This is a genomic window from Xenorhabdus lircayensis (genome assembly GCF_016306625.1).
Taxonomy (GTDB): Bacteria; Pseudomonadota; Gammaproteobacteria; order Enterobacterales; family Enterobacteriaceae; genus Xenorhabdus; species Xenorhabdus lircayensis.
Window position 1 is genome coordinate 115,344 of the sequence record NZ_JACOII010000034.1, and the last position, 56,275, is coordinate 171,618.

Consider the following 56,275-nt stretch of genomic DNA (forward strand, 5'->3'; position numbering starts at 1 on the left):
CGTTCAACGCTGAAACTGGAAGAAGCCTTTCATGTATTTGTTCCTTACGACGAGTGGGAAGAGCGTCTGGACAGTGGTCTTCATGCCGTGGATCTCGGTGCTTGTCCGGGAGGATGGACTTACCAGCTTGTGAAACGCAGTATGTTGGTTCAGGCGGTAGACAATGGCCCGATGGCTGAAAGCTTAATGGATACCGGACAGGTGAAGCATCACCGCGTGGATGGTTTCAAATTTGAACCCTCAGTGAAAAATATTTACTGGTTAGTTTGTGACATGGTTGAGCAGCCTGCCAAAGTTGCACAACTGATGACAGATTGGCTGGTAAAAAGCTGGTGTCGTGAGGCGATCTTCAACCTTAAGCTGCCGATGAAAAAGCGCTATGAGGAAGTTGCTCATATATTGCAGAAAATAGAACAGCAATTGAAAGAGAATGGGGTAAATGCTCAGATTCAGGCGAAGCATTTGTATCACGATCGTGAAGAGGTCACGGTACATATTCGTCGAATTTGGTCTGTGTATGCGCCTGATCGCGATTTTTGATGATGGTGGATATTTAATAAATTTCAAGTTGCATAAAAAACAGCAATTTGAAAAAAGAAAGGGTACATAGATAATTCTTTCTTAGAGCTAATTTCCAGCAGATAAAAACAGTATTATTTATTATTGAATAATACTGTTTTTTTGTTATCAAAAAAAATCATTTAAGAAATAATAATTAATCATCTAAATCAAATTTGTTTTAGATGTATTCTAAAAAGATATATTAATTATTTTTACACGGACAAGAACTAGCGCTATTTTATTCTGGAGTTTTATTTCTAGACGCATCTTAAAAAGAATTTAAAACTTTTGCTCCCGTTATTATAAATATTTCGGGTTTTAGTCTATTCGTCTTGTGTTACAGGAGATTTACATGACCTCAAAGAAAAAATATACCTATGTGGGGTTATCTGATTCTAATTCCGTTCAGGATGTAAATGCACTTCTCACAGCCTACGTTCCGAATTATGATCCTTCCATTCGTGTTGCCCATAAGCCATTGGGGGATGAAGCCCCCGATGAACTGGTGCGTGGTGATTACCATTGGTCCAATAAATATATTAGCTCTTCCGGAACATTGGAATTGTCATATCATTTTCTGCCATCGAAACCTGCCATAATGCCGTTGTTTAAGATTTCTGGTTTCAGTGCCTTTAATGAAGAACAAAAAGAAACAGCAAGGCTTTCTTTACAGTCTTGGTCTGATGTCACCAATATTAAATTTACCGAAGTCAGTAGTGCTAATAAGGCTAATATGACTTTTGGTTTCTTTGATTATAGTGCTGCCAAGGATTATGCATTTGCAACTCTGCCAAAGGGACAGAAAACAGCTTATACATGGTATAACTCAGAAAGCCATACTTTTATAGACAATGACGTTGATGTGAATGGTTATGCCCGTCAAACTTTCACTCATGAAATTGGACATACATTAGGGCTGGAACACCCCGCCGAATACGATGCTTCTGATAAAGTACGTCCAAGCTATACCAACTCAGCTGAATATTTCGAAGATTCTCGTGCCTATACCGTCATGAGTTACTTCAGTGAAAAATCCACTGGTCAAGATTTCAAAAATGAGTATTCATCGGCACCTTTGCTGAATGATATTTCTGCCATCCAAGATTTGTATGGTGCAAATACTGAAACGCGTAAGGGTGATACCGTATATGGTTTCAATTCCAATACTGATCGCGATTTCATGACCGCGACCAATGCTAACAGCAAACTGGTATTCAGTGTTTGGGATGCTGATGGCGAAGATACCTTTGATTTCTCTGGCTTTACTCAGAATCAGCGTATTAATCTGAATGAAGGTGCTTTCTCTGATGTTGGCGGCTTGAAAGGTAACGTTTCCATCGCTCGTGGTGTGGTCATTGAGAACGCAATTGGCGGCAGCGGTGACGACATTCTGGTGGGTAACAGCGCAGATAACATCCTGAAAGGTGGTGCAGGCGATGACGTCATTTATGGCGGCTTGGGCGGTGATCATCTGTGGGGTGGTGAAGGCAGAGATACCTTTGTTTATCTGAACGGCAAAGAATCACTGAAAGATAATCCAGACTGGATTCACGATTTCACTTCTGGTGAAGACAAAATCGATCTGTCTCGCTTCAACTTCGGTGATCGTGGCGATATCAAATTTGTGGATTCGTTCTCAGGTAAGGGGGGCGAAGCGCTGTTCACTTATGACAAAGTGAATGATTTAACAGATCTGGAGATCAGCCTTGGCGGTAATCTGTCTGACAGTGATTTTCTGGTGAAAGTTGTCGGGCAACCGTTGACTGAAGCAGATTTCATCGTCTGATGATGTCATCACGATAACTAAATACTGCCGTATGCATCTAAGCATGCGGCAGAATTAAGGAGGTAGCCGTGTTATATAGATCTCGAAAGTTAATATCGGTTTTCTTCTATTCCCTTTTTTTAGGTATGGGTTTTGTAGGTATGAGTTTTGTAGGCATCAGTTTTATAGATCGAAGTCTTATTTACGGAGATCGTTTCTATCGAAATTGAGTTTATCGATAATTTTGTCTCTCTTTTTTGCAGGAGGATGTATGGCTAGCAGTTTGAGACTCCCAACCGCTGATGAGTTGAAAGGATTATGGCAACTCTCCGATGGGCATCAGGTATGCAGTATTGCATTGACCGATACCCGTTTACCCGAAGGTTCAATTTGGGCTGTGAAAGGTGATTTCTGCGTGACAGCACTGCTTGGGCAGCCTATTGAGGGATGGCGCCCGACTCCCGATGGCATCACATTGACCGATGACGATGGCAATAGCCTGGCCTTTTTTGAGCATGGATCTGAACAATGGGTCGCCTACCTTGTTGATGGCAGGGAGCTGGTCATGACATTTAGTGGCGCAGCGAATGCAGTGACAAAATAAAAAATGATGAAGGGATTGCAGTGAAATTACGCCTTCCGCAGGATGAAATTACGGATGTTATCCGTGCACGCAGCAAAGTATTCTGGACTATTGGCTTATTTACGGCATTCATCAACCTGCTGATGCTGGTTCCCTCTATTTATATGCTTCAGGTATATGATCGGGTGTTGCCATCCAGTAATGAAATGACTTTGCTGATGTTGACACTTATCACGCTTGGCATGTTTGCCATTATGGGCGGTCTAGAATACATCCGAAGTATGGTGGTGATCCGTATTGGCAGTCAGTTTGATATGTGCCTGAACCAGCGGGTTTATACCGCTTCGTATGAGTCCAACCTAAAAAGTGGTTCAACGGATGCAGGGCAGATGCTCAATGATTTGGCGACCATCCGCCAGTTCCTGACGGGTAATGCACTGTTTGCTTTTTTTGATGCTCCTTGGTTCCCCGTCTATCTTTGCGTTATTTTCCTGTTTAGCCCGTATTTGGGATTGTTGGCGCTGGTTGGGGCGATCATTCTGATCACGCTGGCGGTATTGAACCAGTGGCTATCCCAAGCGCCTTTAGCGGAAGCAAGCAGTCTTTCTTTACGTTCAACCAACTTGGCCAGTACCAACTTGCGTAATGCCGAAGTGATCGAGGCGCTCGGAATGTTGCCGGCACTGCGCCATCGTTGGTTTGGTTTGCATGAACGCTTTCTCAATTTTCAGCGCATTGCCAGTGAACGAGCGGCATCCATCACGGCGCTGACTAAAACGGTGCGTATGGCTTTGCAATCGTTGATTTTGGGCTTGGGGGGCTGGCTGGCGATTGAGGGGCATATTTCACCGGGGATGATGATTGCTGGTTCCATTTTGATGGGGCGGGCGTTGTCTCCGATTGAGCAGTTGATACAGGCATGGAAGAGCTGGAGTGCTGCTCGCTTATCATGGCAGCGGTTGGACAAACTACTGAAAGCCCAACCAGAACGCAAAAGTGGCATGTCATTGCCGCCTCCCAATGGCATGTTGCTGTTGGAGAAAGTGTCAGCAATGCCACCCAGTAAAACACAGGTTGCTCAAGCATCACAAAACCGAACATCACAAAATAGCCAACATGTCTTGCAGGATATCAGCTTTGCCTTGAGTTCCGGAGATGTTCTTGGGGTGATTGGCCCTAGTGCGTCGGGAAAATCTACGTTGGCTCGTTTGCTGGTAGGGATCTGGCCGGCACAGGAAGGCGTGGTGCGGCTTGATGATGCCGATATTTATCAGTGGAACAAAGACGAATTAGGGGCATCCATTGGTTATCTGCCGCAGGACATTGAATTGTTTGGCGGCACGATTGCGGAGAATATCGCGCGTTTTAATGATATCGATCCTGAAAAAGTCATTGAGGCGGCGAAAAAAGCTGGTGTCCATGAGTTGGTGCTCAATCTTGAGCAAGGTTATGACACAGTGATTGGTGCTGGTGGCATGGGGCTGTCTGGTGGGCAGAAACAGAGAATTGGGCTGGCTCGCGCTTTGTATGGTAATCCGTCGCTCGTAGTGTTGGATGAGCCTAACTCGAATCTGGATGATATCGGTGAAAAAGCGCTGAGTCATGCGATTGCCCAATTACGGGAGCAGGGTAAAACGGTTGTGGTCATCACTCATCGGCCTTCATTACTCTCGCAAACAAGCAAGGTTTTGCTGTTGGTACAGGGTAAAATGAAAATGTTTGGCCCTTCCCAGCAAGTCATGGCGGCGCTATCGCAGCCTCAGTCTCAGTCTCCATCTCCATCACAGTCAAAAGCGGTCGAACGTGCCTCGTAACATGGTTCAGCCATATTTAAATTCTTGGGATATTTCTATCAGGGAGTAAAAATGTCCTATCAGACCAACGCAAAAGATGCCCAAAATGAGGCGGCGGGATTATTGCCGCTGGATGCGAATCGTTACCTGCGAATAGGCTGGCTGGTTATTGGCATTGGCATTCTGGGTTTTTTCATCTGGGCGGCGTTTGCACCACTCGATAAAGGGGTTGCTTCCTCTGGTTCGGTTGTGGTGGATGGCAACCGTAAAACGGTACAGTCCCCCGTTAATGGCATTATCAGGCAAATTCAGGTGAAGGAAGGAGAGCACGTCAAGGCCGGGCAAGTATTGGTTCAGCTTAGTCAGGTACAGGTCAATGCGCAGATTGATTCCCTAAAACAGCAGCTTTACACCACATTGGCAACGGAATCCCGGCTTTTAGCCGAACAACAAAGTCAGGATGACATTGTCTTTCCGTCCACATTGCTGGCTCAACAATCGGAACCCCGCATTCACGATATTCTGGCCTTGCAGAAACAGCTCTTTCTGTCACGCAGTGAGATGCTGAGAAGTGATCTGGCGGGAATGCAGCAGGCTGAAGAAGGGATGAATTTTCAAATCAAAGGGCTGAGGGAAGCCATGATGAATAAACAGCAACAGCAGACTTCGCTCAAGGAACAGGTTACGAACCTGCGGCCTCTGACAGAAGAAGGCTATTTTCCCCGTAACCGTTATCTGGAATTACTGCGTAGCCAAAGTGAATTAAGTGGCAGCATGGCTGAGATGACGGGGCGAATTGGTCAGCTTGAAAAGCAGCGGCAGGAAACGCGGCAACGAGTTATCCAGCGTCAGGCAGATTACCAACGTGAGGTACGCAGCCAACTGGCAGATGTACAGGTATTGGCTAATGAATTAAGAAATAAGCTGGAAACAGCACAATTTGATCTGTCGCACACTTCCATTATTGCACCGGTAGATGGCTCGGTGGTTGGCTTAACAGTGTTTACCCAAGGCGGGGTGGTGGCTTCTGGTGAAAAACTGATGGAGATTCTGCCAGCCCAAAGTACGCTGGAAGTGGAAGCACGTTTGATGGTGCATCTGATTGATAAAGTTTCTGTGGAACAGGATGTCGATTTGATGTTTACAGCATTCAATCAGAACCGGACGCCGAAAGTTACGGGTAAGGTGGCGGTGGTTTCTGCCGATCGTTTGGTGGATGGAGTCACAAGAGAACCTTATTACCAGATGCGATTGAGAGTCACCCCTGAAGGCATGGAGAAATTGGCGGGTTTGAATATCAAACCGGGGATGCCTGTTGAAGTGTTTGTCAAAACGGGTTCACGTTCTCTGTTGAGCTACCTGTTCAAGCCGTTGATAGACAGAGCGTCTACATCGTTGATTGAGGAGTAATGGGGATGTTGAGGTATCACGGTGTTACCGATAGGCGTACTCTACTATTGCCTTTATTTTTGACGATGTTGTTGTCGGTATTTTCTGGTTCTGCCAGTGCGCTTTCCTTAACGGAGGCTTATGCGCTGGCATTGCAGCACGATCCAACATTTCAGGCTGCCATCAAAGAGCAGGAAGCGGGGCAGGAGGAGAACAACCTTGGCCTGGCAGAACTACTGCCCAAGTTATCATTCAGCTACCAGAATGCGCCGAAAAACTGGCAGAGGATGGAATCTCATTCTTTAGACGGGCGGGGTAAGACCGTCAAAGAAAGTCGTGACCGACAGTATAACAGTTATAGCGGAGCGATTATTCTTACCCAACCTCTGGTCGATTTTGAAGCATGGGCACGTTATCGAACTCGTCAGGCGTACGCATTGATGAGTGATGCCCGTTTTCGGGCGGATAGCCAGCAATTGGCGGTCAGGGTGGTGAACAGTTATGTGGCTGTGGCTTATGCGCAGGATAGGTTGGTACAGGTTGCCCAGCAGCGGGCTACCTATGAGGAGCAACTGGAACGCAATCAGAAATTATTTTCCTCCGGTGAAGGTACTCGTACCGATGTGGCAGAAACACAGGCGCGTTACAGTCAAGTATTGGCTGATGAATTGACGGTACAAGACGAGCTGGATGCGGCAATCCGTGATTTGCAGTTATTAGTTGGCATACCGTTACCGGCGGATTTGCCTGTTAATCGCCTGTCTAATTCTTCACTGTTCAAAGCAATCAAATTGGATTTAGCACGCTATGCTGATTGGGAACAGATGACGTTACGCCATAATCCTCAGTTGTCGGCTGCCCGCCAGAAAGTTGATGTGGCGTATCATGACATTGAGCGCAATCGAGCGGGATATCTGCCGAAACTGGAGCTGCACGCTTCCCATAGTGAAAATAAATCCAGTAGCGATAACAGTATCGATCAAAAATACCGGACAGATTCCGTTGGCCTTCGTGTTTCTATGAACCTCTATAATGGTGGTGGAACCTCGGCGGCATTGCGTCAATCGGCAGCAAATTACGGCAAAACTAAATACGAGATGGATGCTCAAACAGGAGAGATCCTGAATGCACTGAGACGTAATTATAACGCCTGCGTGAATGGTGAGAAGCGGATACGAGCCTATGAAACAGCGGTAGAAGCGGCTGTATTACAAGTGAAAGCGACTCAAAAAAGTGTGGCGCTGGGCCAGCGAGTGAATGTCGATATCTTGAATGCTGAACAACAACTCTATACCGCACGTCGTGAACTGTCTCAGGCAAAATATGACTATATGAAAGCGTGGGTTGGGTTATTGAATGAATCCGGTCAATTAAATGGTGAACATATTAAGTTAATTGCTCATTACTTTGGTTGAGATGATTTTGTAATAATCTCTATTAAGCCACAGATAACTAGAAGCAGCATGTCTGATTATAAAGTCATGATGCTTTTTTGTTTTTAATTTTTATGATTAAAATTAATGTAACTGTTTTTCTTCTGGAATTAAGCATGAAATAAAATATCAACAGATATTAAACAAGGTATTAAATAATGTGTTTTTTGCATCAATGAGAACTAACCTTATATTATGGTTGTAATTGTTGTGTACATTCCAATTATTGGTGTTTATCTACTATTTATTGTTAAGGAAAATCACTGTTAATGGAAAGCTGAATGTAAAACTTATTTGGTAAAGAATAACGAGATTTTATATTTCAAAAATTATCTTTTTTCAGGAGGTTAAAATGTCCTCGTCAAATAACTATGATTACAGCAATGGAAATTCATATTCTGATACAGTTAAGAAAATAAAAAAACGTTTGAATGCTTATGATCCAAATGAACATCCTGATATTAATAAATTTAAAAAGCCGATATTAGGTGATCAAGCGTTTGAAAAATTTTTTTTGGAAAGATAAAAAATATTCTACTCATCTTGGAAAGGCTGTGGAGTTTAAATATTATATATTAACATCAAACTCTAAATTTGCTGATCTATTGATTGTTCTCACTAATCCTAGTCACATAGCTATCGACAAGTAGCTATAGACAAATAGTTATAAGCGTAGAGTTAGCTACGTGACTCAGGATTCACTTTTTTGTCGCCTCACTGTAACTTGACGTTTATTCGGTATAAATCAGCCTAAGTTGCTGCAAATTTCCCTGTAGTGATAAATCGGTTTTTAATGAAGCAATTTCACGGCTGATATAAGCTATTTCTTTATTGGGCTCTAATTTTTTGCGCCATTTATCCGGCTGGGTATCCAAATGCTGGAACAAATTATCCAATGAGCCAGCTTGTTGTAGCAGGATGGCAGCCGTCTTGGAGCCAATACCCTGAACACCGGGTATTTTACTGCTACTGATACCTGCCAGCCCCCAATAATCAGGAAGTTGGTCAGGGGCAACGCCAAACTCCTGCTGAACAAAAGGCAAATCAAGCCAGCGTTTTTGGAAGTAATCACGAATCTGGATATGGGGGGAAAGAAGCTGGCAGTAGCCTTTATCCGTTGAAACAATCGTGACACGATGCCCGGTACTGGCGATTTTAGTTGCCAGTGTTGCGGCCAAATCATCCGCTTCATGCCCTTCCACATGCCAGCACGTTACGCCCAGTGTATTAAATGCCTGCTTAATCAGCGGCATTTCCTGTTGTAAATCTTCTGGCATGGCAGAGCGACCCGCTTTGTAATCGGGAAGAAGCTGATGGCGCCAGCTATGGCTGCGATCATCTTCATCGAATACCGCAACCGCGTGGGTCGGTGATGCATGGGTGATTAATTGCTTTAACGCATGTTCGCAGGCGGGAACGCAAGGGCTTCCCTGTACTGCATGGATGCGTCGAATCAGATTTAGGGCGTCTACAATCAAAAGGTGTATCATGGTCGTTATATTCCGTCCGTGGATTTATTCCTTGGCTCCAGCCTCATTGAATATGGATGAGAAAAGGTATCGAGATTTATTTGATTATCTCATAACATGGCTCATAAACAGTACCTCCGGGAAGTTTCATGCGATCCTGCTCCACAAAATCTTCCAATAAGTCATCCATGCGATGCATGATGTCCACATCACCGTGGATCTTGAATGCTCCATGTTTTTCGATGGCTTGAATACCGACTTCTTTTACGTTACCTGCCACAATGCCGGAAAATGCGCGTCGCAGTGTTGAAGCGAGTTTTTCAGGTGGCTGATTTGGATGTAAATTCAGGTTAGCCATGTTGCCATGAGACGGATTAAATGGAGACTGCAAATCAGAACTGATTTTCAGTGACCAGTTAAAGCTATAGGCATCTCCAGTAGAGCGGCGATTTTCTTTGACGCTGGGCATGGCTCTTTTCATTATACGTGCTACTTCTGATGGGGCATCCACAATAATGCGGTAGTAATGGCGAGCCTGTTTTCCCAAAGTATTAACGATAAATTCATCCAGCACTTGGAAATAATCGGCGCTCTCTTTGGGCCCCGTCAAGACCAGTGGTAGAACTTGATCTTTATTGTCAGGGTTCATCACGATAGCCAGTAAATACAGCAGTTCTTCTGCCGTTCCAACACCACCAGGAAAGATAATAATGCCGTGGGCAATACGGACAAAGGCTTCCAGACGTTTTTCGATGTCAGGCATGATGACCAGTTCATTCACCAGCGGATTGGGAGGCTCTGCCGCGATAATTGAAGGTTCTGTAATGCCGACGAAACGGCTTTTTTTATAATTTTGCTGGGCATGCCCGACCGCAGCACCTTTCATCGGTGCTTCCATTGCACCAGGCCCGCAACCGGTGCAGATATTCAGTTCACGCAACCCCAGCTCACTCCCTACCTTGCGGCCATACAGGTATTCGTTCTCATTAATGGAATGTCCACCCCAACAAACAATCATATTGGGATCTTCTGAGATATGCAGTGCTTTTGCATTGCGCAGGATAGAGAAAATGGTGTTGGTAATGTGCATACCATTTTCCATATTCAGATGATGTACTTTCTGTGCATTGGCAATTTGCGCGTGAACGAACAGAATATCCCGCAGTACGGCGAACAGATTTGCTTGTAGAGAACGGATGATTTTGCCATCAACGAAAGCTTCTTCTGGTGGATTAACCAGTTCCAGTTTTACTCCACGTTCCCTACGCAATACGTTGATGTCGAAATCTTCATATTTTGACAGTAATTCTTTGCTGTTATCTGTTTGACTACCAGAATTGAGAACGGCCAGTGAACAGTTACGGAAAAGGCGGTATAAATCACTGCTTGCGGTACGCTTAAGCATGTCTACTTCAAGCTGAGAGAGCAAATCCATTGATCCTAATGGACTGACATGTGTAATCAAGAATGACTCCTTTTACCCTTTGTGGGGGTTCCTCAATAATGATTTCATCCGGCCGTTTGGTTACCTGTCACTAATCGGGTTAATTCGATTACTGGCGGGCTAACCTTCCTATTGCTGGAGTAAACTCTTCGTTACTGCGCCATGGATTGATATCCAATCCTCCCCGACGGGTATAACGTGCATAAACAGTAAGTTTTTCGGGAGCGCATAACGTCATTAAGTCATTGAAGATACGCTCAACGCACTGTTCATGAAATTCATTGTGATGGCGGAAAGACACTAAATAGCGCAATAATTGTTCCTGATCGATTTTGGGGCCTTGATAGCGGATCATGACAGATCCCCAATCGGGCTGATGAGTGATCAGGCAATTTGATTTTAGCAAATGGCTAACTAAAGTTTCTTCAACCACAGGACCCGTTGCTGCATTGTTAAGATAATCGCGACTGAATTGATAATCATCAATTTCAATATCCTGATTATCGATGCATTTTCCTTCAAACTCAGCAATTGGCTGCTGATTGAAATCGTGCAAGGGGTGTAAAACAACCTCAATATCACCGCAGGCGCAGGCAGATAAATCCTGTTGCAGAGTTTTTTGCACGGTTTCCCAATCAGCAAAGCGGGTTTGGTTAAAACTGTTCAGATAAAGTTTAAAGCTTTTTGATTCGATGAGATTTTTACTGGCTGCATTCAGGCTGACATGACCAATGGCAACTTGAGGAACACCGCGTGCATTGAGCCAGGAGAGTTCGTACATTGTCCAGATATCAGCACCATGAAAGGGGAGATTATCAGGAAATAGCCCAAGTGGTTCACGGTTCATACTGCGGGGAACCGCTTGCAGTAAAGTAGGGTCATAGTTATCGCGGTAGGGGGTCGGTTTACCTAGTGTGAGTTGGGCGAGTGCCTGATTATTCTGATACAAAGACATTAGGATTCCTTAAAACTGAACAATCATTATGACTGAGATAGCTTGTAGTGTATCAAGGAATCCTAATTGCTCGTATTTTTATTGTGCATTATTCCCCGTGTTCATCGAGCCAGCGTAAAGCGGCTTCAGCAAGGCTGAGCCTTTTTTCTTCTATGGAATTGCTATATGTTCGTTCTATTCCATTAATTGTGCGGGTAACAGTGTGACGCTGATATCGATCTTTCAAGGTTTCTCCACCCTGCCATTTGTTGACTTTTTTGTTGGTTTCGTCTGGATGGCGGGCTAAATAGGCATTAATAGGTTTTATTGACTGTGCATGTTTGAAGAAATCAATGGGTAATAAATTGATAGCTTGGTTGAAGAATACAGTCCGATATTTTTCGCATTCATCGTCCGGTAGTTTATTAGTTTTGGGAGTAAAGTCTTTATTATCTTCGTTATTGAAATGTATTTCATCATTAAAAATATCTTGATGAATTTGCCTAAAGTATTGAGCATGTTTGTGCATTTTCTTCAAAAAATGTAATCCAAAGAGTAGGCAGTCTCCAGGGCTGTATTGTATCTGACTGTAAATATAGAGTATTTTTAACTTTTTTTCATTTTCATTTTCATTTTTACTTTTATCTCTGTTGATTTTCCATTTAAACGGAATAAATGGATTTTCCCCCAGGCTTGAATCTACAAATATGATAGAAGTATTGTTCTCCTTATCTTTAAAAACATTTGCTGTGGCAAAATGGACGCCTTGTCCTCCTGATGTTGTTTTGATGATATATCGTTTATGACTGTTAGGAGGGAATATTGTTAATGAATTGAATTCATATTTTACAAAATCATCTATATCTATAATCGTATTGCAGGCATTCATATTAGGATATTTTCTGTTAAAATATCTTAATATAATTTCACTACTTAGTTGGTCCAGTGTAATGTTACTGAACTGTGAATTATTTTCTGTTTTTGATTTAATTTCTTTTATGTATTTATTTAAAAATTCCCCATTCATTTTACTTCTCCACTATTTGGTAAATAGCAGGTGTTTTTTTATACCTGCTATTTATTAGAATTCTATTAATCAGAAAATAATTTATCCAATAATGGCGATCTAAAAATGTGATGTGGATCATATTCCTGTAATGCTGAAACAGTTGAAGCCCAGTTGTTATCAGCAGGCAAACCATCAGTAAATGAAGCCGGGATTATTTTGGTCAAAATATCCTTATCCTCCCACGCGGCCTCTTCACCATAAGCCCAACCTTTGCTCCATTCGACACGAGCAGAGGCGTAAGAACCATCAAATTCTTTGAATAGCCACTGTTCAAACTGGCGGCAAAATTCAATGGCATGTGGTGTCTCTGGAAAGGTTAAAACATCGAGCCAAACAGCAACATCCCATTCAGGCTGATCCAAACGAGGGCGAATGGCGGATAAACTGGGGACAACCGCATTTTTGTATATCACTTCGGCAGGATTATCTAATCCAGTAACCCTAACCTCAATGGGGCCGTTAATGGGGTATTGTCCACGGTTTTCAAATTGATGCTTTAATTTCTGCCATTCGGTATAAAATTCATTTAGTACGCGTTGAATATTTGTACGGCGTGTTAATATCGCGTAGCCATTCGCTGTAACGTGTAATGTTGTCGGTTTCACATACAACAGCAGGTTTTTACTCCATCCCCAGATATCTTTCCCATAGCCTTGTAAGGCGGCATTTGTCAGTTGATATTGCATTTGACCTATAAGGGGGGTTATTGCAGGGAAGTTAGCAAGAATATTATCCACGATATCCGATATGGTTGATGGGATATTATCGGAGAATGGATAGTTATAGGGGGTGTTGACTTCAATACTGGAGGTGGGTTTGGTTGGTGTTACACTCCAGACTTTTAGCCACGGGGTATCTGTAAAGGGAAACAAGATTATCTCCGCCCGGCCGCTTTTATCTAAAAAGTGGCTGAAAGTTCGATTACCTTCTGAGCTTTCTGAAAGGGCAAACAATTCAGCCGCAGGAATATCGGTGAAGCTTTGACACCGCAAGCGTTGATTTTTGCCAGCCTGAAACTGGACTTCCAAAATTAGGGCACTGCCTGCATGGGTTAATAGAGGTGCGCAATCTGGTTCACTACGCTCAAAACGTTTAATGGTATATTGCTGATTTTCAGCATCCCATACGACAGCAGACAGGGACAATATCGTGTTACTTAGAGAGCCATATGTGTGTCCAGACAGCGGGATTTCGTTGAGTGCCTTAATGGCGGTTCCATGTCCGCCTATCGCGAGAACGGCCCCCAGTGATAAATCACCGGGAGCAGGCGTTGCGGTGAAGCCAAGTCCCTGTTCCTCCATTTGGGTCATTAGCGCTTCCATCAATATGCCAGTTTGTGCTGTCACGATGGAGAATTGAGCGTGATGCTTGATACTGACGTGAGTGAAATGGTGTGAGAGATCCATCAGCACAATGCGATCTGTGAAACTTTGCCCTGACTCCAATATCAATGGTGACCAGTTATGGGACTGTCCGACGGGCCTTATCTTATAATTTTCTTTCCATGCCCAGTTGACGACTGAAATAACTTCTTCCACAGAACGGGGTATGCAGCATGGTACATTCGAGGCTCGTATTTCTCCTGACCAATTTCTAAATGTTATATTTTCCCATGCTATATCTTTGGGGAAATTAGGTAAGTGATATTCTAGTTTAGTAATGATATCTTCTTTTGAATGATTATTGTCTTGTTTAATTATATTTGATGAAACCATTGTTTTGTTGCCTTAATGATTTATTTATAGGGTTTGGGTTTTTTAATATAAATTTGAAAAAAAATCCATTTATTAGGAAATAATTTTTTATGGGAATCAAAAAGTAAGTTTATCATCTGGGAGAAATGTTAATAGCATGGTTTATATAAGTAGTAGATATAATAATATGCCTACTACTTATTGTTATTGGGTAATATTAAATAGAAAATAATTTTTCTAATAATGGTGACCTAAATATGTGATGCGGGTCGTATTTATTCAATAAAAAAACGATTGAAGTCCAGTTATTATCAGCAGGTTGACCATCATTGAATGAAGCCGGGATTATTTGGGTCAGTACATCCTCATCTTCCCATGCCGCATTTTCACTGTATGCCCAACCTTTACTCCATTCGACACGGGCTGATGCATAAGTGCCATTAAATTCTTTAAATAACCATTTAGAATATGATCTTTTTTATCTGGATCTGCTGTGTTCATAGTTTTATTTCTCTGATTTTAAATTTTTATCTAAAGATGGAAAATTTTCTTTTTTCTAATGTCATTCCTATGACTAATTAAAATAAATGGAGTGTTGATAATATAGAATAAGTTGTTCTATTTTATTGGAGTTGACTTTTTATATTAATTTTTTGTTTATTTGAAAAGTATTGGCAACAAGAAACCCATTCCGATTTTTATGTTGGAAATAATCGTCGGAAATTATGTTTAGCTAAACGGATTGAATTATACTTATTATAGTCTTAATTCTTCTGTGTGAAGAGCGTAATACGAAATATTTACTTTATGAAACCGAGGTGATGATTGTTTTCAGTATTCTGAGATCTTTATTGCTGCATCTGTGAATTTTGAAGATTATTGGTTACTTATTTGAAACTTAAATAGTTAATCTTGTTGAGCCACGAATATAATCGGGAATGTATCTAGACTAGATACGAGGGTATTGTGAATGATAGAATTTATTGGAATAGATTATAGGTATTCAGAGGAGTAGAGGTCATATCAACATTTTTTCATGAAAATGGTAACATCATTCTCCGGTTGTTATTTTGCTGAAAAGCGTATAGGAATAAGTGGGATAATATTATAAACCTGAAAATGATGGATGATATAATCATATGAGCTTTAATGTGACAGAGGCACTCTCTGACTTTACCCGACGCTATATTGAATTGTGGCAAGAGAAAACAGGGTTTCCGCCAGCCAGCAGCGATCTGTATGGCATACCTTCACCCTGTATTGAACGTAAGGGAGAGGGTGTGGTGCACTGGCTTCCTCAGTCGTTTTCTATTCAAGAAAAACTCAGTAAGGTAGAAGCAGCGCTGGAGATCCGTTTGCAGGATTCTATCCATGATTACTATATGATGCAGCTTGCTGGGGATATGACTGCCAGCTTTGAGGGGCAAAACTTCAGCCTGATTCAGTTATGGAGTGAAGATGATTTTATTCGGTTACAAGAAAATCTTATTGGTCATCTTGTTACACAGAAGCGGTTAAAACTCTCGCCTACTGTATTTATTGGTACGACTGATTCCGATATGGGGCTGATTTCTGTCTGTAATCTGACAGGGCAGGTGATTCTTGAACAGTTTGGCAGCCACGAGCGGACGACGTTATCCGCAGATTTGGCCAGTTTCCTTTCGGTTCTCAACCCCGTTATGTTCAATTAATTGCAGATATTGGTTTGATTTTTTGTAAGAGATATCTCACATGGCACGTGAGATATTTCTTTTAATCACGATGTGAATATTTAGAATGAATATTATTTTTATTTTATATCAATAGCATGAGAGTTGTTATTATAGTGTCCCTTTTGTCATGTTACCCACTTTGCCAGTTCAGTTGCTTGTTTCAACGGTCTGAATATTAGATCCTTTTACTGTTCCGTAAGGAACCACAGCAAAACAATCACCAGGGAATAATTCCATCGGGAAGATGGTTCAAGGATGGTCAGGTACAGGCAGGATAGCCAGACAATATCAGTATAATGATTGAATAAGGATAACTGACAGGGACGTATTTTTGTCAGGGAATGAGCAGGGAGCATCCAATTTAGCAGGATTGCTATGACAGCCAATCTAAAGAGGAGAGATTTTATCTCTCCTCTTTTTTTATTTTATCTTACCGCAAGTTTTCCGCTGAAATCGCATCAATGATATTCTTACGTCCCAATGACGTGGTGGCAGTTTCTGTCATCTGAGCAACAGACAAGCATCAGACGAAACATCATGAATATCGAGAAACAAATTCTACATAAATTACAGTTAATTGAAGCCACCATGAAAATGGTCGGCGTATGGCAAAATCATCCTCCTAAACCAGAAGCTTTTGAAAGCACCGAGCCTTTTTCCATTGATTCTATGTCGGCGGATGAGTGGCTCCAATGGGTGTTAATTCCAAGAGTGCGCGCCCTAATAGAACAAAAGGCCAATTTGCCGACAGCATTTTCTATCGCACCGTATTTCGAAGAAGTTTATAAGGAAGAAATAGAACGTTATTTACCTTTGCTTGAACATTTGAGGGCATTGGACAATCTGTTTATGCAGGGTGCTTGATATGTTGGATATTATTTATCAGGATGAGCATATTGTTGCAGTCAATAAGCCTGCCGGGTGGTTGGTTCACCGTAGCTGGCTGGCTCGCCATGAAACCGTTTTTGTCATGCAGACACTGCGGGATCAAATTGGGCAGCATGTTTTCCCTGTTCATCGTCTGGACAGGCCGACATCTGGCGTCTTGTTGATGGCGCTTTCAAGTGAAGTAGCCAGAACGCTTTCACAACAATTTGAATGCCACAATATACAAAAAACGTATCATGCAGTTGTGCGTGGTTATGTTGAAGGCGATGGTATTATCGACTATGCCCTAATGGAACAGTTGGACAAAATTGCGGATAAGTTTGCTGATACTGACCGAGAAGCGCAGTCAGCAATCACTCACTACCGTTCATTGGCAAAAGTTGAGTGTCCGGTTCAGATAGGACGTTATCCAACATCACGCTTTAGTCTGTTGGAGCTGATGCCAAAAACCGGTCGTAAGCATCAATTGCGGCGGCATATGGCGCATATCCGACATCCCATGATTGGGGATACCACGCACGGCGATTTGCGCCAAAATCGAGGAGTTGCTAAATATTATCAGACTGGCAGATTAATGCTGCATGCCAGCCATCTTCAGCTCAAGCATCCCGTGACCGGAGAAGATCTTCTTCTGACCGCACGGTGGGAGCCATCGTGGCAGCATTTGCTTGAACAGTTGGGCTGGCAGGGTATTGTGCCTGATCTGGAATGTCTAACCACTCATGAATAAACGCAGTATCAAACCGGTTAAAGAGATCAATATTTATGGCAAAGATTGGTGTTTTCGTTGGTACAGTTTATGGTAATGCGCTGGCGGTTGCGGAAGAAGCGCAGCAGATCCTTGGGAAGCAGGGGCATGAGGTTGAGATCTTTGAAGATGCGACTCTGGCGCAATGGCAAGAGTATCTGCAACAGATTGTTTTAGTGATCACTTCGACTACGGGGCAGGGTGATCTGCCTGACAATATCCAGCCGCTCTATGCGGAACTGAATGATAAGTTGGGCTATCAGCCCGACTTACGCTATGGCGTGATTGCGCTGGGCGACAGCAGTTATGACAGTTTCTGTGGCGGCGGCTGTACCTTTGATGAACTGTTACAAGAACAGGGAGCCAGGCGAATCGGAGAGGTGTTGCTGATTGATGCCATTGAGGTAGCCGAACCTGAAGTCTTTGCCCAAGGTTGGATTGAGGGGTGGGGAACTTTGCTGTAGGGAAGCTCTCTGTCACACCGCTTATGCCTTCGTTTTATTCGGGACGTTGGGAGGATAAGCGGTGTAATGGACTACTGACATAATTACTTACGGGTCAGCTTTTCCAAATCTGCTTCGATTTCTGCAATCTTATTAGCAACAACATGTTCGAGATGGCGCAAGTCGTCGAGGATCTTGTGTTTCAAATCCACTTCTATCTGGTCACGTCTGCAAATCTGATCCAACTCTTCGATCACATAACGCAGGTTGGTATTGATCTCTTTGACTTCTTTGTAACCTTGCCCTGAATTGTCGTCAGAGATGGTCTTGAGTTGACGTGGATACTTAAATTTAACGCTCTTAGCGAAGAATTCGCCTTTATCCTTGCGGAAATAAATCTTCAGAGTGTCATTATTCGCCTCCTGACGGAGGCTGTAGCGATCAATATCTTCAGGATGCGTGATCCCCAAACTTTTCAAGTTATCGTACATATTGCGTCACCTAGTAACCTAAATGAAATGGAAAAGGCAAAAAATAGTGGATTTATTATCCATTTCGTAATTGTTAAAAGTCAACCGGTTAATGGAAGATTCAACTTTCAACTTTCAACTTTCAAGTTGCTGCTTTGTTGGCAGCCCTGTAACGCAAATTCTTGTTTGGCGCATTAGAACACCTCAACATCGAGCGGTTCTAAGTGACTTAGCTGGTAAGGTGTTCTTTGATTACTTAATTGAGTGGTACAACGTGATTGTATCGGATATGAACCAGCCCACTGATGGTTGGCTTTTTGGCAGGATCGGATGTATGACGCGCTAACATACAATATGTATCTCTATGCCTATGACATGATCACTTGCGAATTGCGCAAAATTCTGACCCAAGATGATGTTAGCCGACAAGAAATTTGGTTATGGGGAAGCTCAGAACATCACCAGAATAGATTGGCAATCTTTTCTAAAAACGAACTACCTATCCAATAGGGCTGTTTCGGTGAGTGAGGTTCCGCATACGAAAATAGTCCATTCTGAGCTCACGATTATGCGGTTACATACCTGTGTAGCCGCATAGCAATTATGTGAGCTCATTTATGAAACAGAAAAATCGTGCGGTTAGTCAATATTTCTCAGCAGTTCATTAATGCCAACTTTGCCACGGGTTTTGGCATCAACCTTTTTCACAATAACGGCGCAGTACAAACTGTAGCTGCCATCTTTCGAAGGAAGATTACCGGATACCACGACAGAACCCGCAGGAACACGGCCATAATGGATTTCACCGGTTTCGCGATCATAGATTTTGGTACTTTGACCAATATAAACACCCATTGAGATCACGGAACCTTCTTCCACGATGACGCCTTCCACGATTTCAGAGCGGGCACCGATAAAGCAGTTGTCTTCAATGATGGTCGGGTTAGCCTGCAATGGCTCCAGAACGCCACCAATGCCAACACCACCGGATAAGTGAACATTTTTACCGATCTGTGCGCAGGAACCTACGGTTGCCCAAGTGTCTACCATTGAACCTTCATCCACATAGGCACCGAGGTTGACATAAGATGGCATCAGCACTGTGTTACGTGCGATATACGCTCCTTGGCGGACAGCCGCAGGAGGCACGACACGGAATCCTTCTTTTTCGAAACGAGCCTGATCATAATCAGCAAATTTCATTGGTACTTTGTCGAAATAGCGGCTTTCAGCGCCTTCCATAACCTGATTGTCATTAATGCGGAAGGAGAGCAATACGGCTTTCTTCAGCCATTGATGAGTTACCCATTGTCCATCGATCTTTTCAGCGACACGCAGTTTGCCGTTGTCCAGCATTTGAATGACCTGATTAATGACATCGCGGGTTGCTGTATCAACAGTAGCAGGTGTGATGCTTACGCGGTTTTCAAACGCATTTTCGATAGTAGCTTGTAATTGCTGCATAAGTATAAGGTTCCTAATTTCTGTTAAGTCGAGGGTCTTGCTATAGTTTATCCCGTGTGTTGAGGGCCTCTGTCAACCTTTCTGATAATTCATCCCTGATTTTTTTATGTAATGCGTTTTGATCTTTATCTGCCAGTACAAAAAAGTCTTCGACGCGTTCACCAATGGTGGTAATGCGGGCACCATGCAGGGAAACGCCCAATTCAGCGAAAATATTGCCTACCCGTGCCAGTAATCCGGGCTGATCCAACGCGACCAATTCTATATGGGTGCGACGAACATTTTTTGTTGGTAAAAAATTAACTTTGGTTGGGACATTAAAATGGCGCAATTTGGTGGACAGGTTACGTGCCTTTGGCGCTTTAGGGTGAGGATCGTTCACGACTTTCAGCAAGGCACGGCGGATAGGTTCGTGGCGATCAAGTGCCAAGGGGTGGCCGTTAGGTTCTAATACCACAAATGTATCCATCGCCATTTCATCACGATTAGTGAAGATTTGAGCATCGTGGACACTTAAATTACGTCTATCCAGTTCCCCGACAACCGCAGCGAAAAGCGAAGGCCGATCTTGGCACCAAATAAAAATCTCTGTGCCACCGTGGGAAAATGCGGTGCTGATCAGCACCATGGGTTCCGGGGATATATGGTGGATTAAATGATTGGCATGCCACGCCAATTGATCGGGAGTATGGCGCAGGAAATAATCCGCATGGCAACGGCTCCAGATATTATGTAATTGCTGTTCGTCGATATTTTCTTGCCGAAGCAGAGTCAATGCTTGTAAACGATTGTTACGGACACGTTCTCGTAAATCTGGGGTATTCTGGATACCTTGGCGCAATTGGGTTTCAGTGGCGAAATAGAGTTCGCGTATCAGACTTTGTTTCCAGCTATTCCACAGCTTAGCGTTGGTGGCGCAGATATCTGCAACGGTTAGGCAGACCAAATAATTCAGGCGATTTTGATTTTTGACCCGGCTTGCAAATTGCTGGATAACGTCAGGGTCTTGAATATCCCGTCGTTGTGCAGTGACTGACATCAGCAAATGGTCGCGAACCAGCCATTCTACTAATTCTGCCTCACGGTTTGTCAGCCCATGTTGTTGTGCGAACGCGAAGGCATCTTTGGCACCAAGCTCAGAATGATCGCCATTGCGCCCTTTGGCAATATCATGGAAAAAAGCGGCCAGCCGCAACAATTCTGGTTGGGGAAGGTGCCGGTAAAGCTCAACACACAGGGGATGGATCACACGGTTGTTTTCATCAGCAAAACTTTCCAGTTTTTGCAGTACCCGAATGGTGTGTTCGTCAACGGTATAAGCATGAAAAAGGTCAAATTGCATCTGGCCAACAATGTTGCTCCAAAACGGCATATAGGCCCCTAACACGCTATGGCGGTGCATTGGAAGTAGCGCACCTCCGACCGCATTGGGATGGCGCAGAATATCCATGAAAACCTTTCGTGCTTCGGGCAATTCACATAAGGGGGTGGTCAAGTTTCTACGGGCATAACGAAGCTGACGTAACGTCGTGGAATAGATCCCCTGAATTTCGCGATGTTCAGCCATGTGATAAAACATTTTCAACATTGAGGTGGGATCACGGCTAAACAGTGTTTCATCGATTAAATCGATGAGATTTCCCCGTAATTGGAATGCAGCGTTCAAGGGGCACGGTTTTTCATTGGGCTGCAATGCCAGAATCGCTTCATCAAACAGTTGCAGCAGCATGTTATTCAATTCACTGACACGACGGGTCATGCGATAGAAATCTTTCATCATTCGCTCGACAGGTTGATTGCGTTCCCCTTCATAGCCGAGCAGTTGGGCAATATTGAACTGACGTTCAAATAGTAGCCGATTATCATAACGGTTGACGACCAGATGAAGCGCAAAACGAATGCGCCACAGAAAATCCTGACATTTGTTTAATTCGTTACGCTCTTCGCGGGTCAGGAAGCCAAAATCGACCATTTCATCTAAGGATGTTGCACCAAAATGGCGGTGGGCCACCCAAAGTAAAGTGTGAATATCGCGTAATCCGCCCGGACTACTTTTGATATCAGGTTCCAGATTGTAACTGGTGCTGTGATAACGTTGATGGCGCTCCTGCTGTTCAGTGAGTTTGGCAGCGAAAAATTGAGCGGATGGCCAAAAATCATCACTGAAAATATATTTCTGCAATCGTAGGAATAGAGGTAAGTCCCCGCAAATTAAACGTGCTTCAATGAGGTTTGTGGCAATGGTTAGGTCGGAAAGCCCTTTTTGCTGGCACTCTTCGAATGTTCTGACACTGTGCCCTACCTCCAGACGGATATCCCAGAGTAGGGTAATGAATTGCCCAATATGAGTGGATTGTTCTTCAGTTAATGGCAATTCGCTTAGAATCAATAGGTCAATGTCAGAGAGAGGATGTAACTCGCGGCGGCCGTAGCCACCTACTGCAATCAGCGAAATAGAGGCTATCTGGTCGAATCCCTGCTTCTGCCATAATCGTTTTAAAAGCTGGTCAATATAGTCACTGCGGGCGTAAATCAGCGCATTTGGTGAAATCCCTGCCTTGAATGCCTGTTCAAGCCATAACTGAAACTCATCAATATGTTGTTTGAGGACAGGAAATTGAAGGTCATTGTGGGTGAATTCCACAGGAGAAAGAGGAAGAATGGGCGCTTGTGCTAAGGAGATATCGACTGGCATATGTAGAAACCTATTATGAGAAAGCTCATGAGGAAACGAACCATGATGACCAGATTACTGAGAAAATCGTGAGATGAACAGGTATTATTGGCAGAGAATGAAGCCCCTGCGCATGAGCAGGGAACCTCATTGATTAGAACGGATAAATAGCTTAGAGCTGATAAATTGCGTTAACCGGCAATTATGCGTTCACCAACACTGCTGAGATATGTGGCTCTTCTTCTTTGCGCCATGTCATGATTTCACAGCCATTATCAGTAACGACGATCGTGTGCTCATACTGTGCAGACCAACCGCGATCTTTGGTTTTGACTGTCCAGCCATCTTTCATGGAGCGGATGCGGAAATCGCCCGCATTGACCATCGGTTCAATGGTGAATGCCATGCCTTTTTGCAATACAACCCCGCCATCATCTGCATCATAATGCAGAACATGTGGCTCTTCGTGGAAGCCTTTGCCGATGCCATGACCGCAGTATTCGCGGACAACGGAGTAATCCTGGCCTTCCACAAACTGCTGGATTGCCTTGCCAATGGTGCGCAAACGGATACCCGGCTTAACCATTTTCAGGGCAAGGTACAGACTTTCCTGCGTCATGCGGCACAGGCGCTCACCCTGAATGGTCGGCTTGCCAACAATGAACATTTTGGAGGTATCGCCGTGGAACTCATCTTTGATGACAGTAACGTCAATATTGACGATATCGCCTTCTTTCAGCACCTTGTCATCACTCGGAATTCCGTGGCAAACCACGTCATTGACGGAGATACACACGGATTTAGGGAAGCCGTGGTAGCCTAGGCAGGCCGAGATGGCCTGTTGTTTCTCGGTGATGTGCGCGTGGCAGATACGATCAAGCTCACCTGTGGTGACACCAGCCTTAATATAAGGCTCAATTATTTCCAGAACTTCGGCTGCCAGACGTCCGGCAACACGCATTTTCTGAATGTCTTCTTCTGTTTTGATAGAAATAGCCATGAAATGGATCCATATTAAGTCGGAAAATCACCGACTACTTGATATTAACTAAGGAAAAATGTTGTCAGTAATGGTATCAGCCCACCGAATGTCTGCCAATAACTGTTGGCTGACAGACTAGCAAAAGCTGTAACAAATGTTGGAGTATGGTGGCTGTTTGTGGTATAAAGCGCGCCGGTATTCTGTGTAATTGTTTCTGGCATGATGCGATTCGCAGGGATACTAAATAAACTCATTATGTGTAAATAACACACACGGATCGGCACATACACCGGGGTGCTCTCATGCGGCTAATCAATATGAATAGCCAGCAGCCAAAGAGTCGGTGTCATGGGATCTGTGGAGGCATAACCCCAATTAACTTTATAGAGGTTTAAAATGGCAACTGTTTCCATGCGCGATATGCTGCAGGCGGGCGTTCACTTCGGTCACCAGACTCGTTACTGGAACCCAAAAATGAAACCTTTCATCTTTGGCGCTCGTAACAAAGTTCATATCATCAACTTGGAAAAAACTGTTCCAATGTTCAACGATGCATTGGCAGAGCTGAACAAAATTGCTTCCCGTAAAGGTAAAATTCTGTTTGTTGGCACCAAGCGTGCTGCCAGCGAAGCAATCAAAGAATCAGCGCTGAGCTGTGACCAATACTTCGTTAACCACCGTTGGTTAGGTGGTATGCTGACTAACTGGAAAACTGTTCGTCAGTCAATCAAGCGCCTGAAAGATTTAGAAGTTCAGTCTCAGGACGGTACTTTTGACAAGCTGACCAAAAAAGAAGCGCTGATGCGTACTCGTGAGCTTGGCAAACTGGAAAACAGCCTGGGCGGTATCAAAGACATGGGCGGCCTGCCTGATGCTCTGTTTGTTATCGATGCTGAACACGAACACATTGCTATCAAAGAAGCAAACAACCTGGGTATTCCAGTATTCTCTATCGTTGATACTAACTCCGATCCAGACGGCGTTGATTTCATCATCCCTGGTAACGACGATGCAATCCGTGCAGTAAAACTGTACCTGACTGCTGTGGCTACCTCTGTTCGTGAAGGTCGTTCTCAAGATCTGGCTGTTCAGGCTGAAGAAGGTCTTGTAGACGCTGAATAATAAGGCATGCTCATTTTTGAGCCCTTATTGACCAGGTATTGAAATATATTGGTTAGGGGGCCTGTTATGGCCCCTTTTACATATCTGATATAGAACTATTATCTGATATAGAACTTTCCACGCGGAATAATCTTCCCGCGAGACACATCGAGGAATAAAACAAATGGCTGACATTACCGCTGCTCTGGTAAAAGAACTGCGTGAGCGTACTGGCGCTGGCATGATGGAATGTAAAAAAGCACTGGTTGAAGCAAATGGCGATATCGAGCTGGCTATCGATAACATGCGTAAATCAGGTCAGGCAAAAGCGGCTAAGAAAGCAGGCCGTGTTGCTGCTGAAGGTGTTATCCTGGTTGAAGTTTCGGCTGATGCTAAATTCGCAGGTATCGTTGAACTGAACTGTGAAACTGACTTCGTTGCTAAAGACGCAGGCTTCCTGGCGTTCGGTAAAGAAGTTATTGCTTCCGTGATGGCCGATAAAAATGCTGACATCGATGCACTGAAAGCCCAGTTCGAAGAACAGCGTACTGCTCTGGTAGCAAAAATCGGTGAAAACATCAACATCCGTCGTGTTGAAATCCTGGAAGGTGAAGCTGTAGGTTCTTACCTGCATGGTGCACGTATCGGTGTTCTGGTTGCGGCTGAAGGCGCAGGCGAAGAGCTGATCAAACACGTTGCAATGCACGTTGCTGCAAGCAAGCCAGAATACGTGAACCCAACTGACGTTCCTGCTGACGTGGTTGAGCGTGAGCACCAGATCCAGCTGGACATCGCAATGCAGTCTGGCAAGCCTCGCGAAATCGCAGAGAAAATGGTTTCTGGCCGTATGAACAAATTCACCGGCGAAATCTCTCTGACTGGCCAGAGCTTCGTCATGGATCCAAGTAAATCTGTTGGCGATCTGCTGAAAGAGAACAATGCTAAAGTGATCAACTTCATCCGCTTCGAAGTTGGTGAAGGCATCGAGAAAGTTGAAGCTGATTTCGCAGCAGAAGTTGCTGCAATGAGCAAACAGTCTTAATTTTCTTAAACGGAGCCGCCGATTGGCGGTTCTGTTTTATCTAATGATGAATTTTTACATCTGGGCTGCGTAGCGTGGATGTGTAGTAATTGAATAAATCCCCAATATCCTTATCTGCTTAGGACTGAACACCATGGCAACCAATGCAAAACCCGTATATCAGAGAATCCTGCTTAAGCTCAGTGGAGAAGCCCTGCAAGGAGCAGAAGGTTTTGGTATCGACGCAAGCGTCTTAGACCGCATGGCTCAGGAAATTAAAGAACTGGTTGAGCTGGGTATTCAGGTCGGTGTCGTTATTGGAGGAGGTAACCTGTTTCGTGGAGCCGGTTTGGCAGAAGCAGGAATGAACCGTGTAGTAGGCGATCACATGGGCATGTTGGCGACCGTGATGAATGGTCTAGCGATGCGTGACGCTTTACACCGCGCCTATGTGAACGCTCGTCTGATGTCCGCCATTCCGCTGAATGGCGTATGTGACAATTATAGCTGGGCTGAGGCGATCAGCTTACTGCGTCACGGTCGTGTTGTTATTTTCTCTGCGGGTACTGGCAACCCGTTCTTTACAACAGATTCCGCTGCATGTCTGCGTGGCATTGAAATTGAAGCGGATGTTGTGTTAAAAGCAACCAAAGTTGATGGCGTTTATTCTGCTGATCCTGCGAAAGATCCTGAGGCCATTCTCTACAATAAGCTCACTTATCAAGATGTATTGGAGCGTGAATTGAAAGTGATGGATCTAGCGGCCTTTACGCTGGCTCGTGATCATAACTTGCCAATTCGTGTCTTTAATATGAACAAACCCGGCGCACTTCGTCGTATTGTGATGGGTGAAAATGAAGGTACGTTGATTTTTCACGACTAATTTTTCATAATTCGTGCTCAGAGACACCAGTGAAATTTGACGGTATGATCAGCGTACTGATGCACAAAATTGAATGACACAGGGCCACTTATTCATTAGCGTATTTGATTCGCGTATCTGCTATTTACGCATGTGTGGCCTAAAAAATAACCATCTCCCAAGGGTTTGTAACGTGATTAATGAAATCAAAAAAGACGCACAAGACCGCATGGAAAAAAGCGTCGAAGCACTGAAAAACCAAATTAGCAAGATTCGTACTGGCCGTGCTTCTCCTGGCCTGTTGGATGGCATCAGCGTTGAATATTATGGCGCTGCGACTCCACTGCGTCAGATCGCAAGCGTCGTTGCAGAAGATGCACGTACTTTAGCGATCACTGTATTTGACCGTTCCATGACTGCGGCTATCGAAAAAGCGATTATGGCTTCTGATCTGGGCCTGAATCCATCTTCTGCTGGAACTATTATCCGCGTTCCATTGCCAGCACTGACAGAAGAACGCCGTAAGGACCTCATCAAGGTTGTTCGCGGTGAAGCGGAACAGGGTCGTGTATCCGTCCGTAACATCCGCCGCGATGCTAACGATAAGGTCAAAACACTGCTGAAAGACAAAGAAATCAGTGAAGATGAAGAGCGTCGTTCACAAGACGACATTCAGAAATTGACTGACAGTTTCATTAAGAAGATTGATGAAGCGTTGGCAAATAAAGAAACTGAATTGATGGATTTCTAATTGCCATTTCATGAAAACAATTTATGAACACAACGCCGCAGCCCTTGCGGCGTTGTCCTTATTCTTTATATTACACTTCGTATCACATTTCTTTCTCAAGCGATGGACATAGCGATCTGTACCGCTCAAACTATCGCGATTTTATGTCAGTAGCATACTCAGAGTATTAAAATGAAACGGTTAACTATTCTTGGCTCAACGGGTTCGATTGGGAAAAGTACGCTTTCTGTTGTCCGAAATAACCCAGCCAAATTCAATGTAGTTGCACTCGCCGCTGGGAAAAATATTCAGGTTATGGCGCAGCAATGTCTGGAGTTCTGCCCGCAATATGCAGCGATGGCAGATGAGCCGTCAGCAAAGGTTTTGCGCCAGTTATTACAGGAGCAGGGAAGCCAAACCGAAGTTCTGTTCGGCAAAGATGCCATGTGTGATTTAGCTGGACTGGAAGAAGTCGATCAAGTCATGTCTGCCATTGTTGGTGTTGCAGGGTTATTGCCGACATTGGCGGCTATCCGTAAGGGTAAACAAGTCCTGTTGGCCAACAAAGAATCCCTGATTACGAGTGGGCGCCTGTTTATGGATGCGGTTGTCCAACATAAAGCGCAACTGTTGCCAATCGATAGTGAACATAATGCCATCTTCCAAAGCTTGCCAGAGGCGGTTCAGCATAATCTTGGCAATATAAATTTGAAGGAACATGGGATCTCCAGCATTATCTTGACAGGATCAGGTGGACCATTCCGTAAAACGCCTCTGGAGAAGTTGCCTGACGTTACGCCAGATGAAGCGTGCGCCCATCCTATCTGGTCAATGGGACGTAAAATTTCTGTTGATTCGGCCACAATGATGAATAAGGGGCTGGAATACATCGAAGCACGTTACTTATTCAATGCGTCTGCGGATGAAATGGAAGTATTGTTGCACCCCCAATCAGTCATTCATTCTATGGTTCGTTATCAGGATGGCAGTATCATTGCACAATTGGGAACGCAGGATATGTGTACTCCAATAGCTTATGCGATGGCTTATCCTAATCGTATTCTATCTGGCGCAAAACCACTGGATTTTACCGAACTGAGTATGCTCACCTTTGAGGCTCTGGATTATCAGCGTTATCCTTGCCTGAAACTGGCCATTGAGGCTTGTCATCAAGGGCAGGCAGCAACAACAGCTTTGAATGCAGCTAATGAAGAAACTGTTGATGTTTTTTTGCGAGATGGAATCCGTTTCACAGATATTGCGACAATCAATCGGCTGGTCGTCGAAAAATTAAATTTATCTGAACCTCAAAGCATCGAAGAGGTCTTAGAAATCGATAACATAGCAAGGATCTTAGCGAGAAAAGCCATAAGAACCTTGGCTAAATAGCGAGTTTTGTTAATAAGTATATGTTTGTTTGCGTTTTGGCAAATGATATAGTTCGCGGATAAATTATAGTTGTTATAATAGCCAATTCAATTATTTGGTATCCGCGTTTCAATAGTGTATACCAGAGTTAAAGGCTTTCATTCAGGCCGTGCCAGAAATAGCCGTGGTAGCCGTGGTAATAGTTGACACGTGACACGGCTTTTTCATGTTTGGAAGCGATTGAATACATCGCAAATCCAGCTTAGTTATTTAAGGATTATTTTGAGTGATATCTCCCAGTGATAGTGACTCATTGCCAACGGTACCCAGACACGTAGCCATCATTATGGATGGTAATGGTCGCTGGGCAAAAAAACGTGGCAAATTAAGAGTTTTTGGCCACCGCGCAGGAATTAAAGCTGTACGGAGTGCCGTGAGTTTTTCAGTTAAACATAACATTGAATCACTGACGCTATATGCTTTCAGCAGTGAAAACTGGAATCGCCCACAGCAGGAAGTCAGTTCATTGATGGAGTTATTTGTTTTTGCTCTTGATAATGAAGTAAAGAGCCTGCATAAGCACAATGTGAAATTGTCTGTTATTGGTGATATCAGTCGTTTTAACTCACGGTTACAGGAACGTATCCGTCGTTCAGTTGAATTGACGGCGGGCAATACCGGATTGCAGCTTAATATTGCCGCTAACTATGGCGGACGTTGGGATTTGGTTCAGAGTGTTAAGCAAATCGCTGAAAAGATTAAAGCGAATGAGCTGGCTCCTGAGGAGGTTGATGAGGCTACAGTGGGCAGCTTCATCAATTTAAATCAGCAGTCTGAAGTCGATCTGGTGATTAGAACCGGGGGCGAACATCGTATCAGTAATTTCTTGTTATGGCAGATCGCTTATGCAGAATTGTATTTTACCGATATACTTTGGCCTGATTTTGATGAAACTGCTTTTGAAGGTGCGATTAATGCCTTTGTCAAACGAGAACGCCGATTTGGCGGAACAATACCAGACGATGCCGAAGTGGGATCATAGGAGGAGAACTTGCTGAAGTACCGTCTTTTAACTACGTTGATATTGATTCCACTTGTTGTTGCAGCACTGTTTTTCCTCCCCCCATCAGGATTTGGGCTGGTTGTCATTGCTGTTTCAGCACTTGCCGCATGGGAATGGGGGCAATTTGCTGGACTCTTCACTCAAGCTAAACGTATTACGCTGGCTGTGTTATTTGCTGTAGGGTTATTGGCCTTGCAGTATTCTTTGTCGGATTTTTCTCATCTCATTGAAAAACCACAAATTGCATATCTATTGTGGGCTAGCATGCTTTGGTGGGTCGCTGCAATTTTATTGGTGGTTACTTATCCTGCTTCTGCCTCCATCTGGAAATCATCGGTTGTCTTGCGTCTGCTATTTGGGGTTCTGACTATCGTACCATTCTATTGTGGAATGATGGTACTGCGTACCCAAGGCTATGAAAATAATACCTATGACGGTGCATGGTGGCTGCTGTACGTGATGCTGCTGGTATGGGCTGCCGATACAGGTGCCTATATTTTTGGCCGAACAATGGGTAAGCATAAAATGGCGCCAAAAGTGTCACCGGGCAAGACACTTGAGGGGCTAGTGGGTGGGCTGTTGACCGCTGCGCTAATTTCGTGGTTGTTCAGTAAATTTGCCCCTGTCCCCGCAATGCCTGAACACTTGTTACTGATTTCTGCGGTCGTGGTCATTGCTTCGGTCTTTGGTGATTTGACTGAGAGTATGTTCAAGCGGGAATCTGGGATTAAAGACAGTAGTCAATTGATTCCAGGGCATGGCGGTGTCATGGATAGGGTTGATAGTTTAACTGCAGCAGTTCCTGTGTTTGCTGGGCTGGTAATGTTGACTTCTTCTGGATTTACTCTCTGAGGTAAATAATGGATATTCTCTGGAACCTGGCTGCATTTATTGTTGCGTTGGGTGTTCTCATCACAGTGCATGAGTTTGGTCATTTTTGGGTTGCCAGACGATGTGGTATCTACGTTGAATGCTTTTCCATCGGGTTTGGTAAAGCACTTTGGCGTCGTACAGATAAACAGGGAACAGAATACGTTATTGCCCTTATCCCCCTTGGCGGATATGTCAAAATGCTTGACGAGAGGGTGGAGAAAATTTCTCCTGAACGTCGTCATATGGCATTCAATAACAAAACTATCGGCCAGCGCGCGGCAGTGGTCAGCGCTGGGCCAATCGCAAACTTCATTCTGGCGATTATCGCTTATTGGCTGGTTTTTGTGATTGGCGTGCCATCTGTGCGTCCTGTAGTGTTGGATGTCAAGTCAGATTCTATTGCTGCACAGGCAAATATTTTGCCTGGAATGGAACTAAAAGCTGTTGATGGTATCGAAACTTCTGATTGGAATTCGGTACGCCTTGCTATAGTGAGTAAAGTGGGTGAAGCATCTGTATCCGTGGATGTCACCCCGCTGGATACCATTCCATTGGATACTACAGATAGCATCCAAAAGACATTGGATTTGCGTGAATGGGCATTCGATCCGTCCAGACAGGATGTTCTGCTGTCTTTGGGAATTATGCCTGTTGTCCCACGAATTAGCTCGCAAGTGGAGAAAGTTTATCCTGCTTCACCTGCTGAAAAAGCGGGTTTACAAAGTGGGGACAGGATCGTTAAAGTCAATGGTCAGGATGTAGATGTCTGGCATACTTTTTCATCTTTTGTCAGGAAGAATCCGAATATTCCTCTAAAATTGGACGTTGCAAGGGCGGGAGGAATGATTTCCCTGTCACTGACTCCTGAGGTCAAAACATTGTCCAATGGCCGTGAGGAGGGTTTTGCTGGCGCCGAACTTAAAGTCATTCCATTGGCGGATGAATACAAGGTTATTCAACAATATGGGCCTTTTTCTGCCATTTATGAGGCAGGGGACAAAACTTGGCAATTAATGAAGCTGACCGTCAATATGATTGGCAAATTGATTGTGGGTGATGTGAAACTTAATAACCTGAGTGGCCCGATTTCCATTGCCAAAGGTGCTGGAGTATCGGCTGATTCTGGCTTGGTGTATTATTTGATGTTTTTGGCGCTGATTAGCGTCAATCTTGGGATCATTAATTTGTTCCCATTACCCGTACTAGATGGTGGACACTTGCTTTTCCTTGCTATCGAAAAAATCAAGGGGGGGCCAGTCTCCGAGCGTGTACAAGACTTCAGTTATCGCATTGGTACTATATTGCTGATGTTATTAATGGGGCTTGCACTTTTCAATGATTTCTCCCGCTTTTAAGGTGGGAGACCGGTTAGGAAAACGCATAACAACGATGGCGATGAAAAAGTTGCTCATAGCGTCGCTGCTGCTCGGCAGCGCCACTGCATACGGTTCAGACGGATTCGTGGTTCGGGACATTCATTTTGAGGGTCTTCAACGTGTCACCGTTGGTGCAGCATTACTGAACATGCCAGTTCGAGTAGGTGATACAATCAGCGATGAAGATATTAGTCGTACGATTCACGCACTGTTTTCAACTGGAAACTTTGAAGATGTTCGTGTCTTACGTGATGGCAATTCACTTGTCGTTCAGGTAAAAGAACGGCCAACCATCGCCAGCATTACTTTCTCTGGTAACAAATCGGTGAAAGATGACATGCTCAAGCAGAACCTTGAGGCCTCTCGTGTTCGTGTTGGTGAAGCCCTTGACCGCACAATGCTGTCTAATATTGAAAAAGGGCTGGAAGATTTCTACTACAGTGTTGGTAAATACAACGCGACAGTGAAAGCCGTTGTTACGCCGCTGCCTCGCAACCGTGTTGACTTGAAGCTCGTTTTCTCAGAAGGGGTTTCTGCCAACATTCAACAAATTAATATTGTTGGCAATAAAGCCTTCTCTACCAATGAACTGCTGAATAATTTCCAGCTCAGGGACGATGTTCCTTGGTGGAACATGGCGGCTGATCAGAAATACCAGAAACAAAAACTGGCAGGTGACCTTGAAACTCTGCGTAGTTTCTATCTTGACCGAGGTTATGCCCGTTTCAACATTGATTCGACCCAAGTCAATCTGACGCCAGACAAGAAAGGCATCTATATTACCGTCAACATCACCGAAGGCGCTCAATATAAAATTGCAGGTGTTGATTTGAATGGTAATTTGGCGGGCTACCAGTCGCAAATTGGGGAATTGACCAATATCGAGCCGGGGTCACTGTATAACGGCGCAGAAGTGACCAAGATGGAAACTGCCATCAAAAATCTGCTGGGTCGCTATGGTTATGCTTACCCTCGCGTGATGACACAACCTGAAATCAATGATACCGATAAGACAGTTAAGCTGCATGTGAATGTCGATTCTGGCAACCGTTTCTATGTACGTAAAATCCGTTTTGCGGGCAACGATGTCAGCAAAGATTCGGTACTGCGTCGTGAAATGCGTCAGATGGAAGGTACATGGTTGGGCAGTGATCTCGTTGAGCAAGGTAAAGAGCGCCTAAACCGACTAGGCTATTTTGACACTGTTGATGTGGACACTGAACGTGTACCGAGTAGCCCAGACCAGGTTGATGTGGTTTACAAAGTTAAAGAGCGCAATACTGGCTCCATGAACTTTGGAGTTGGTTTCGGTACAGAAAGCGGTATGAGCTTCCAAATTGGTGTCCAACAGCAGAACTGGCTGGGTACAGGTAACTCCGTGGGTATCAATGCCAGTAAGAATGATTATTCAACGTCGGCCGATTTATCTGTGACCAACCCTTACTTCACGGTTAATGGTGTCAGTTTGGGCGGTCGTGTGTTCTATAACAATTTCCGCGCCGATGATGCTGATCTTTCGAATTATACCAATAAAGCATACGGTACTGAGGGAACGCTCGGTTTCCCATTGAATGAAAATAACTCTCTGGTGTTAAGACTGGGTTATATACATAACTCCCTGTCTAATATGCGTCCACAGGTCGCGATGTGGCGTTATTTGAATAAAATGGGTAAAAAACAATCTCTTGATAATAATGCGAAATTCGATACCAATGATTTCGCTGTGACAGTGGGGTGGAGTTATAACAACCTCGACCGTGGTTTCTTCCCGACTTCTGGTCTAAAATCATCGTTGGATGCAAAAGTGACTATTCCTGGCTCAAACAACCAGTTCTATAAAGTCACTTGGAACTCCGCAGGTTATTACCCTATTGATGATGATCGTTCATGGGTGCTGATGGGACGTACACGTATGGGCTATGGCGGCAGTTTTGGTGGCAAAGAAATGCCATTCTATGAAAACTTCTATGCCGGTGGTTCCAGCAGCGTTCGTGGTTTCCGGTCGAATAATATCGGCCCGAAAGCTATTTATTTAGATAAGAATGGTAAACCAGAGAAAAATAGCCCATCCCGTGATGCCGTGGGGGGTAACGCGGTGGCGGTTGCTAGTTTTGAGCTGATTACACCAACTCCGTTCCTAGATGCGAAATATTCCAACTCCGTTCGGACTTCTTTTTTTGTGGATGCGGGAACGGTGTGGGATACCAACTGGACTAAGACTTACGCTGGGATGCCTGACTACAGCAAGCCAAATAATATCCGTGTTTCGACCGGTATTGCTCTGCAATGGCTGTCACCATTAGGACCATTGAGTTTCTCTTATGCGAAGCCAATCAAGGAATACGAAGGTGATAGATCGGAGCAGTTCCAGTTCAATATTGGTGGATCTTGGTAATTATTAATCGTTTTTGGTAAAAAATCGCCCTATTATTAGATAGGGCGATATTAAAGAGCTGTCCCAGATTTGAAATGGCAAATAAAATAGCCTGATGGGATAAGCTCTAAGTCTTCCAATCTGTAAAAATAGCGTGGGTCAAAGGAGTTTATAGTGAAAAAAGTATTGTGTGCAGCAAGCCTGGGTATGGCGTTAGCGTTTTCTGCAAGTGTTCAGGCGGCAGATAAAATCGCTTTAGTGAATGTTGCTGAGGTTTTCCAACAATTGCCTGCCCGTGAAGCTGTGGCAAAACAGTTGGACAACGAGTTTAAAGGCCGTGCATCCGAATTGCAGCGCATGGAATCTGACTTGCAGACCAAGCTCCAGAAATTGCAGCGTGATGGCTCAACCATGAAAGCTAGTGATCGCGAAAAGTTAGAAAAAGAGGCTGTGACGAAACGTGATGAGTTTACGCAGAAAGCGCAGACTTTTGAAAACGATAGCCGTCGTCGTCAGGTAGAAGAACGCAATAAGATCCTGGGCCGCATTCAGGATGCCGTTAAAGTCGTTGCAGGTAAAGAAGGTTATGATCTTGTTCTTGATGCGAATACCGCTGTGTATTCTGCGTCTAGTAAAGACATCACCTCAGAAGTACTGAAACAGGTTAAATAAGTAGATGGTTTCAATTCGATTGGCTGACCTCGCTCAACAGTTGAATGCGCAATTGCAGGGTGATGGCGATATCGTCATCACCGGTATTGCGCCGATGTATTCAGCGAATAGCGAGCAAATTACATTTTTATCTGACAGTCGTTATACTGACAAGCTCTCTGAGTGTCAGGCTGCGGCGGTTGTGCTACGTGAAGCAGACCTTCCTCACTGCAAGGTTGCCGCACTGGTTGTCAATGATCCTTATCTTGCCTATGCACGCATGGCTCAAATCATGGATACGACACCACAACCGGCACAGGATATTCACCCATCAGCGGTCATCTCATCTGACGCGGTTCTGGGCAAAAATGTGGCGGTTGGCGCAAATGCGGTTATCGAATCTGGTGTTGTGCTTGGTGATAATGTCATCGTTGGTGCGGGTTGCTTTATTGGAAAAAATGCGCAGATTGGTGCAGGAACCCGCCTTTGGGCCAATGTATCGGTATACCATAACGTTGAAATTGGTGAGTTGTGCTTGATCCAATCAGGAACTGTTATAGGGTCTGATGGTTTTGGTTATGCCAATGACCGAGGAAATTGGATTAAAATCCCACAGTTAGGCACTGTAATCATCGGAAACCGCGTTGAAATTGGCGCTAGCACTACTATTGATCGTGGTGCGTTGGATAACACAGTCATTGGTAATGGTGTTATCATAGACAATCAATGCCAGATCGCCCACAACGTGACGATTGGAGACTACACCGCAGTGGCTGGTGGGGCAACTATGGCGGGTAGCCTGAAAATTGGTCGTTACTGTATGATTGGTGGAGCCAGTGTCATTAATGGGCATATAGAAATCTGTGATAAAGTGACCGTGACTGGTATGGGCATGGTGATGCGTCCAATTACAGAGCCTGGCGTATACTCGTCGGGTATCCCATTACAACCGAACAAAGTTTGGCGTAAGACTGCGGCTTTAGTCATGAGCATCAATGAAATGAGTAAGCGGTTGAAATCACTGGAGCGCCAACTGGAAGGTGAAAACGAGTAATCATACTAACATTTTTGATTAAACGTTTTTAATTAGCGTTTTTGGTTGTGCTTTTAATTTTTGCGGCCTGCCTGATAACTCTGAATTTGGAGTTAACGCAGGCCGTGTCGTTAATACTATGATTCTTATATAAGACAGGAAGAGTATTTAGATGAGTGATAATCATACTCTGCGAATTGAAGAAATTTTGGATTTACTGCCTCATCGCTACCCGTTTTTGTTGGTAGACCGTGTTTTGGATTTTGAGGAAGGTAAATTTCTACGCGCAGTCAAAAATGTATCATTTAATGAACCGTTCTTTCAAGGGCACTTCCCAGGCAAACCGATTTTTCCGGGTGTTTTGATCCTTGAAGCAATGGCTCAAGCTACAGGAATTCTGGCATTCAAAAGCATTGGAGCACTGGGGCCAGGTGAATTGTATTACTTTGCAGCTATCGATGGCGCTCGCTTCAAGCGTCCGGTTGTGCCGGGTGATCAAATGATAATGGAAGTAGAATTTATTAAAGAACGCCGCGGTATTGCGCGTTTCAGGGGCGTAGCGAAAGTCGATGGAGAAGTGGCTTGCGAAGCTGAAATGATGTGTGCTCGCCGTCGTGAGGCCTAATCCATGATTGATCTGACCGCAGTTATCCATCCCTCTTCCATTATCGAAGAGGGTGCTGTTATTGGTGCCAATGTTCGTATTGGCCCATTTTGCTATATCGGCTCTCAGGTTGAGATTGGCGAAGGAACCGAGCTTAAATCCCATGTTGTGGTTAACGGGATAACCAAGATTGGTCGTGATAACCAGATTTACCAGTTTGCCTCCATCGGTGAGGTAAATCAGGATCTCAAATATCAGGGCGAACCGACTCGCGTTGAAATTGGTGATCGTAACCGCATTCGTGAAAGTGTTTCTATCCATCGTGGTACTGTTCAGGGTGGTGGTGTGACCAAAGTCGGCAGTGACAATTTGCTGATGATCAACGCCCATATCGCTCATGACTGCATCGTCGGTGATCGCTGTATCATTGCGAATAATGGCACATTGGGTGGGCATGTTATTCTGGGCAATTACGTCATTATTGGCGGGATGACGGCTGTTCATCAATTCTGTCAGATTGGTTCCCATGTCATGGTCGGTGGTTGTTCTGGCGTTGCTCAGGATATACCTCCTTACGTCATCGCGCAGGGAAACCATGCAACACCTTTCGGGTTGAATATTGAAGGCCTGAAACGTCGTGGGTTTGACAAAGAATCGCTGCATGCAATTCGTAATTCCTATAAAACGCTTTACCGCAGCGGAAAAACGTTGGAAGAAGCCAGACAAGAGATTGTCATTCAAGCGGAAAACAACCCACATGTGAAATTATTCAGTGATTTTCTGGAAAATTCCGCAAAATCCAGCCGTGGCATTATTCGTTAAGTAGATGAAGGATACTCCTTTGGCTACCTTTTCTTCTGTTAACAATCAGCGCCCGCTGACAATTGGTTTGGTCGCCGGAGAAACATCCGGTGATATTCTTGGGGCCGGGCTGATTCGCGCATTGAAAGCAAAAATTCCTGATGTCCGTTTTGTAGGCGTCGCTGGTCCTCTTATGCAGGCGGAAGGTTGTGAAGCCTGGTATGAGATGGAAGAACTGGCAGTGATGGGAATCGTTGAAGTTCTGGGACGTTTACCTCGATTGCTGAAAATACGCAAAGATTTAACGGCGCGTTTTACTGCATTGAAGCCGGATGTGTTTATTGGCATCGACGCCCCTGATTTTAATATTACTTTAGAAGGCCGGCTTAAACAGCAGGGGATCAAAACGATCCATTACGTCAGCCCATCGGTGTGGGCATGGCGTCAAAAACGGGTGTTTAAAATTGGTCGGGCAACGGATTTGGTACTGGCATTTTTGCCATTTGAAAAAGCGTTCTACGATCGGTTTAACGTTCCGTGCCAGTTCATTGGTCACACGATGGCAGATACGTTGCCTTTGCAAACGGATAAAGCAGCCGCTAGGGAAGTTTTGGGTGTTCCATTGAATACTCATTGTCTGGCAATGCTGCCCGGTAGCCGTCATGCTGAGGTCGAGATGCTGAGTGCTGACTTCTTAAAAACCGTACGGCTATTGCGGGATAAATTGCCTGAGCTGCATGTGTTGGTTCCCTTGGTGAATGCCAAACGGCGTGAGCAGTTTCAGCGAATTAAAGATGAAGTTGCACCGGATTTGCCAATCCATTTATTGGATGGTAAAGCCCGTGAAGCCATGATTGCCAGTGATGCCACTTTACTGGCATCGGGTACGGCAGCACTGGAGTGTATGTTGGCCAAATGCCCAATGGTAGTGGGTTATAGAATGAAACCTTTTACGTTCTGGTTGGCAAAACGCTTGGTGAAAACGCCATATGTTTCCTTGCCTAATCTGCTGGCAGGTAAAGAATTAGTCAAAGAGTTATTGCAGGATGAATGCGAACCTCAAGCATTGTCGGAGGCATTGTTGCCTCTTCTGCAAGGTGGTGCTGGTGTGGAAGCGTTGAAACAAACGTTCCTGCATTTGCATGAAAGCATTCGCTGTGATGCTGATGAACAGGCTGCGCAAGCCGTTCTGAAATTAGCGAGAAGATAATGGATTTTATTTATCCTCAGGCGAATTTGATTGCCGGTGTTGATGAAGTTGGGCGTGGCCCATTGGTAGGTGCAGTAGTCACTGCGGCGGTTATTCTTGATCCTGCTAACCCCATTACAGGCTTAATGGATTCGAAAAAACTTACGGAAAAACGCCGTGAAGCGCTGTATTTGGAAATTAAAGAAAAAGCACTGTGTTGGAGCCTTGGTCGTGCTGAACCGGAAGAAATCGACCAGCTCAACATTCTCCATGCTACGATGCTTGCTATGCAGAGAGCAGTGGCGGGTTTGGCGCTCACACCTGATTATGCCCTGATTGATGGCAACCGTTGTCCAGCATTAGCTATGCCAGCGCAAGCAGTCGTTAAGGGCGATAATCTGGTTGCCGAAATAAGCGCTGCTTCCATCCTCGCCAAAGTAACGCGTGACAGGGAAATGGCAGAACTGGATAAACAGTTCCCTGGTTACGGTTTTGCGAAACATAAAGGTTATCCTACAGCCCTGCATCTGGAAAAACTGGCTTCGCTGGGTGCCACGGAGCATCATCGTAAAAGTTTTGCGCCAGTTAAACGGGCGCTAGGTCTTGGATAAGAATCTGGGATAAAAGTATCTGGACAGATTATGACAGAACCACGTTTTGTGCACTTGCGTGTTCACAGCGACTACTCATTAATTGATGGCTTGGCTAAGACTGGCTCATTGGTGAAAAAAGTCGCCAAATTGGGTATGCCAGCTTTTGCGATTACGGATTTTACCAACCTGTGTGGATTGGTGAAATTCTATGGCAATACCCACGGTGCTGGTGTCAAGCCGATTATTGGTGCTGACTTTTATGTGGAAAGTGATTTGTTGGGGGATGAATATGCCCATCTGACGATCCTTGCTCGCAACAACGAAGGTTATCAAAACCTCACCTTATTGATCTCTGAGGCCTACCAAAAAGGCTACGGTGCGATTGGCCCGACCATCAAACGGGAATGGCTGGTAAAACATAAAGCTGGATTGATCCTATTGTCGGGTGGGCGGATGGGCGATGTGGGTAAATTCCTGCTGCGCGGCAATCGTGCGATGGTGGATCAGTGCCTCGATTTTTATCAGGAGCATTTCCCTGACAGCTATTATCTTGAGTTGATCCGTACCGGACGTCAGGATGAAGAAAACTATCTTCATGCGGCCGTAGCGTTGGCAGCAGAAAAAAATTTTCCTGTTGTGGCGACCAATGATGTTTGTTTTCTAGAGAGTGACGATTTCGACGCACATGAGATTAGGGTTGCTATTCATGATGGCTATACGCTGTCTGATCCGAAACGTCCCAAAAATTACAGCCCTCAGCAATATCTGCGCAGTGAACAGGAAATGTGCGAGCTCTTTTCTGACATTCCTGAAGCGCTGCAAAATAGCGTAGAAATTGCTAAACGCTGTAATGTCACGATTCGTCTCGGTGAATACTTTCTTCCGCAGTTTCCGACGGGAGAAATGAGCACTGAAGATTTCCTAATTGAAAAATCCAAGCAAGGCTTGGAAGAGCGCCTGGCCTTTCTCTATCCTGAGCCGGAAATCAGGGCACAAAAACGTCTGGAATATGATGATCGTCTGGATATTGAGCTGAAAGTTATTAACCAGATGGGTTTCCCCGGTTACTTCCTGATCGTGATGGAGTTTATCCAGTGGTCGAAAGACAATGGCGTTCCCGTCGGACCGGGTCGTGGTTCTGGTGCGGGTTCCCTTGTGGCTTACGCTTTAAAAATTACCGATCTCGATCCGCTGGAATTTGACTTGCTGTTTGAACGTTTTCTTAACCCTGAACGTGTTTCCATGCCCGACTTTGACGTCGATTTTTGTATGGAAAAACGTGATCAGGTGATTGATCACGTTGCAGATATGTACGGGCGAGATGCGGTATCGCAAATTATCACCTTTGGTACGATGGCAGCGAAAGCGGTTATCCGTGACGTTGGACGTGTACTTGGGCATCCGTATGGGTTTGTCGATCGAATATCAAAGCTGGTACCTCCTGATCCCGGCATGACGCTGGAAAAAGCCTTTGCCGCAGAGCCGCAACTACCTGAAATTTACGAATTGGATGAAGAAGTCAGGGCGCTGATCGACATGGCGCGCAAGTTGGAGGGGGTTAATCGTAATGCCGGTAAACATGCCGGTGGTGTTGTTATTGCACCAACCAAAATCACTGACTTTGCACCGATTTATTGCGATCCCGAAGGGCAAAACCCGGTTACCCAGTTTGACAAGAACGACGTGGAATATGCAGGTCTGGTTAAGTTTGACTTCCTTGGCCTAAGAACTCTGACCATCATCAACTGGGCACTTGATATGGTAAATGAGAGTCGTGTCAAAAAGGATCTAGAGCCGATAGATATTACGGCTATTCCGCTGGATGACCAGAGAAGTTTCGATATGCTGCAACGCTCCGAAACCACAGCGGTGTTCCAGCTTGAATCCCGTGGGATGAAAGATCTGATCAAACGTCTGCGCCCTGACTGCTTTGAAGACATGATCGCATTGGTGGCGTTATTCCGTCCGGGGCCGTTGCAATCTGGCATGGTAGATAACTTTATCGACCGTAAACATGGACGGGAAGAACTCTCCTACCCTGATGTTGAGTGGCAGCACGAATCTTTAAAACCTGTATTGGAGCCAACTTACGGCATCATCTTGTATCAGGAACAGGTGATGCAGATTGCTCAGGTACTGGCTGGTTATACCCTCGGTGGTGCAGATATGCTCCGCCGTGCAATGGGTAAGAAAAAGCCAGAAGAGATGGCTGAACAGCGCTCGGTATTTGAAGACGGTGCGATAAAACAGGGCGTTGATGGCGAACTCTCAATGAAAATCTTCGATTTAGTGGAGAAATTCGCGGGTTATGGCTTCAACAAATCCCACTCCGCAGCTTATGCGCTGGTTTCTTATCAGACTTTATGGCTGAAAGCTCACTATTCGGCAGAATTTATGGCGGCCGTGATGACCGCAGATATGGATAATACCGAAAAAGTCGTTGGTTTGGTGGATGAATGCTGGCGTATGGGGCTTAAAGTACTGCCACCGGATATCAACAGCGGGCTATATCACTTTCACGTCAATGATGAAGGTGAAATCGTTTACGGCATTGGCGCGATCAAGGGCGTGGGTGAAGGGCCGATTGAAGCTATCATCGAAGCCCGCCAAAAAGGGGGGCACTTTAAGGAACTATTCGACCTGTGTGCGCGCGTTGATACCAAAAAGCTAAACCGTCGTGTGATGGAAAAGCTGATTATGTCTGGTGCCTTCGACCGACTGGGGCCACACCGTGCAGCGTTGATGTCCTCTCTGGAAGACGCACTGAAAGCGGCGGATCAACATGCTAAGGCTGAAGCCATAGGTCAAGCGGATATGTTTGGCGTGTTGGCCGAAGAGCCAGAACAGGTTGAGCTTTCCTATGCCAGTACGCCGAAATGGCCGGATCAGGTGGTCTTGGATGGCGAGCGGGAAACGCTGGGGTTGTATTTAACTGGCCATCCGATCACAAGTTATTTGAAAGAGATTGAACGATATACGAATGGGTTGCGTCTAAAAGATGTGAACCCGACCCCTCGTGGTCAAGTAACGACTGTGGTAGGTTTGGTGTTGGCTTCCAAAATATTGACGACCAAGCGAGGAAACCGGATTGGTATCAGCACCTTGGATGATCGCTCTGGACGATTAGAAATAATGCTGTTTTCTGATGCGTTGGAAAGGTATCAGCATTTATTAGAGCAGGACAAAATTTTGATTGCTACCGGGCAAGTCAGCTTTGATGACTTCAGCGGTGGGCTTAAAATGACGGTTCGCGAATTAATGGATATCAGCGAGGCACGTGAAAAATTTGCACGTGGGCTTGCTATCTCGTTGTCAGACAGGCAAATTGATGAACAATTATTGAACCGTCTCCGTGGCGTATTGGAACCACACCGTTCAGGTACGATACCGGTTCATCTTTATTACCAGCGGGTAGATGCCCGTGCCCGTTTACGATTCGGTGCAACATGGCGGATAACGCCAACGGATACCCTTTTGACAGATCTGCGAACTCTGCTGGGTAACGAGCAGGTAGAATTAGAATTTGACTAAAATAGGAACGTTATGAGTCTGAATTTTCTGGATTTTGAACAGCCGATTGCCGAGCTGGAAGCGAAAATCGATTCGCTCACCGCAGTTAGCCGTCAAGATGAAAAGCTAGATATAAATCTGGATGAAGAAGTCCAGCGTTTGCGGGAAAAAAGCCTGGAGCTGACTCGCAAGATTTTCTCTGATTTAGGGGCATGGCAAATTTCCCAGTTATCACGTCATCCACTCCGTCCCTATACGCTGGATTATATTCAGCACATTTTTACTGACTTTGAAGAATTGGCGGGTGATCGTGCCTATGCTGATGACAAGGCAATTGTGGGTGGGTTGGCGCGCATTGATGGTCGTCCAGTGATGGTGATTGGCCACCAGAAAGGGCGTGAAACGAAAGAAAAAATCCGCCGTAATTTTGGTATGCCATCGCCAGAAGGTTATCGCAAGGCTTTGAGATTGATGGAAATGGCAGAACGTTTCAAATTGCCAATCATCACTTTCATTGATACTCCTGGTGCGTATCCTGGCGTGGGTGCAGAAGAGCGTGGTCAGTCAGAAGCTATCGCTCGTAACCTGCGTGAAATGTCTCGCCTCTCCGTACCGGTTATCTGTACTGTTATCGGTGAAGGGGGATCTGGTGGGGCGTTGGCGCTTAGTGTGGGTGATAAAGTAAACATGTTGCAATACAGCACCTTCTCTACCATCTCTCCTGAAGGCTGTGCTTCTATCTTATGGAAAAGCGCCGAAAAAGCACCATTGGCGGCTGAAGCGATGGGAAATACGGCGCCACGCCTGAAAGAGTTGAAATTGATTGATACTGTTATCCAAGAACCATTGGGCGGTGCGCACCGTAACCATGAAAAAATAGCAGAAGCATTGAAAACTCAATTGCTGGCTGATCTCTCTGAGTTGAGTGAATTGAACAGTGAAGAATTAGTTAACCGTCGTTATGAGCGTTTAATGCAATACGGTTACTGCTAAGATCTGAAAGTAAGTTCTGAAAGCTGTTTTATTGGTAACGACTTTTTATATAATCGCAACGCTATTTTCAATAGCGTCAATAACAGGTGGAAAGCGCTGAGGAGAGATAATTCCTCAGTATTTCCGCCTGTTTTGTTGTTTATAGGGGATGAAATTATCACTTTCTATGCCGTCTAGTATTATCATTCTTGATGATATTCGGATGGAGTAGGGTGCCTCATCGGCTGGGCTTCTAAATAATAAGTTGAGTTTTTTATGTCTAAATATAAATATATTATTTATGCATTTTCTTGTGTGTTTATCTGGAGTTTTATTCCCTCTATATCGCGTTTTGGGCAAAAAGAGATGGACCATTTCCAATATTTATTTTGGTCAAATGTCCTGTCTGTTTTAGCGGTATTTGTCGTTGCTCTCATGATGGGGAGAAGTTGGAAACAACTGTTACTCATTCCTTTTCTCGTTATGCTTAAGGTATTGATCTTAGGTGCTTTGGACTGTTTTTTCTACCTGTTGCTTTACTATGGTTATTCTATTGAGAATGGCGTTGCCGTTTTGGTAATCCAATATAGCTGGCCGTTGATGATTATTGGATTATCGTTTTTCCTGTTCAAAGAAAACCTGTCAATTAGGCAGATGATTGGTATTGCAATGGGATTCATTGCTGTCGTGATTACCTTCACGAAAGGCAATATTACGGAGATTGCGGTAGAACATCCTCAGGCATTGTTGCTGGTATTTAGCGGGGCATTTTGTTTTGCGTTAATGTCCGTATTATCGAAACAGTTCGCTATTGATCCCTATATTAGTACTTTCTGGGTATTCACTTGTTCCACATTAGTTTCCGCAGTATTTATGTTAGCCTTCAGTAGCATCAATATACCTATTGGTGATTCACTGATGCCAACGCTACTCAACGGCATCATACTGAATGGAGTCTCTTATATCATTTGGTTCAAAGCCATGAACAGCCCAGACCCTCATAAAATTGCCTCAATCTTATTTTTATCACCTGTCTTATCGATGATGTGGATTATCTTGTTTTTTGGTGATGCTTTTGTTCCAGCTTATGTGATGGGATTAGCGCTTGTGATCATCTCTGGTCTACTCTGTATCAGTGCCAAGAGCAAGGCTTCCAAACAGAATAAACAGATGGACGATTTGATTGAGGATTGAGCTGGCAAAATGAAGAAAGGTTATCATCCCATAATGACAACGACTCATGAACCCCTGCTTACGACGTTGGCAGAACAGATTGGGCCTCATAAAAAGATTTTGGTTGGGTTTAGCGGTGGATTAGATTCCACTGTATTGCTGCATTTGCTGGTTCGTTTGCGTGCTGAATACCAACAATTGGGCTGCGATCCCATAGCGTTAAGGGCAATCCATATCCATCATGGTTTAAACCCAAAAGCGGATTCATGGGTTGAACATTGTCGCCAGATTTGTGTTGGCTGGCAGGTTGATTATCGGATTGAAAGAGTCAGGTTGGATATTTGCCAGAATGGTATTGAGGCTGCGGCTCGAGATGCCCGTTACCAGTCTTTCCAACGTGAATTACAGCCGGATGAAATTTTAATAACGGCACAACATCTTGATGATCAAGCAGAAACATTTATGTTGGCATTGAAACGGGGGAGTGGTCCTGCTGGATTATCTTCTATGCCTTCTTGTATGCCATTTGCGGAAACGACATTAATTCGTCCACTTCTGAATGCTAGCCGTGCAGAATTAGAAGAGTATATCCAGGCACAGGGACTGCAATGGATCGAGGACGATAGCAATCAAGATGATCGTTATGATCGTAATTTCCTGCGCCTGCATGTTATGCCCCTACTCAATCAGCGCTGGCCTCATTTCCCGCAAGCGGTTTCCCGCAGTGCTGATTTGTGTGGGGAACAAGAAAGATTGCTGGATGAATTGTTGAGCGATTCGTTGAATTCATTGACTACATTGGAAGGTGCGATATCTATTCCTCCTTTGGGAAATTGTTCTGAAGCCAAACGCAATGCGCTGCTGCGCCGATGGCTTAATCAGTGTGGTGTAAAAATGCCAGCGCGAGAGCAACTCCAACGAATTTGGTCAGAAGTGGCGCTTGCTCGGCAAGATGCAGAGCCTCGTTTTAGATTAGGGCAATATGATATTCGTCGTTATCGGCAGCAACTTTGGCTGGTTCCTCAGTATCAGCTTTTGGCAGGGGCTATTCTTGAATGGGATATAGAACAGGAACTGGTATTGCCAGATGGGTTGGGGACGTTAATCCGATCTGAAGAAAACGGTATTAAAGTGAGAGCGCCAGATGGCAATGAGCAAGTAACAATTCGTTTTGGTGTTCAGGGTAATGTTAGTATTGTGGGACGGCAACATTCTCGCCACAGTAAAAAATTGTGGCAGGAATTGGGGGTTGCGCCTTGGCTCAGAGAGAGAACACCGTTGCTCTATTATGATGAAAAACTGATTGCGGCATTGGGATTTTTTGTTACTAAAGAAGGCCAGAGCTTGGAAGCTGATACGGGATTTTCAGTTCAATGGAGGAAAATCTAGCCTCATGTTGAATGATGGGGGTTAACCGCTCATCAGTAGAGATCTGAATGGTGAAATTGTTGATTTGAGAGATTACATTGGAAATGATGTAATCTCTTTTTATTCAGTATGTTGGGTCTGATAAGTAGACTTGGAAAGTTAAATATAGGGTAAATTAATATTGAATTGAAATTATTTTCAGTTGAAAATATCATGATATGTACTATCTTTTAATATATAAACTGATTCAACTTTAAAACCCTATATTTTATGTTTTTACTCTAAAAGTGATTTCTGTATTTCAATATGTTAATAAGATAAATAGAGTGATGAGGTATATGATAAAGCCACTGGGCATTATCTTAATGCTTTTCACTGTTATTAAACTGAAAATATAAAGGCAAAGGTATATGGGGATGAAAATATGGGATAAAAGCGTAGAAGTACCTTAAAAAATATAATGAAACTGTATAGAGGAGGCATAGAAATGTAGCTAATTAAAATATAATTTTATGGAATGAGTAGAGTTATTATCTAGTGCATATTATTTTAAGATCAAGGCTCCTTATTTTTCATTTAGAATTACTAATAGGTAACTTCTATTATAATGATTAGTGGAGTGGGATTGGGTGTTGGTTTTTAAACTATTAAATGAAAACAATAACACTTGCATTTTTTATTGTTTATGTTTTTTATTTTAAATAGGATAACTGTAATGAATAATAAAATTAATGAAAATAAAAATGAAAATGAAATTAGAGCTCAAGCTTTACAACATTTTTCTGCCGATATGAAAGGTAAGCTAGAGCAAAGTAAGATTGATGAAATATGTAAAGAAGTCATTTTGGGTGAAAGAAATTATTTAGATAATGGGTATCTTTCTATTACTAGTTACATATTTTATACGTCTTTGGAGTTGACTTTGAGTAGTAATTTTTTCTTTCAAGGTCAAGGGAACTCATTAGGTACACCAGGTGTAGGGAGTTATTGGGGAAAGCTTTATGCTAGGGATTTTAATAAATTGCGTGCTAACAAAGATTCTTTTTGGTGTAATTCGAGTCCTGCAATAGTGACAGTGCTATTTTTTGATAAAAATAACAAAATACTAGGATTTTTTGCAGGAGCTGGGATCTCGACCGTTGTATCTGGAACTTCAGGGACGGGGTCTTGGTCAGATATTCAGTAAAAATATTCGTATCTATTATAGTTATCATTAGGATTAAATAATTGGCCAATGAAATTATATAAATCTACTATATTAAATATGGGGTTTAGGGGGCGTCCTACTCATTGCCTAATTGAATTATAGTCATTATTTTAAAGTGTTGGGGGGATAAATGGAGATATAAGGAATTATGTATTGCTATTAGAGAGGGCTACTCTATGAAAAATAAAAATGAATTATTTCATTCTGAACTAGGTGAAATTGTTCAAGATGATATGAATAATAAATTTTTTCAATATATGAAAGGAAAAGAAATAGACCCAATGTTCACTGATAATCCAGCCGAGAAAATTCTTCTTGCAACCCAGAGGGAGAGAGTTGGAACATCAGCTTCAATTATCAGTGAGATCCTTTATTTCCGTCTAAATGTCACAGCTTATAATAATGATAGAACATTTAATGGTCAAGGATGGAGCTTAAGCAGTGTTGGTGCCGGTAAATTTAGCGGAAGGCTCTATTCTGACGACCTTATCATGCTCTATCTGAAAGCACATAAATTTTGGTTTTATGAATTCCTTACACTGATATTTTTCACATTTTATGATAGTAATTCAAAATATTTAGGTACATTTAGGGGGAACGTATTTCGACAGTTAATGGTGCTAGTTCTGGTACAGGTATTTTTTATTAGTTCTAATTAACCTGATTGGTTCTTAAATGAATATCATCTATGTCGGTAGTCAGCAATAAACTGTTTCTGCAAAAAAGTCCTTGTTAAATACAAGGACTTTTTATGCCTAATTGGTGGGGGTCTAAGCGTTATTTGTTATCATGATGAAGAGTGCTCAATAACAATCGTTCCAATTTCTGGATTGCTGAAACTGACAATGTGATCCAACCTTAATTCACGGGTTTCTTCATTCGATTCGACGAGAAGGTATTCAACTTTTTTACGCAAAATCAAACCATTAGCTTTTCCTTCAAATATTTCACCATTTCGCAATTGGACGTGTAAATGTAGTTGACGTTGGCAAGATAGCTCAAGGTTATCGTAATCGTCACAGTTAATTGCTTGATATTCTTCGTTATCTATAGACATATCTGCTCACCACTATGTTAGTGGCGGTTATCGTGCCGCCCGTGATTGACTAAACTCAAACGTAAAAAATGTTACCTACGACTATAGCACAGTAAGCTTTCCGTGATTACTGAATAAGTTTGTGGGAATCAGAAGTAGGTTAGACCTGTATCTAATCATTCGGCAACGAAATTCAGTCATAATATTTGATTTTTCTCCCCGTGTATTTTGGGATACGGTAAAGTAACGCCAATCTTGTTACGTAAAGCTCATGTTTTATAGATAGTGGACGTTATAAAAATGGGTTATTTGTTGAATTTACTGGATCAAAATAATGATGATGAATAAAAAAATATTGCTTGCATTGCTCACTGCGGGAGTATTCACAGCGGTTGGATGCCAGAACAATGCTAAGTTACAGAACAGTCCCTCATTGCAGAGCAGCACAGTATCTCAGGACAAGCTCCTGCCAACCGAGAAAGTGTTTAGTGGTGTTGTACCTTGTGCGGATTGTGCAGGTATTGAAACTACCTTACAGCTTGCTAAGGATGGGACATATATATTGAATCAGACTTACTTGGAAGCTAAAAGTGAGGAGAACACTTTCTTTGAAACGGGTCTCTGGATAATAAATGGTAAAAAGATCGTATTGAGTAATCAAGATGGCAAAAAATCTTATTACCAGATGAAAGGTGAAAATTTGGCCATGCTGGATATCGATGGTGAGACAATCCAATCCAATCTCAATTATGAGTTGGCTAAAGTAACACCGAACAATCTAGTAGGAGAATATAGCTATTTTGCTGATTCAGCGCTCTTTACGGAATGTCGTACTGGAAAACGCTATGATGCTTCCGAAAATATCGATCTGGAGCGTGGTTACAGTGCGACGGGCGTGGAAGGTGGAACGCCTGTTTATGTGGAAGTGGAAGGCTACTATACGCTTCGCCCTTCAATGGAAGATGGGCTGTTTGATAATGCACTGATCCAAACAGGCAAAATTCGTTTTGATAAGGCGACTTCTTGCAATCTCAAGAAATAACCCATAACAGCAATACATTAATAATGCATAGCGACACAAAAACATAGCGATATAAAAATATAAAAAAACCTGCGTGTTCATTGCGCAGGTTTTTTCAATTTGAGCAGATGCTTTCAAATAAAATTAAGCTTGTTGAATCTGATCTTTCAGGTACTCAACAATATTTTCTAATTTTAGCATCTGCTTATCGCCATTGCGGCGGTATTTGTATTCGATCTCACCGTTATCCAGATTGCGATCGCCGATAACCAGAGTATGTGGTACACCGATCAATTCCATGTCAGCAAACATGACGCCTGGGCGTTCTTTACGATCGTCAAAAATCACATCAATACCGCTGGCACGTAAGTCTGCATATAATTTTTCAGCGACTTCTTTCACTCGGTAAGATTTGTGCATGTTCATTGGCAGAATGGCCACTTGGAACGGGGCAATGGTATTTGGCCAGATAATGCCACGATCATCATGGTTTTGCTCAATAGCGGCAGCAACTATGCGGGTTACACCAATACCGTAGCATCCCATGCTGACAACTTGATTGTGTCCATCTTCATTTTGCACTGTGGCTTTCAGGGCATCGGAGTACTTGGTGCCCAACTGGAAGATATGACCAACTTCAATACCACGTTTGATTAATAGTGTTCCTTTACCGTCTGGGCTGACGTCTCCTTCAATGACATTACGGATATCAGCCATTTCTGGCAGTGGTAAGTCACGTTCCCAGTTAATGCCGAAATAGTGTTTGTCATCAACGTTGGCACCTGCGCCGAAATCACTCATGACAGATACACTGCGGTCAATAATAATAGGCATAGGCAGGTTCACTGGACCTAAAGAGCCAGGACCCGCTTTCACGATGGCACGAATTTCTTCTTCAGTAGCGAAATTCAGTGGGCTAGCCACCAAAGGCAATTTTTCCGCTTTAATTTCATTCAGTTCATGATCACCACGTACCAACAGAGCAACTAATTTATGCTCGCTTTCTTCCGCTGCATGAACGATCAGAGTCTTGACAGTTTTTTCAATCGGCAAGTTGAATTGCTCAACCAGTTCGGCAATGGTTTTGGCGTTTGGTGTATCGATCAGACGCATCTCTTCAGATGGAGCTGCACGCTCCTGAGATGGCATGATAGCTTCGGCCAATTCAATATTAGCAGCGTAGTCTGATTTGGTAGAGAATACGATATCATCTTCACCACTGGCCGCCAGTACTTGGAATTCATGAGAGGCATTCCCACCAATTGAACCGGTATCAGCCAGAACCGCGCGGAAATCCAGCCCGATGCGGGTAAAAATTTTACTGTAAGCATCGTACATTTTGTCGTAAGTCTCTTGCAGAGACTCTTGGTTGGTGTGGAAAGAGTATGCGTCTTTCATGATAAATTCACGCGAACGCATGACACCAAAGCGTGGACGAACTTCGTCACGGAATTTGGTCTGGATCTGGAATAAATTCAGTGGAAGCTGCTTATATGAAGTGACTTCGTTACGAACCAGATCTGTGATAACTTCTTCATGAGTTGGCCCCAAAACAAAAGGACGCTCACTACGATCAACAAAACGCAGCAATTCCGGGCCATATTGTTCCCAACGACCACTTTCCTGCCATAAATCTGCGGGCTGAACCACTGGCATGGAAACCTCAATCGCTCCCGCATTATTCATCTCTTCACGAACAATGTTTTCGACTTTTTTCAACACGCGAACACCTGTCGGCATCCAGTTGTATAGACCTGAAGCGAGTTTACGGATCATTCCAGCACGAAGCATCAGTTTATGACTGACTACTTCTGCATCAGCAGGCGTCTCTTTTAAAGTAGAGATCAGATATTGGCTAGTACGCATAGATAGTAAGTTTCCATTGGATAGCAAATTGCTTCTGGGCGACAAGATATTGCCACCCAACCCAGAAAATAAAGATAATCCGCTAGTTTACCAGCGAGCTTGCGATGTCAAAAGGGGTTTTAGCGGTGTTCGATAGAAACCACTTCTGTTATGGTTCCATGAACCCACCAGCGAACATTGAAATCCAATATATGGGCTGCGTATATCCGGTTTTCCTGTTCTTTCTTACGGTAGGCTGGACGAGGATCTTGAGCCAATACTTGGCTGATAAAGCGTCGCAAATGAGGATAATTGGCCTGATGGGATAACAGTTGGTATTCCGCTTCTGGTGAGAAGCTGACTTTCATGTTTGCATCAGGCGCTGCTTGGGCAAAACCAGCTTTGGCTTCTGGACGTGACTCGGCGAAAGGCAGGTAGGGTTTGATATCTATCACCGGTGTACCATCCACCAAATCCAAACTGCCAAGTTCTAGAATGACCCGGTTGTTCTTGCATTGAATGCCTTTCAATTCTACCAGTGATATCCCAATTGGATTAGGGCGGAAGGTCGAGCGGGTGGCAAATACACCCATTTTAGCATTTCCTCCCAAACGAGGAGGGCGTACTAATGGATTCCAGCCACCATCCATGGTTTGGTGAAAAACGAAAATAATCCATAAGTGACTGAATTGCTCCAATCCGCGTACCGCATCAACCTGATTATAGGGAGCTAGTAACTCTAGCTGCCCCATACCATCTTCCACCAGACCCGGTTGACGGGGAATGGCAAACTTCTCTTTATAAGGAGAATGAATGGTTCCTATTTGTGTAAAATGAAAATTTGCCATGGTTTTTTAATAATAACGATTCGGTAATAATTATTTATTGGTCGTCAGCAGTGCTGAACCTTCACAAATGGCAATTTGGTAACAACCTTGGCCAGATAAAATCGCACATTGGTGAAGTAAGACTGCATTAGCATTTAGATAAGCTGCTTTTGCCAACATATTTTGCCGTGCAGTTGCAATGTTAGCTGGGGGATCTTGCAGCGTACTGCGGCAGGATTCTCCGGCCACAATACCTAAATCTTTAAATGGTAAACCTAATAGCTCGTCCGTTTTGGTGTATAGGCGGACGTAAGATGATTCTTTGTTTTTCTTGGCTGACCGATGTTTCAACTTCGAGTCTGGCATATTAGTCTTATCGACCTGAGTTGGCAGTGAAGTACACCCAACCATAAAGAGCGTCATGAAACAGATAGGTAACACACGCATCGAGTTGAATCCTTATATTGATAGAGTCAATAAGTGAGGGATTGAGTGAATATCGGTGCTTGGAACTGCGATAAAAGCGTTTAATTTCCCCCCCAATAAAAATGGGCGGATATAAAAATACCCGCCCATTGATTTTAATCTTGATTGACTGAATATGAAAGGCTACCAGCCTTTTATTGCACCACCCTTGAAGACTTTCTGTGCTTCTTGTTCTACTTCTGGGGATTGGTATGCTTTCACAAATTTTTGCACATTTTCAGCATCTTTATTGTCTTCACGGCTAACGATGATATTCACGTAAGGTGAGTTTTTATCTTCAACAAAGATCCCATCTTGTTCTGGTGTTAAACCAATCTGTCCTGCGTAGGTGTTATTGATCAATGCCAGAGCAATCTTCTGATCATCCAGTGAACGTGGCAATTGAGGTGCTTCCAGTTGAACGATATCCAAATGCTTAGGGTTGCTAGTAATGTCCAGAATTGTTGGCAGCAGACCAACACCATCTTTCACTGTGATTAAACCCTGTTTTTGTAATAGCAGTAGCGCACGGCCTTGATTGGTTGGATCGTTTGGTATGGCAATTTGAGAGCCCTCCTTCAGTTCATCCAGAGATTTAAACTTCTTGGAGTAAGCAGCCATTGGATAGATGAAAGAGTTACCAACAATAGCTAGTTTGTAGTTACGCTCTTTCATTTGCTGATCTAAGTAAGGTTTATGCTGGAAGACATTCACGTCAATATCTCCCTTGCTCAGTGACTCATTTGGCAGAACATAGTCATTGAATGTAGTCAGCTCAACATCAAGGCCATATTTATCTTTCGCTACTTGTTTGGCAACTTCAGCAACTTTTAATTCAGGCCCTGCAATAACACCGACTTTAATATGATTTGGGTCTCTCGGTTCTTGGCCGCAGCCTGTAAGAGCTAATGTGCCTAATAATGCGCTTATTACAGCAATGGATTTCAATTTCACTGACATATTTTTACCCCTATTGAATACTGATTTATAACCTGTCTTATCAAGTTACCGCGTACTAATATAATGAGGCTTTTTAGGTACAAGCCCTGTAATAGGTGCTGTTATTGGCACCTTTGTTAAAATAATCTTATTTACGATTAACGGCTTTTACTAAATGATCACCGCCTAACTGAATCAAGAACACTAAAACAACCAGTAACGCTAATACGGTATTCATCACGGTAGCATCATAGCCGATATAGCCATACTGATAACCAATCTGACCCAGACCGCCTGCACCAACAGCACCGCCCATCGCGGAATAGCCAACTAAAGTGATTAAGGTGATGGTGGCAGCATTGATCAAACCTGGTAATGCTTCCGGTAATAGGATCTTTTTGACAATCTGGAACGGTGTTGCCCCCATTGCGCGTGCTGCTTCGATCAATCCAGATGGAATTTCCAATAAAGCATTTTCTACCATACGGGCAATAAAAGGTGCTGCGCCGACAGTTAGAGGAACAATCGCTGCTTGTAAACCTATTGAAGTTCCGACAATCAGCCGAGTGAATGGGATCATCCATACCAGCAAGATAATGAACGGAACTGAGCGAGTTATGTTCACCAGTGCAGAAAGTATGCGATAAAGCGTGCCATTTTCAATAATCTGCCCAGGACGAGTCACATATAAAAGTACACCAGCTGGCAATCCAATAACAAAGCCAAAGAAACCAGAAACGAAAGTCATTACGAGGGTTTCCCAGACTCCTTTAGCCAATAGTAAAATCATTCCTTCAGACATAACCGAGAACCTCTACTTTCACATGATGCTCTTCTAAAAACGTAATTGTTGATTTGATGCTGTCGATTTCACCATCCAATTCAGCCAGCATAACACCAAATTTAACGCCACCGGCGTAATCGATTTGGGAACTCAATATGCCGATATCGATATTGAAGCGGCGAACTGCGATGGAAATTAAAGGGGCATCAACCGATTTACCTGTAAACTCCAGCTTTAATAATGGACTGCGATCAGGTGCTGATTCCGGTTGTAATTTCTGTAAATAATCTTCAGGAATATCCAAATGCAGCGTAGATTTAATAAATTCTTGGGCTACCGGAGTCTTGGGATGCGAGAATATTTCGCTAACAATATCTTGCTCGATTAATTGACCACCGCTAATGACGGCAACTTGGTCACAGATGCGTTTAACGACATCCATTTCATGGGTAATCAGAAGAATGGTTAAACCCAGGCGACGGTTAATGTCTTTTAATAGTGCTAAGATAGAACGAGTTGTTGCTGGATCCAGTGCGCTGGTGGCTTCATCACACAGAAGTACTTTCGGAGAATTTGCCAGTGCGCGGGCAATGGCGACACGCTGTTTCTGACCACCAGACAAATTGGCAGGATACGCATCATGCTTATCAGTAAGGCCAACCAATTCCAGCAATTCGTTAACTTTAGTCTTTATTTCGGCCTTTGGCGTGTTATTCAATTCTAAAGACAACGCAACATTGCCAAACACTGTTCTGGATGACAGCAAATTAAAGTGTTGGAAAATCATGCCAATATGACGACGTGCTTGAGTTAGTTCACGCTCTGAGAGAGAAGTGAGATCCTGCCCATCAACCAATACTTGACCCGAAGTTGGGCGCTCAAGCATATTCACACAGCGAATTAAGGTACTTTTCCCTGCACCAGAAGAACCAATGACTCCATATATTTGCCCCTGCGGGACATGCAAATTGATATCTGAAAGCGCGTTGATTGAACGCTTTCCTTGTTGAAATATCTTATTTATCTGAGTCAATCTTATCATTTTTTTCTTATTAGATGTAAAGATGAATGACTTGAGAACATTTCAACAAGTCATGAATTAAAGTGGATGTTAAGGCGTCTAGACGTCCAAGTCAACTGTGAATAAATTAAATGCTGCATTCTCATTCGGTAATAATTCATGCGATACTGTTCGCTTCGTACATTCTTGGAGCAATCAGGTGACTCAAGGTATTCCCGCCGTATTTTTAGATCGTGACGGCACGATTAACGTCGATCATGGTTATGTACATGAGATAGATAATTTTCAATTTATTGATGGTGCGATTGAAGCCATGTTTGAATTGAAAGAAATGGGCTATGCACTAGTCTTGGTAACAAATCAGTCGGGTATTGCACGTAAAATTTTTACAGAAGCTCAATTTGTGCAGTTAACAGAATGGATGGATTGGTCATTGGCAGACCGAGGCATTGAACTCGATGGTATCTATTATTGCCCTCATCACCCAGAAGCGGATGATGAAGTATATAAGAAGAGCTGTAATTGCCGTAAACCACAAGCGGGTATGTTGTTGGACGCACAGGAGGAATTACATATCGATATGTCTGCTTCTTATATGGTGGGAGATAAAATAGAAGATATGTTGGCAGCAAATGCAGCTAATGTTGGAACTAAGGTTCTCGTCCGTACAGGAAAACCTGTAACAGAAGCAGCAGAACAAGCGGCAGATTTGGTTGTTAATAGTCTGGCAGATCTACCAAATGCGATAAAAAATAGGCAAAAATAACCTTTTAGCCTAAATTGTGAACATTTAAATAAAAAAATCACAAAAAAGTCTTGCCTAAATCAGAAGGCTCCCTATAATGCGCATCCGTTGTCACGACAAACACACAAACATGTCGAGATGACAAAGTGAAAAGCCCTGAAAATTAAAGCTTGACACTTCAAGAGGAAAGCGTAAGATACGCAGCCTC

The 56,275-nt window shown here is 43.7% G+C and carries 51 protein-coding genes and 1 pseudogene (1 of these 52 running past the window's edge); 34 read left to right on the forward strand and 18 right to left on the reverse strand.

All coding sequences use genetic code 11. The features are described from left to right. From rlmM to H8A87_RS09385, 7 genes are all read left to right on the forward strand, one after another. Positions 1-540, forward strand: partial view of a 23S rRNA (cytidine(2498)-2'-O)-methyltransferase RlmM gene (rlmM, locus tag H8A87_RS09355; protein ID WP_198689697.1) — the final stretch only. 558 nt of this gene lie to the left of the window's left edge; the window shows 540 of its 1,098 coding nt (coding positions 559-1,098); the start codon falls outside the window, past its left edge; it ends in the stop codon at positions 538-540. A 373-nt stretch (positions 541-913) separates the two neighbouring features. Then, entirely contained in the window at positions 914-2,347 is a 1,434-nt protein-coding gene (locus H8A87_RS09360) for a serralysin family metalloprotease (RefSeq protein ID WP_198689698.1), read from the forward strand. Between the two features lie 250 nt (positions 2,348-2,597). Beyond that, on the forward strand, positions 2,598-2,930 hold the full coding sequence (locus H8A87_RS09365) for an AprI/Inh family metalloprotease inhibitor (protein ID WP_198689699.1): 333 nt from the start codon (positions 2,598-2,600) through the stop codon (positions 2,928-2,930). 20 nt (positions 2,931-2,950) lie between these two features. Then, complete coding sequence (locus H8A87_RS09370; protein ID WP_198689700.1) at positions 2,951-4,723, forward strand: type I secretion system permease/ATPase; 1,773 nt, start codon at positions 2,951-2,953, stop codon at positions 4,721-4,723. A gap of 51 nt (positions 4,724-4,774) precedes the next feature. Further along, the gene (locus H8A87_RS09375) at positions 4,775-6,112 is read left to right on the forward strand and encodes an HlyD family type I secretion periplasmic adaptor subunit (protein WP_198689701.1); all 1,338 of its coding nucleotides are present in this window, start codon (positions 4,775-4,777) and stop codon (positions 6,110-6,112) included. A 5-nt stretch (positions 6,113-6,117) separates the two neighbouring features. Then, positions 6,118-7,506: a TolC family outer membrane protein gene (locus H8A87_RS09380; RefSeq protein ID WP_198689702.1), complete on the forward strand. Its 1,389-nt coding sequence runs from the start codon at positions 6,118-6,120 to the stop codon at positions 7,504-7,506. A 370-nt stretch (positions 7,507-7,876) separates the two neighbouring features. Beyond that, complete coding sequence (locus tag H8A87_RS09385) at positions 7,877-8,050, forward strand: hypothetical protein (protein ID WP_198689703.1); 174 nt, start codon at positions 7,877-7,879, stop codon at positions 8,048-8,050. Positions 8,051-8,255: 205 nt separating this feature from the next. Here H8A87_RS09385 and xni read toward each other — a convergent pair whose 3' ends face one another. The 6 genes and pseudogenes from xni to H8A87_RS09415 form a co-directional block, all read right to left on the reverse strand. Continuing rightward, positions 8,256-9,014, reverse strand: a complete 759-nt coding sequence (gene xni, locus H8A87_RS09390; RefSeq protein ID WP_198689704.1) for a flap endonuclease Xni — start codon at positions 9,012-9,014, stop codon at positions 8,256-8,258. A gap of 76 nt (positions 9,015-9,090) precedes the next feature. Next, positions 9,091-10,458, reverse strand: coding sequence for a nucleotide 5'-monophosphate nucleosidase PpnN (gene ppnN / locus H8A87_RS09395; protein WP_198689705.1), 1,368 nt, complete (start codon positions 10,456-10,458; stop codon positions 9,091-9,093). A gap of 88 nt (positions 10,459-10,546) precedes the next feature. Then, positions 10,547-11,392, reverse strand: a complete 846-nt coding sequence (gene queF, locus H8A87_RS09400) for an NADPH-dependent 7-cyano-7-deazaguanine reductase QueF (RefSeq protein WP_198689706.1) — start codon at positions 11,390-11,392, stop codon at positions 10,547-10,549. A gap of 88 nt (positions 11,393-11,480) precedes the next feature. Next, complete coding sequence (locus H8A87_RS09405) at positions 11,481-12,398, reverse strand: YopJ family acetyltransferase (RefSeq protein WP_198689707.1); 918 nt, start codon at positions 12,396-12,398, stop codon at positions 11,481-11,483. 65 nt (positions 12,399-12,463) lie between these two features. Further along, the gene (locus H8A87_RS09410) at positions 12,464-13,978 is read right to left on the reverse strand and encodes a cholesterol oxidase substrate-binding domain-containing protein (RefSeq protein WP_332460350.1); all 1,515 of its coding nucleotides are present in this window, start codon (positions 13,976-13,978) and stop codon (positions 12,464-12,466) included. Positions 13,979-14,351: 373 nt separating this feature from the next. Beyond that, a pseudogene (locus tag H8A87_RS09415) lies at positions 14,352-14,594 on the reverse strand (cholesterol oxidase substrate-binding domain-containing protein); the annotation flags it as partial. A 679-nt stretch (positions 14,595-15,273) separates the two neighbouring features. On the opposite strand from H8A87_RS09415, the gene syd reads away from it, so the two are divergent. From syd to H8A87_RS09435, 4 genes are all read left to right on the forward strand, one after another. Beyond that, positions 15,274-15,825, forward strand: coding sequence for a SecY-interacting protein (gene syd / locus H8A87_RS09420; protein WP_198689709.1), 552 nt, complete (start codon positions 15,274-15,276; stop codon positions 15,823-15,825). Positions 15,826-16,383: 558 nt separating this feature from the next. Further along, on the forward strand, positions 16,384-16,710 hold the full coding sequence (locus H8A87_RS09425; protein ID WP_198689710.1) for a YqcC family protein: 327 nt from the start codon (positions 16,384-16,386) through the stop codon (positions 16,708-16,710). A 1-nt stretch (position 16,711) separates the two neighbouring features. After that, positions 16,712-17,464 (forward strand): tRNA pseudouridine(65) synthase TruC, encoded by a 753-nt coding sequence (truC, locus tag H8A87_RS09430; RefSeq protein ID WP_198689711.1) that lies wholly within the window; start codon positions 16,712-16,714, stop codon positions 17,462-17,464. 35 nt (positions 17,465-17,499) lie between these two features. Beyond that, positions 17,500-17,946 carry a flavodoxin gene (locus H8A87_RS09435; RefSeq protein WP_198689712.1) on the forward strand — a complete coding sequence of 149 codons (447 nt, stop codon included), beginning with the start codon at positions 17,500-17,502 and terminating at the stop codon, positions 17,944-17,946. An 83-nt stretch (positions 17,947-18,029) separates the two neighbouring features. Here the strand turns inward: H8A87_RS09435 and H8A87_RS09440 are convergent, their stop codons facing one another. The 5 genes from H8A87_RS09440 to H8A87_RS09460 all read right to left on the reverse strand — a co-directional run bounded on the left by H8A87_RS09440 (position 18,030) and on the right by H8A87_RS09460 (position 23,736). Next, positions 18,030-18,416: a DUF3461 family protein gene (locus H8A87_RS09440; protein WP_198689713.1), complete on the reverse strand. Its 387-nt coding sequence runs from the start codon at positions 18,414-18,416 to the stop codon at positions 18,030-18,032. A gap of 618 nt (positions 18,417-19,034) precedes the next feature. Beyond that, positions 19,035-19,859, reverse strand: a complete 825-nt coding sequence (gene dapD, locus H8A87_RS09445; protein WP_198689714.1) for a 2,3,4,5-tetrahydropyridine-2,6-dicarboxylate N-succinyltransferase — start codon at positions 19,857-19,859, stop codon at positions 19,035-19,037. A gap of 40 nt (positions 19,860-19,899) precedes the next feature. Next, positions 19,900-22,554 (reverse strand): bifunctional uridylyltransferase/uridylyl-removing protein GlnD, encoded by a 2,655-nt coding sequence (gene glnD / locus H8A87_RS09450; RefSeq protein WP_198689715.1) that lies wholly within the window; start codon positions 22,552-22,554, stop codon positions 19,900-19,902. A gap of 181 nt (positions 22,555-22,735) precedes the next feature. Next, a complete protein-coding gene (gene map, locus H8A87_RS09455) occupies positions 22,736-23,533 on the reverse strand; it encodes a type I methionyl aminopeptidase (protein ID WP_198689716.1) in 798 nt (265 codons plus the stop codon). Between the two features lie 44 nt (positions 23,534-23,577). After that, on the reverse strand, positions 23,578-23,736 hold the full coding sequence (locus tag H8A87_RS09460; RefSeq protein WP_198689717.1) for a hypothetical protein: 159 nt from the start codon (positions 23,734-23,736) through the stop codon (positions 23,578-23,580). 175 nt (positions 23,737-23,911) lie between these two features. Between H8A87_RS09460 and rpsB the strand changes: the two genes are divergently transcribed. The 21 genes from rpsB to H8A87_RS09565 all read left to right on the forward strand — a co-directional run bounded on the left by rpsB (position 23,912) and on the right by H8A87_RS09565 (position 48,043). Then, positions 23,912-24,637 (forward strand): 30S ribosomal protein S2, encoded by a 726-nt coding sequence (rpsB, locus tag H8A87_RS09465; protein ID WP_198689718.1) that lies wholly within the window; start codon positions 23,912-23,914, stop codon positions 24,635-24,637. A 163-nt stretch (positions 24,638-24,800) separates the two neighbouring features. After that, positions 24,801-25,658: a translation elongation factor Ts gene (tsf, locus tag H8A87_RS09470; protein ID WP_198689719.1), complete on the forward strand. Its 858-nt coding sequence runs from the start codon at positions 24,801-24,803 to the stop codon at positions 25,656-25,658. A 133-nt stretch (positions 25,659-25,791) separates the two neighbouring features. Then, positions 25,792-26,520: a UMP kinase gene (gene pyrH / locus H8A87_RS09475; RefSeq protein WP_198689720.1), complete on the forward strand. Its 729-nt coding sequence runs from the start codon at positions 25,792-25,794 to the stop codon at positions 26,518-26,520. Positions 26,521-26,692: 172 nt separating this feature from the next. Next, positions 26,693-27,250 carry a ribosome recycling factor gene (frr, locus tag H8A87_RS09480; protein WP_198689721.1) on the forward strand — a complete coding sequence of 186 codons (558 nt, stop codon included), beginning with the start codon at positions 26,693-26,695 and terminating at the stop codon, positions 27,248-27,250. Positions 27,251-27,421: 171 nt separating this feature from the next. Further along, positions 27,422-28,618, forward strand: a complete 1,197-nt coding sequence (gene ispC / locus H8A87_RS09485; RefSeq protein WP_198689722.1) for a 1-deoxy-D-xylulose-5-phosphate reductoisomerase — start codon at positions 27,422-27,424, stop codon at positions 28,616-28,618. A 325-nt stretch (positions 28,619-28,943) separates the two neighbouring features. Next, positions 28,944-29,639 carry a (2E,6E)-farnesyl-diphosphate-specific ditrans,polycis-undecaprenyl-diphosphate synthase gene (ispU, locus tag H8A87_RS09490; protein WP_232370163.1) on the forward strand — a complete coding sequence of 232 codons (696 nt, stop codon included), beginning with the start codon at positions 28,944-28,946 and terminating at the stop codon, positions 29,637-29,639. Between the two features lie 9 nt (positions 29,640-29,648). Continuing rightward, on the forward strand, positions 29,649-30,512 hold the full coding sequence (cdsA, locus tag H8A87_RS09495; protein ID WP_198689723.1) for a phosphatidate cytidylyltransferase: 864 nt from the start codon (positions 29,649-29,651) through the stop codon (positions 30,510-30,512). Positions 30,513-30,517: 5 nt separating this feature from the next. Then, positions 30,518-31,888: a sigma E protease regulator RseP gene (rseP, locus tag H8A87_RS09500; RefSeq protein WP_198689754.1), complete on the forward strand. Its 1,371-nt coding sequence runs from the start codon at positions 30,518-30,520 to the stop codon at positions 31,886-31,888. A 34-nt stretch (positions 31,889-31,922) separates the two neighbouring features. Next, positions 31,923-34,304 carry an outer membrane protein assembly factor BamA gene (gene bamA, locus H8A87_RS09505; RefSeq protein WP_198689755.1) on the forward strand — a complete coding sequence of 794 codons (2,382 nt, stop codon included), beginning with the start codon at positions 31,923-31,925 and terminating at the stop codon, positions 34,302-34,304. A gap of 153 nt (positions 34,305-34,457) precedes the next feature. Then, complete coding sequence (skp, locus tag H8A87_RS09510; RefSeq protein ID WP_198689724.1) at positions 34,458-34,955, forward strand: molecular chaperone Skp; 498 nt, start codon at positions 34,458-34,460, stop codon at positions 34,953-34,955. Positions 34,956-34,959: 4 nt separating this feature from the next. After that, positions 34,960-35,988: a UDP-3-O-(3-hydroxymyristoyl)glucosamine N-acyltransferase gene (gene lpxD / locus H8A87_RS09515; RefSeq protein WP_198689725.1), complete on the forward strand. Its 1,029-nt coding sequence runs from the start codon at positions 34,960-34,962 to the stop codon at positions 35,986-35,988. A gap of 151 nt (positions 35,989-36,139) precedes the next feature. Further along, positions 36,140-36,592 (forward strand): 3-hydroxyacyl-ACP dehydratase FabZ, encoded by a 453-nt coding sequence (fabZ, locus tag H8A87_RS09520; RefSeq protein ID WP_198689726.1) that lies wholly within the window; start codon positions 36,140-36,142, stop codon positions 36,590-36,592. Between the two features lie 3 nt (positions 36,593-36,595). Further along, positions 36,596-37,393 (forward strand): acyl-ACP--UDP-N-acetylglucosamine O-acyltransferase, encoded by a 798-nt coding sequence (gene lpxA / locus H8A87_RS09525; protein ID WP_198689727.1) that lies wholly within the window; start codon positions 36,596-36,598, stop codon positions 37,391-37,393. Between the two features lie 4 nt (positions 37,394-37,397). Then, positions 37,398-38,582 carry a lipid-A-disaccharide synthase gene (gene lpxB, locus H8A87_RS09530; protein ID WP_198689728.1) on the forward strand — a complete coding sequence of 395 codons (1,185 nt, stop codon included), beginning with the start codon at positions 37,398-37,400 and terminating at the stop codon, positions 38,580-38,582. Continuing rightward, positions 38,582-39,172, forward strand: coding sequence for a ribonuclease HII (rnhB, locus tag H8A87_RS09535; RefSeq protein ID WP_198689729.1), 591 nt, complete (start codon positions 38,582-38,584; stop codon positions 39,170-39,172). Before lpxB ends, rnhB begins: the two co-directional genes overlap by 1 nt. 30 nt (positions 39,173-39,202) lie before the next feature. Then, positions 39,203-42,685, forward strand: a complete 3,483-nt coding sequence (gene dnaE, locus H8A87_RS09540) for a DNA polymerase III subunit alpha (RefSeq protein ID WP_198689730.1) — start codon at positions 39,203-39,205, stop codon at positions 42,683-42,685. A 12-nt stretch (positions 42,686-42,697) separates the two neighbouring features. Then, the gene (accA, locus tag H8A87_RS09545) at positions 42,698-43,657 is read left to right on the forward strand and encodes an acetyl-CoA carboxylase carboxyl transferase subunit alpha (RefSeq protein ID WP_198689731.1); all 960 of its coding nucleotides are present in this window, start codon (positions 42,698-42,700) and stop codon (positions 43,655-43,657) included. 255 nt (positions 43,658-43,912) lie between these two features. Further along, positions 43,913-44,830, forward strand: a complete 918-nt coding sequence (locus H8A87_RS09550) for a DMT family transporter (RefSeq protein ID WP_198689732.1) — start codon at positions 43,913-43,915, stop codon at positions 44,828-44,830. Between the two features lie 33 nt (positions 44,831-44,863). Continuing rightward, the gene (tilS, locus tag H8A87_RS09555; protein ID WP_198689733.1) at positions 44,864-46,198 is read left to right on the forward strand and encodes a tRNA lysidine(34) synthetase TilS; all 1,335 of its coding nucleotides are present in this window, start codon (positions 44,864-44,866) and stop codon (positions 46,196-46,198) included. 694 nt (positions 46,199-46,892) lie between these two features. Then, complete coding sequence (locus H8A87_RS09560) at positions 46,893-47,363, forward strand: VapA/VapB family virulence-associated protein (protein ID WP_198689734.1); 471 nt, start codon at positions 46,893-46,895, stop codon at positions 47,361-47,363. Between the two features lie 197 nt (positions 47,364-47,560). Continuing rightward, complete coding sequence (locus H8A87_RS09565) at positions 47,561-48,043, forward strand: VapA/VapB family virulence-associated protein (protein ID WP_198689735.1); 483 nt, start codon at positions 47,561-47,563, stop codon at positions 48,041-48,043. Between the two features lie 128 nt (positions 48,044-48,171). On the opposite strand, the gene rof is transcribed toward H8A87_RS09565, so the two are convergent. Next, entirely contained in the window at positions 48,172-48,441 is a 270-nt protein-coding gene (gene rof, locus H8A87_RS09570) for a Rho-binding antiterminator (RefSeq protein ID WP_198689736.1), read from the reverse strand. 319 nt (positions 48,442-48,760) lie between these two features. On the opposite strand from rof, the gene nlpE reads away from it, so the two are divergent. Continuing rightward, a complete protein-coding gene (nlpE, locus tag H8A87_RS09575; protein ID WP_198689756.1) occupies positions 48,761-49,462 on the forward strand; it encodes an envelope stress response activation lipoprotein NlpE in 702 nt (233 codons plus the stop codon). Between the two features lie 123 nt (positions 49,463-49,585). Here the strand turns inward: nlpE and proS are convergent, their stop codons facing one another. From proS to metN, 6 genes are all read right to left on the reverse strand, one after another. Further along, positions 49,586-51,307, reverse strand: coding sequence for a proline--tRNA ligase (gene proS / locus H8A87_RS09580; RefSeq protein WP_198689737.1), 1,722 nt, complete (start codon positions 51,305-51,307; stop codon positions 49,586-49,588). Between the two features lie 119 nt (positions 51,308-51,426). Beyond that, positions 51,427-52,134 (reverse strand): tRNA (N6-threonylcarbamoyladenosine(37)-N6)-methyltransferase TrmO, encoded by a 708-nt coding sequence (tsaA, locus tag H8A87_RS09585; protein ID WP_198689738.1) that lies wholly within the window; start codon positions 52,132-52,134, stop codon positions 51,427-51,429. Between the two features lie 30 nt (positions 52,135-52,164). Beyond that, complete coding sequence (gene rcsF / locus H8A87_RS09590; RefSeq protein WP_198689739.1) at positions 52,165-52,560, reverse strand: Rcs stress response system protein RcsF; 396 nt, start codon at positions 52,558-52,560, stop codon at positions 52,165-52,167. A gap of 162 nt (positions 52,561-52,722) precedes the next feature. Continuing rightward, positions 52,723-53,538, reverse strand: a complete 816-nt coding sequence (locus tag H8A87_RS09595) for a MetQ/NlpA family lipoprotein (RefSeq protein ID WP_198689740.1) — start codon at positions 53,536-53,538, stop codon at positions 52,723-52,725. Positions 53,539-53,665: 127 nt separating this feature from the next. Then, the gene (locus tag H8A87_RS09600; protein WP_198689741.1) at positions 53,666-54,319 is read right to left on the reverse strand and encodes a methionine ABC transporter permease MetI; all 654 of its coding nucleotides are present in this window, start codon (positions 54,317-54,319) and stop codon (positions 53,666-53,668) included. Next, a complete protein-coding gene (metN, locus tag H8A87_RS09605) occupies positions 54,312-55,343 on the reverse strand; it encodes a methionine ABC transporter ATP-binding protein MetN (protein ID WP_198689742.1) in 1,032 nt (343 codons plus the stop codon). The genes H8A87_RS09600 and metN overlap by 8 nt, the downstream gene beginning before the upstream one ends. A gap of 178 nt (positions 55,344-55,521) precedes the next feature. Here metN and gmhB point away from each other — a divergent pair, with 178 nt between their 5' ends. Then, the gene (gmhB, locus tag H8A87_RS09610; protein ID WP_198689743.1) at positions 55,522-56,088 is read left to right on the forward strand and encodes a D-glycero-beta-D-manno-heptose 1,7-bisphosphate 7-phosphatase; all 567 of its coding nucleotides are present in this window, start codon (positions 55,522-55,524) and stop codon (positions 56,086-56,088) included. The last annotated feature ends 187 nt before the right edge of the window (positions 56,089-56,275 follow it).

Bases quoted from the DNA above. Each gene is read 5' to 3' on its own strand.
- H8A87_RS09360 (WP_198689698.1), top strand. From the start codon at position 914: ATGACCTCAAAGAAAAAATATACCTATGTGGGGTTATCTGATTCTAAT.
- H8A87_RS09365 (WP_198689699.1), top strand. From the start codon at position 2,598: ATGGCTAGCAGTTTGAGACTCCCAACCGCTGATGAGTTGAAAGGATTA.
- H8A87_RS09375 (WP_198689701.1), top strand. From the start codon at position 4,775: ATGTCCTATCAGACCAACGCAAAAGATGCCCAAAATGAGGCGGCGGGA.
- H8A87_RS09380 (WP_198689702.1), top strand. From the start codon at position 6,118: ATGTTGAGGTATCACGGTGTTACCGATAGGCGTACTCTACTATTGCCT.
- H8A87_RS09385 (WP_198689703.1), top strand. From the start codon at position 7,877: ATGTCCTCGTCAAATAACTATGATTACAGCAATGGAAATTCATATTCT.
- xni (WP_198689704.1), bottom strand. From the start codon at position 9,014: ATGATACACCTTTTGATTGTAGACGCCCTAAATCTGATTCGACGCATC.
- queF (WP_198689706.1), bottom strand. From the start codon at position 11,392: ATGTCTTTGTATCAGAATAATCAGGCACTCGCCCAACTCACACTAGGT.
- H8A87_RS09405 (WP_198689707.1), bottom strand. From the start codon at position 12,398: ATGAATGGGGAATTTTTAAATAAATACATAAAAGAAATTAAATCAAAA.
- syd (WP_198689709.1), top strand. From the start codon at position 15,274: ATGAGCTTTAATGTGACAGAGGCACTCTCTGACTTTACCCGACGCTAT.
- H8A87_RS09425 (WP_198689710.1), top strand. From the start codon at position 16,384: ATGAATATCGAGAAACAAATTCTACATAAATTACAGTTAATTGAAGCC.
- truC (WP_198689711.1), top strand. From the start codon at position 16,712: ATGTTGGATATTATTTATCAGGATGAGCATATTGTTGCAGTCAATAAG.
- H8A87_RS09435 (WP_198689712.1), top strand. From the start codon at position 17,500: ATGGCAAAGATTGGTGTTTTCGTTGGTACAGTTTATGGTAATGCGCTG.
- H8A87_RS09440 (WP_198689713.1), bottom strand. From the start codon at position 18,416: ATGTACGATAACTTGAAAAGTTTGGGGATCACGCATCCTGAAGATATT.
- dapD (WP_198689714.1), bottom strand. From the start codon at position 19,859: ATGCAGCAATTACAAGCTACTATCGAAAATGCGTTTGAAAACCGCGTA.
- glnD (WP_198689715.1), bottom strand. From the start codon at position 22,554: ATGCCAGTCGATATCTCCTTAGCACAAGCGCCCATTCTTCCTCTTTCT.
- map (WP_198689716.1), bottom strand. From the start codon at position 23,533: ATGGCTATTTCTATCAAAACAGAAGAAGACATTCAGAAAATGCGTGTT.
- H8A87_RS09460 (WP_198689717.1), bottom strand. From the start codon at position 23,736: ATGCCAGAAACAATTACACAGAATACCGGCGCGCTTTATACCACAAAC.
- rpsB (WP_198689718.1), top strand. From the start codon at position 23,912: ATGGCAACTGTTTCCATGCGCGATATGCTGCAGGCGGGCGTTCACTTC.
- tsf (WP_198689719.1), top strand. From the start codon at position 24,801: ATGGCTGACATTACCGCTGCTCTGGTAAAAGAACTGCGTGAGCGTACT.
- pyrH (WP_198689720.1), top strand. From the start codon at position 25,792: ATGGCAACCAATGCAAAACCCGTATATCAGAGAATCCTGCTTAAGCTC.
- ispC (WP_198689722.1), top strand. From the start codon at position 27,422: ATGAAACGGTTAACTATTCTTGGCTCAACGGGTTCGATTGGGAAAAGT.
- ispU (WP_232370163.1), top strand. From the start codon at position 28,944: ATGGATGGTAATGGTCGCTGGGCAAAAAAACGTGGCAAATTAAGAGTT.
- bamA (WP_198689755.1), top strand. From the start codon at position 31,923: ATGGCGATGAAAAAGTTGCTCATAGCGTCGCTGCTGCTCGGCAGCGCC.
- lpxD (WP_198689725.1), top strand. From the start codon at position 34,960: ATGGTTTCAATTCGATTGGCTGACCTCGCTCAACAGTTGAATGCGCAA.
- fabZ (WP_198689726.1), top strand. From the start codon at position 36,140: ATGAGTGATAATCATACTCTGCGAATTGAAGAAATTTTGGATTTACTG.
- lpxA (WP_198689727.1), top strand. From the start codon at position 36,596: ATGATTGATCTGACCGCAGTTATCCATCCCTCTTCCATTATCGAAGAG.
- lpxB (WP_198689728.1), top strand. From the start codon at position 37,398: ATGAAGGATACTCCTTTGGCTACCTTTTCTTCTGTTAACAATCAGCGC.
- rnhB (WP_198689729.1), top strand. From the start codon at position 38,582: ATGGATTTTATTTATCCTCAGGCGAATTTGATTGCCGGTGTTGATGAA.
- dnaE (WP_198689730.1), top strand. From the start codon at position 39,203: ATGACAGAACCACGTTTTGTGCACTTGCGTGTTCACAGCGACTACTCA.
- accA (WP_198689731.1), top strand. From the start codon at position 42,698: ATGAGTCTGAATTTTCTGGATTTTGAACAGCCGATTGCCGAGCTGGAA.
- H8A87_RS09550 (WP_198689732.1), top strand. From the start codon at position 43,913: ATGTCTAAATATAAATATATTATTTATGCATTTTCTTGTGTGTTTATC.
- tilS (WP_198689733.1), top strand. From the start codon at position 44,864: ATGACAACGACTCATGAACCCCTGCTTACGACGTTGGCAGAACAGATT.
- H8A87_RS09560 (WP_198689734.1), top strand. From the start codon at position 46,893: ATGAATAATAAAATTAATGAAAATAAAAATGAAAATGAAATTAGAGCT.
- H8A87_RS09565 (WP_198689735.1), top strand. From the start codon at position 47,561: ATGAAAAATAAAAATGAATTATTTCATTCTGAACTAGGTGAAATTGTT.
- rof (WP_198689736.1), bottom strand. From the start codon at position 48,441: ATGTCTATAGATAACGAAGAATATCAAGCAATTAACTGTGACGATTAC.
- nlpE (WP_198689756.1), top strand. From the start codon at position 48,761: ATGAATAAAAAAATATTGCTTGCATTGCTCACTGCGGGAGTATTCACA.
- proS (WP_198689737.1), bottom strand. From the start codon at position 51,307: ATGCGTACTAGCCAATATCTGATCTCTACTTTAAAAGAGACGCCTGCT.
- tsaA (WP_198689738.1), bottom strand. From the start codon at position 52,134: ATGGCAAATTTTCATTTTACACAAATAGGAACCATTCATTCTCCTTAT.
- rcsF (WP_198689739.1), bottom strand. From the start codon at position 52,560: ATGCGTGTGTTACCTATCTGTTTCATGACGCTCTTTATGGTTGGGTGT.
- H8A87_RS09595 (WP_198689740.1), bottom strand. From the start codon at position 53,538: ATGTCAGTGAAATTGAAATCCATTGCTGTAATAAGCGCATTATTAGGC.
- H8A87_RS09600 (WP_198689741.1), bottom strand. From the start codon at position 54,319: ATGTCTGAAGGAATGATTTTACTATTGGCTAAAGGAGTCTGGGAAACC.
- metN (WP_198689742.1), bottom strand. From the start codon at position 55,343: ATGATAAGATTGACTCAGATAAATAAGATATTTCAACAAGGAAAGCGT.